Origin of the sequence: Peptoniphilus grossensis ph5 (assembly GCF_000311825.1) — a bacterium.
In the GTDB taxonomy this organism is placed as follows: domain Bacteria; phylum Bacillota; class Clostridia; order Tissierellales; family Peptoniphilaceae; genus Peptoniphilus_A; species Peptoniphilus_A hominis.
The window spans coordinates 26,853-82,911 of sequence record NZ_HE978570.1; the positions used below are offsets into that span (position 1 = coordinate 26,853).

65 protein-coding genes and 4 other annotated features (1 of these 69 running past the window's edge) are annotated in these 56,059 nt (G+C 34.1%); of the genes, 7 read left to right on the forward strand and 58 right to left on the reverse strand.

Annotation, left to right across the window (positions count from 1 at the left end; genetic code table 11):
- From HGPG_RS09305 to thrS, 13 genes are all read right to left on the reverse strand, one after another.
- Positions 1–4,558 (reverse strand): InlB B-repeat-containing protein (locus HGPG_RS09305; protein ID WP_051010659.1); only part of this gene is annotated, 4,558 nt, incomplete at its 3' end.
- A 670-nt stretch (positions 4,559–5,228) separates the two neighbouring features.
- Entirely contained in the window at positions 5,229–5,519 is a 291-nt protein-coding gene (locus tag HGPG_RS09310; RefSeq protein WP_019125816.1) for a rhodanese-like domain-containing protein, read from the reverse strand.
- Positions 5,520–5,585: 66 nt separating this feature from the next.
- Positions 5,586–5,963 carry a RidA family protein gene (locus HGPG_RS09315; RefSeq protein WP_019125817.1) on the reverse strand — a complete coding sequence of 126 codons (378 nt, stop codon included), beginning with the start codon at positions 5,961–5,963 and terminating at the stop codon, positions 5,586–5,588.
- Between the two features lie 2 nt (positions 5,964–5,965).
- Complete coding sequence (gene rsfS, locus HGPG_RS09320) at positions 5,966–6,325, reverse strand: ribosome silencing factor (protein WP_019125818.1); 360 nt, start codon at positions 6,323–6,325, stop codon at positions 5,966–5,968.
- An 8-nt stretch (positions 6,326–6,333) separates the two neighbouring features.
- Positions 6,334–7,212 carry an LCP family protein gene (locus HGPG_RS09325; RefSeq protein WP_019125819.1) on the reverse strand — a complete coding sequence of 293 codons (879 nt, stop codon included), beginning with the start codon at positions 7,210–7,212 and terminating at the stop codon, positions 6,334–6,336.
- Entirely contained in the window at positions 7,209–7,781 is a 573-nt protein-coding gene (gene yqeK / locus HGPG_RS09330; protein ID WP_019125820.1) for a bis(5'-nucleosyl)-tetraphosphatase (symmetrical) YqeK, read from the reverse strand. The genes HGPG_RS09325 and yqeK overlap by 4 nt, the downstream gene beginning before the upstream one ends.
- Positions 7,771–8,379 (reverse strand): nicotinate-nucleotide adenylyltransferase, encoded by a 609-nt coding sequence (gene nadD, locus HGPG_RS09335; protein ID WP_036732131.1) that lies wholly within the window; start codon positions 8,377–8,379, stop codon positions 7,771–7,773. Before nadD ends, yqeK begins: the two co-directional genes overlap by 11 nt.
- Entirely contained in the window at positions 8,376–8,666 is a 291-nt protein-coding gene (gene yhbY, locus HGPG_RS09340; protein ID WP_019125822.1) for a ribosome assembly RNA-binding protein YhbY, read from the reverse strand. Before yhbY ends, nadD begins: the two co-directional genes overlap by 4 nt.
- Before the next feature lie 19 nt (positions 8,667–8,685).
- Positions 8,686–9,954 carry a GTPase ObgE gene (gene obgE, locus HGPG_RS09345; RefSeq protein ID WP_019125823.1) on the reverse strand — a complete coding sequence of 423 codons (1,269 nt, stop codon included), beginning with the start codon at positions 9,952–9,954 and terminating at the stop codon, positions 8,686–8,688.
- Positions 9,955–10,102: 148 nt separating this feature from the next.
- Positions 10,103–10,402: a 50S ribosomal protein L27 gene (gene rpmA, locus HGPG_RS09350; protein ID WP_019125824.1), complete on the reverse strand. Its 300-nt coding sequence runs from the start codon at positions 10,400–10,402 to the stop codon at positions 10,103–10,105.
- 1 nt (position 10,403) lies between these two features.
- Positions 10,404–10,733: a ribosomal-processing cysteine protease Prp gene (locus HGPG_RS09355; protein WP_019125825.1), complete on the reverse strand. Its 330-nt coding sequence runs from the start codon at positions 10,731–10,733 to the stop codon at positions 10,404–10,406.
- Positions 10,733–11,038, reverse strand: coding sequence for a 50S ribosomal protein L21 (gene rplU, locus HGPG_RS09360; RefSeq protein ID WP_019125826.1), 306 nt, complete (start codon positions 11,036–11,038; stop codon positions 10,733–10,735). The genes HGPG_RS09355 and rplU overlap by 1 nt, the downstream gene beginning before the upstream one ends.
- 10 nt (positions 11,039–11,048) lie before the next feature.
- Positions 11,049–11,116 (reverse strand) — a sequence feature (ribosomal protein L21 leader region).
- A 136-nt stretch (positions 11,117–11,252) separates the two neighbouring features.
- Positions 11,253–13,163, reverse strand: a complete 1,911-nt coding sequence (thrS, locus tag HGPG_RS09365) for a threonine--tRNA ligase (protein ID WP_019125827.1) — start codon at positions 13,161–13,163, stop codon at positions 11,253–11,255.
- Between the two features lie 45 nt (positions 13,164–13,208).
- Positions 13,209–13,387, reverse strand: a binding site (T-box leader).
- 145 nt (positions 13,388–13,532) lie between these two features.
- Between thrS and HGPG_RS09370 the strand changes: the two genes are divergently transcribed.
- Both HGPG_RS09370 and HGPG_RS09375 read left to right on the forward strand, forming a co-directional pair.
- On the forward strand, positions 13,533–14,090 hold the full coding sequence (locus tag HGPG_RS09370) for a hypothetical protein (RefSeq protein ID WP_019125828.1): 558 nt from the start codon (positions 13,533–13,535) through the stop codon (positions 14,088–14,090).
- Between the two features lie 25 nt (positions 14,091–14,115).
- Positions 14,116–14,619 (forward strand): hypothetical protein, encoded by a 504-nt coding sequence (locus HGPG_RS09375; RefSeq protein WP_019125829.1) that lies wholly within the window; start codon positions 14,116–14,118, stop codon positions 14,617–14,619.
- Between the two features lie 110 nt (positions 14,620–14,729).
- On the opposite strand, the gene HGPG_RS09380 is transcribed toward HGPG_RS09375, so the two are convergent.
- From HGPG_RS09380 to HGPG_RS09545, 34 genes are all read right to left on the reverse strand, one after another.
- Positions 14,730–15,416: a DUF6873 family GME fold protein gene (locus HGPG_RS09380; protein WP_019125830.1), complete on the reverse strand. Its 687-nt coding sequence runs from the start codon at positions 15,414–15,416 to the stop codon at positions 14,730–14,732.
- Positions 15,413–16,159, reverse strand: a complete 747-nt coding sequence (locus tag HGPG_RS09385) for a TrmH family RNA methyltransferase (protein WP_019125831.1) — start codon at positions 16,157–16,159, stop codon at positions 15,413–15,415. Before HGPG_RS09385 ends, HGPG_RS09380 begins: the two co-directional genes overlap by 4 nt.
- 46 nt (positions 16,160–16,205) lie before the next feature.
- Positions 16,206–16,706: a DUF4342 domain-containing protein gene (locus HGPG_RS09390; protein WP_019125832.1), complete on the reverse strand. Its 501-nt coding sequence runs from the start codon at positions 16,704–16,706 to the stop codon at positions 16,206–16,208.
- A gap of 49 nt (positions 16,707–16,755) precedes the next feature.
- The gene (locus tag HGPG_RS09395) at positions 16,756–17,850 is read right to left on the reverse strand and encodes a DUF3048 domain-containing protein (RefSeq protein WP_019125833.1); all 1,095 of its coding nucleotides are present in this window, start codon (positions 17,848–17,850) and stop codon (positions 16,756–16,758) included.
- Positions 17,851–18,186: 336 nt separating this feature from the next.
- The gene (locus HGPG_RS09405) at positions 18,187–18,837 is read right to left on the reverse strand and encodes a potassium channel family protein (RefSeq protein WP_019125835.1); all 651 of its coding nucleotides are present in this window, start codon (positions 18,835–18,837) and stop codon (positions 18,187–18,189) included.
- Positions 18,838–18,840: 3 nt separating this feature from the next.
- Positions 18,841–20,169 (reverse strand): TrkH family potassium uptake protein, encoded by a 1,329-nt coding sequence (locus HGPG_RS09410; protein ID WP_019125836.1) that lies wholly within the window; start codon positions 20,167–20,169, stop codon positions 18,841–18,843.
- A 66-nt stretch (positions 20,170–20,235) separates the two neighbouring features.
- The gene (gene rplT, locus HGPG_RS09415; RefSeq protein ID WP_019125837.1) at positions 20,236–20,586 is read right to left on the reverse strand and encodes a 50S ribosomal protein L20; all 351 of its coding nucleotides are present in this window, start codon (positions 20,584–20,586) and stop codon (positions 20,236–20,238) included.
- A 12-nt stretch (positions 20,587–20,598) separates the two neighbouring features.
- Positions 20,599–20,790 (reverse strand): 50S ribosomal protein L35, encoded by a 192-nt coding sequence (gene rpmI / locus HGPG_RS09420; RefSeq protein WP_019107680.1) that lies wholly within the window; start codon positions 20,788–20,790, stop codon positions 20,599–20,601.
- An 11-nt stretch (positions 20,791–20,801) separates the two neighbouring features.
- On the reverse strand, positions 20,802–21,389 hold the full coding sequence (infC, locus tag HGPG_RS09425) for a translation initiation factor IF-3 (protein ID WP_245543905.1): 588 nt from the start codon (positions 21,387–21,389) through the stop codon (positions 20,802–20,804).
- A gap of 105 nt (positions 21,390–21,494) precedes the next feature.
- Positions 21,495–22,112: a uridine kinase gene (udk, locus tag HGPG_RS09430; RefSeq protein WP_019125839.1), complete on the reverse strand. Its 618-nt coding sequence runs from the start codon at positions 22,110–22,112 to the stop codon at positions 21,495–21,497.
- A complete protein-coding gene (locus HGPG_RS09435) occupies positions 22,102–23,331 on the reverse strand; it encodes a peptidase U32 family protein (RefSeq protein ID WP_019125840.1) in 1,230 nt (409 codons plus the stop codon). Before HGPG_RS09435 ends, udk begins: the two co-directional genes overlap by 11 nt.
- A complete protein-coding gene (locus HGPG_RS09440) occupies positions 23,318–23,974 on the reverse strand; it encodes an O-methyltransferase (RefSeq protein WP_019125841.1) in 657 nt (218 codons plus the stop codon). Before HGPG_RS09440 ends, HGPG_RS09435 begins: the two co-directional genes overlap by 14 nt.
- Before the next feature lie 42 nt (positions 23,975–24,016).
- Positions 24,017–25,678: a ribonuclease J gene (locus HGPG_RS09445; RefSeq protein WP_019125842.1), complete on the reverse strand. Its 1,662-nt coding sequence runs from the start codon at positions 25,676–25,678 to the stop codon at positions 24,017–24,019.
- Positions 25,678–26,136: a Fur family transcriptional regulator gene (locus tag HGPG_RS09450; protein WP_019125843.1), complete on the reverse strand. Its 459-nt coding sequence runs from the start codon at positions 26,134–26,136 to the stop codon at positions 25,678–25,680. The genes HGPG_RS09445 and HGPG_RS09450 overlap by 1 nt, the downstream gene beginning before the upstream one ends.
- An 8-nt stretch (positions 26,137–26,144) precedes the next feature.
- Positions 26,145–26,384 (reverse strand): DUF1292 domain-containing protein, encoded by a 240-nt coding sequence (locus HGPG_RS09455; protein WP_019125844.1) that lies wholly within the window; start codon positions 26,382–26,384, stop codon positions 26,145–26,147.
- A gap of 8 nt (positions 26,385–26,392) precedes the next feature.
- Positions 26,393–26,809 carry a Holliday junction resolvase RuvX gene (gene ruvX / locus HGPG_RS09460; protein WP_019125845.1) on the reverse strand — a complete coding sequence of 139 codons (417 nt, stop codon included), beginning with the start codon at positions 26,807–26,809 and terminating at the stop codon, positions 26,393–26,395.
- A 57-nt stretch (positions 26,810–26,866) separates the two neighbouring features.
- Positions 26,867–27,121, reverse strand: a complete 255-nt coding sequence (locus HGPG_RS09465; RefSeq protein WP_019125846.1) for an IreB family regulatory phosphoprotein — start codon at positions 27,119–27,121, stop codon at positions 26,867–26,869.
- Between the two features lie 47 nt (positions 27,122–27,168).
- The gene (gene alaS, locus HGPG_RS09470) at positions 27,169–29,784 is read right to left on the reverse strand and encodes an alanine--tRNA ligase (protein WP_019125847.1); all 2,616 of its coding nucleotides are present in this window, start codon (positions 29,782–29,784) and stop codon (positions 27,169–27,171) included.
- A gap of 77 nt (positions 29,785–29,861) precedes the next feature.
- Positions 29,862–31,145: an AI-2E family transporter gene (locus HGPG_RS09475; protein ID WP_019125848.1), complete on the reverse strand. Its 1,284-nt coding sequence runs from the start codon at positions 31,143–31,145 to the stop codon at positions 29,862–29,864.
- A gap of 4 nt (positions 31,146–31,149) precedes the next feature.
- Positions 31,150–32,277, reverse strand: a complete 1,128-nt coding sequence (locus tag HGPG_RS09480; protein WP_019125849.1) for a cysteine desulfurase family protein — start codon at positions 32,275–32,277, stop codon at positions 31,150–31,152.
- Between the two features lie 7 nt (positions 32,278–32,284).
- Entirely contained in the window at positions 32,285–32,680 is a 396-nt protein-coding gene (locus tag HGPG_RS09485; protein ID WP_019125850.1) for an RrF2 family transcriptional regulator, read from the reverse strand.
- An 11-nt stretch (positions 32,681–32,691) separates the two neighbouring features.
- Positions 32,692–33,147 (reverse strand): Fe-S cluster assembly sulfur transfer protein SufU, encoded by a 456-nt coding sequence (sufU, locus tag HGPG_RS09490; RefSeq protein WP_019125851.1) that lies wholly within the window; start codon positions 33,145–33,147, stop codon positions 32,692–32,694.
- A complete protein-coding gene (locus tag HGPG_RS09495) occupies positions 33,137–34,378 on the reverse strand; it encodes an aminotransferase class V-fold PLP-dependent enzyme (RefSeq protein ID WP_019125852.1) in 1,242 nt (413 codons plus the stop codon). Before HGPG_RS09495 ends, sufU begins: the two co-directional genes overlap by 11 nt.
- Before the next feature lies 1 nt (position 34,379).
- Positions 34,380–35,426 (reverse strand): SufB/SufD family protein, encoded by a 1,047-nt coding sequence (locus HGPG_RS09500; RefSeq protein ID WP_019125853.1) that lies wholly within the window; start codon positions 35,424–35,426, stop codon positions 34,380–34,382.
- Positions 35,427–35,433: 7 nt separating this feature from the next.
- Positions 35,434–36,846: a Fe-S cluster assembly protein SufB gene (gene sufB, locus HGPG_RS09505; protein WP_019125854.1), complete on the reverse strand. Its 1,413-nt coding sequence runs from the start codon at positions 36,844–36,846 to the stop codon at positions 35,434–35,436.
- Positions 36,847–37,593 (reverse strand): Fe-S cluster assembly ATPase SufC, encoded by a 747-nt coding sequence (sufC, locus tag HGPG_RS09510; protein ID WP_019125855.1) that lies wholly within the window; start codon positions 37,591–37,593, stop codon positions 36,847–36,849.
- Between the two features lie 124 nt (positions 37,594–37,717).
- Positions 37,718–38,077: a YraN family protein gene (locus HGPG_RS09515; protein WP_019125856.1), complete on the reverse strand. Its 360-nt coding sequence runs from the start codon at positions 38,075–38,077 to the stop codon at positions 37,718–37,720.
- Positions 38,071–38,688 (reverse strand): ribonuclease HII, encoded by a 618-nt coding sequence (locus tag HGPG_RS09520; RefSeq protein ID WP_019125857.1) that lies wholly within the window; start codon positions 38,686–38,688, stop codon positions 38,071–38,073. Before HGPG_RS09520 ends, HGPG_RS09515 begins: the two co-directional genes overlap by 7 nt.
- On the reverse strand, positions 38,675–39,526 hold the full coding sequence (gene ylqF / locus HGPG_RS09525; RefSeq protein ID WP_019125858.1) for a ribosome biogenesis GTPase YlqF: 852 nt from the start codon (positions 39,524–39,526) through the stop codon (positions 38,675–38,677). The genes HGPG_RS09520 and ylqF overlap by 14 nt, the downstream gene beginning before the upstream one ends.
- On the reverse strand, positions 39,527–39,970 hold the full coding sequence (locus HGPG_RS10620; protein WP_019125859.1) for an HAD hydrolase family protein: 444 nt from the start codon (positions 39,968–39,970) through the stop codon (positions 39,527–39,529). It lies immediately after the preceding gene.
- 55 nt (positions 39,971–40,025) lie between these two features.
- Positions 40,026–40,352, reverse strand: coding sequence for an HAD family hydrolase (locus HGPG_RS10625; RefSeq protein WP_019125860.1), 327 nt, complete (start codon positions 40,350–40,352; stop codon positions 40,026–40,028).
- Between the two features lie 7 nt (positions 40,353–40,359).
- Positions 40,360–41,448 (reverse strand): redox-regulated ATPase YchF, encoded by a 1,089-nt coding sequence (gene ychF / locus HGPG_RS09535; protein WP_019125861.1) that lies wholly within the window; start codon positions 41,446–41,448, stop codon positions 40,360–40,362.
- 144 nt (positions 41,449–41,592) lie between these two features.
- On the reverse strand, positions 41,593–42,090 hold the full coding sequence (locus tag HGPG_RS09540; RefSeq protein ID WP_019125862.1) for a hypothetical protein: 498 nt from the start codon (positions 42,088–42,090) through the stop codon (positions 41,593–41,595).
- Complete coding sequence (locus HGPG_RS09545; protein ID WP_019125863.1) at positions 42,071–42,721, reverse strand: hypothetical protein; 651 nt, start codon at positions 42,719–42,721, stop codon at positions 42,071–42,073. The genes HGPG_RS09540 and HGPG_RS09545 overlap by 20 nt, the downstream gene beginning before the upstream one ends.
- 169 nt (positions 42,722–42,890) lie before the next feature.
- Between HGPG_RS09545 and HGPG_RS09550 the strand changes: the two genes are divergently transcribed.
- The 4 genes from HGPG_RS09550 to HGPG_RS09565 all read left to right on the forward strand — a co-directional run bounded on the left by HGPG_RS09550 (position 42,891) and on the right by HGPG_RS09565 (position 46,765).
- Positions 42,891–44,258: an ATP-binding cassette domain-containing protein gene (locus tag HGPG_RS09550; protein WP_019125864.1), complete on the forward strand. Its 1,368-nt coding sequence runs from the start codon at positions 42,891–42,893 to the stop codon at positions 44,256–44,258.
- Positions 44,248–45,087 (forward strand): ABC transporter permease subunit, encoded by an 840-nt coding sequence (locus HGPG_RS09555; protein WP_019125865.1) that lies wholly within the window; start codon positions 44,248–44,250, stop codon positions 45,085–45,087. Before HGPG_RS09550 ends, HGPG_RS09555 begins: the two co-directional genes overlap by 11 nt.
- 126 nt (positions 45,088–45,213) lie before the next feature.
- Positions 45,214–45,735, forward strand: coding sequence for a sigma-70 family RNA polymerase sigma factor (locus HGPG_RS09560; protein WP_019125866.1), 522 nt, complete (start codon positions 45,214–45,216; stop codon positions 45,733–45,735).
- A complete protein-coding gene (locus HGPG_RS09565; protein ID WP_019125867.1) occupies positions 45,725–46,765 on the forward strand; it encodes a DUF4179 domain-containing protein in 1,041 nt (346 codons plus the stop codon). The genes HGPG_RS09560 and HGPG_RS09565 overlap by 11 nt, the downstream gene beginning before the upstream one ends.
- A 72-nt stretch (positions 46,766–46,837) precedes the next feature.
- Here the strand turns inward: HGPG_RS09565 and HGPG_RS09570 are convergent, their stop codons facing one another.
- The 11 genes from HGPG_RS09570 to hflX form a co-directional block, all read right to left on the reverse strand.
- Positions 46,838–47,659 (reverse strand): ABC transporter ATP-binding protein, encoded by an 822-nt coding sequence (locus tag HGPG_RS09570; RefSeq protein ID WP_019125868.1) that lies wholly within the window; start codon positions 47,657–47,659, stop codon positions 46,838–46,840.
- The gene (locus tag HGPG_RS09575) at positions 47,646–48,530 is read right to left on the reverse strand and encodes an ABC transporter permease (RefSeq protein ID WP_019125869.1); all 885 of its coding nucleotides are present in this window, start codon (positions 48,528–48,530) and stop codon (positions 47,646–47,648) included. Before HGPG_RS09575 ends, HGPG_RS09570 begins: the two co-directional genes overlap by 14 nt.
- 32 nt (positions 48,531–48,562) lie before the next feature.
- Positions 48,563–49,552, reverse strand: a complete 990-nt coding sequence (locus tag HGPG_RS09580) for an ABC transporter substrate-binding protein (protein WP_019125870.1) — start codon at positions 49,550–49,552, stop codon at positions 48,563–48,565.
- Between the two features lie 39 nt (positions 49,553–49,591).
- Positions 49,592–49,824, reverse strand: a binding site (T-box leader).
- Between the two features lie 104 nt (positions 49,825–49,928).
- Entirely contained in the window at positions 49,929–50,903 is a 975-nt protein-coding gene (locus tag HGPG_RS09585) for an ABC transporter substrate-binding protein (RefSeq protein ID WP_019125871.1), read from the reverse strand.
- 49 nt (positions 50,904–50,952) lie between these two features.
- Positions 50,953–51,181, reverse strand: a binding site (T-box leader).
- A 77-nt stretch (positions 51,182–51,258) separates the two neighbouring features.
- Entirely contained in the window at positions 51,259–51,696 is a 438-nt protein-coding gene (locus tag HGPG_RS09590) for a hypothetical protein (protein WP_019125872.1), read from the reverse strand.
- A 110-nt stretch (positions 51,697–51,806) separates the two neighbouring features.
- Positions 51,807–52,238: a hypothetical protein gene (locus HGPG_RS10020; protein WP_019125873.1), complete on the reverse strand. Its 432-nt coding sequence runs from the start codon at positions 52,236–52,238 to the stop codon at positions 51,807–51,809.
- 233 nt (positions 52,239–52,471) lie between these two features.
- Positions 52,472–52,663, reverse strand: a complete 192-nt coding sequence (locus HGPG_RS09600; protein ID WP_019125874.1) for a hypothetical protein — start codon at positions 52,661–52,663, stop codon at positions 52,472–52,474.
- Positions 52,656–52,838, reverse strand: coding sequence for a hypothetical protein (locus HGPG_RS09605; RefSeq protein ID WP_019125875.1), 183 nt, complete (start codon positions 52,836–52,838; stop codon positions 52,656–52,658). The genes HGPG_RS09600 and HGPG_RS09605 overlap by 8 nt, the downstream gene beginning before the upstream one ends.
- Positions 52,839–52,850: 12 nt before the next feature.
- Positions 52,851–53,567: an NAD(+) synthase gene (gene nadE, locus HGPG_RS09610; protein ID WP_019125876.1), complete on the reverse strand. Its 717-nt coding sequence runs from the start codon at positions 53,565–53,567 to the stop codon at positions 52,851–52,853.
- Positions 53,568–53,582: 15 nt separating this feature from the next.
- Positions 53,583–54,215 carry a YigZ family protein gene (locus HGPG_RS09615; protein WP_019125877.1) on the reverse strand — a complete coding sequence of 211 codons (633 nt, stop codon included), beginning with the start codon at positions 54,213–54,215 and terminating at the stop codon, positions 53,583–53,585.
- Entirely contained in the window at positions 54,208–55,497 is a 1,290-nt protein-coding gene (gene hflX / locus HGPG_RS09620; protein ID WP_019125878.1) for a GTPase HflX, read from the reverse strand. Before hflX ends, HGPG_RS09615 begins: the two co-directional genes overlap by 8 nt.
- Before the next feature lie 113 nt (positions 55,498–55,610).
- Between hflX and HGPG_RS09625 the strand changes: the two genes are divergently transcribed.
- Positions 55,611–56,059 carry the start of a transglycosylase domain-containing protein gene (locus tag HGPG_RS09625; protein WP_019125879.1) on the forward strand. 2,446 nt of this gene lie beyond the right edge of the window, so the window shows 449 of its 2,895 coding nt (coding positions 1–449); it begins with the start codon at positions 55,611–55,613; the stop codon falls past the right edge of the window.

Below are 56,059 nucleotides of genomic sequence, written 5' to 3' on the forward strand. Positions count from 1 at the left end.
CTTTCTTAACTGTTTGTGCTGGTGTTAATGTGCCAATTTCTTTGCCATCTTTATCTGTTACAGTTACTGATCCGTCATTTCCTACAGTTACTTTTGCATCTGCTGGTAATTTTGGATTTGCATCTTTTACAGCTTTCTTAACAGCTTCTTTTTCATCATCTGTTAAGTGAGATGGGTCAGCTACTTCAACTGGTGTTGTTGGAGCTTTAATCTTTTCAATAACTGTATCATTTTGTGAAAGTTGTCCAACTTTTTTGTTTTCTCCTTCGCCTTGTGTTACTGTTACTGATCCATCGTTTGCTACAGTTATTGTTGCTCCTGCTGGTAGTGTGCTATTGCCACTGCCGTCTTTGTTAGCATCTTCTACTGCTTTTTTTACTGCTGCTTTTTCATCGTCTGTTAAGTTTGTCTTATCTACTACTTCTGTTTTTTCTGGTGCTTTTAAGGCAATAATTTTATCTTCAGCTGTTGCTTGTCTAACTGTTTTAGCTGGTTCGATAGTTTTATTTTCATCTTTTCCCATTGGTACTGTTACTGTACCATCATCAGCGACTTTGATTTCTTCGTATGTGAAACCTAGGTCTTTGTTAGCTGCCATAACTGCATCTTTAACAGCTCGTTTTTCTGCATCTGTAAGTTTTGCAGGATTTGATACTGTTGTTATTGCAGGGTCATTTAATGTTTTGCCAGCTCTATCAAATGGTTTTACGGTGTCTTTGCCTTCTAATTTACCAGTCTTAGTACCATCTGTAACTTTTACATTACCATTATTATCAACTACAATTGTTGCTGTGTCTGGTAATGAGTTTTTTGCTTTAACTGCTGCAGCAACTTTATCTCTTTCTTCTTGTGTTAAATTAGTAGTATCTTTTACTTCAGTCTTTTCAGGAGCTGTTAAATCAAGAATTGTATCTTTTTGTACAACTGTTTGATCAGGTGTAAATGAACCTACCTTACCACCTTGGTTAATTTTTACAGATCCGTCATCATTTACTGTAATATCTTCATCTGTAAAGTTTCTGTCTGGGTTGGCTTCCTTAATAGCCTCTTTAACAGCTTGTTTTTCTGTATCAGTTAACGCTTTTGCATTTTCAACTTTTACAGGTTCTTTTGGTGGGTTGAAGTTGTTTTGAACTTCTTTTTGTTTAACAGTCTTTTCTGGTGATAATGTTGCTGTCTTACCATCTTTAGTTTTTACTGTAACTGTACCGTCGTCTGCAACTGTAATGTCAGCTTTTGTTAGAGTTGAGTTAGCTGCAATAACAGCATCTGCTACTTTGTCTTTTTCATCTGAAGTTAAATTCTTAGTGTCTTTTACTTCAACAGGTGTTGGATCATTTAATTGTAATTCTTCAGCAGTCTTTTCCCAAACTGCATAAACAGTTTTTGCTGCTGTTACATTATTTAAGATGTTAGCATCAGCTTCTGTAGCGTCTTTTGTTGCTGCCCACCCTTTAAATGTATAACCTTCTCTAGTTGGATTTTCTGTTGGTGCTGTAGCATTTCCACCTTCTACTTTAACTGTTACTTGATCCTTATCACCAAACTTACCTTGATTAGCATCAAAGGTAACCGCTACATCTTCTGAATAGATAGCATAGACAACCAAATGTTTTGTTACAGGTGTTTCATTAGTAAAGATTTGATCTTTGCTTAATTTGGCAAAAGCATCAGCTGTAACTACTGCCTTATCTCCTAAAGCTGTCTTACCTGCTTCAGTAACCCAACCTAAGAAGTTCTTTCCTGCTAGTGTTGGTGCTTCTGGGAATTTGTCGCCAGTATTTGCTTCAACATTTGCACCTTCGAAACCATTAGCTGCGTAGCCTTCTTCTCCGTAGAACTCAGTGTTATCTGGAACGATTTTTACTTCTTTATCTTTACCATCAGCAAGTTTACCAGTATTTGCATCAAACAATACCCTTGCTCTAACTCTTGTTTCTAATAGGTCAGATGGAAGTGATGATCCGTCAGATGCAGTTGAAACAAACTTCATATCTTTTAATAAAGTTAGTGGTGTTTCTGTCTTATCTTCTGAATGATAAGGAAGCATCTTTGTAAGGTCTACCTTGTATTCGTAAGCTCTGTATTCTTTGTTATCTCCTGCAAAGTGAGGGTCAAAGATATTTGCCTTAGGAATAGTGATTTTCTTGCTTACATCTTCGCCGACTAAGTTACCCTTGTCATCGTATTCATTTTCGGCAGCTTGAACCTTAGCAAATAATTTTCCTATCTTGCCTTCTTCGTAAAGAGTTCTTACCTTACCACCGTCGTATTTTGTATAACCAACAAATTCCTTTGTATCCTTTTTGAAGTCATCGTTATTAGCCGGTAGTGCTTTTGGATCCTTATAGAAGTCATCAGTTCCTTCTGCATAATCATTTGTGAATAACAATTGATATGGTGTGTAAAGTGATTTATTTACTGAAAGTATTGAAGATGTATCAGAGGAATCAGTCCAAGTAAGCTCTTTAACTCTTTCAGTAGACTTTTCTATTGTTCTATATTTAAACCAAGATGTTTGATCTTCAAGTTTATTGTCATTTTCATCGTAAGATTCCACGATTATATCTGCACCTGGTGTTAATTTCTTTGTATTGATATAGAAGTTACCGCCAGATGATAATATTGATCCATTTGTACCAGGGTCCATTACCCTATCTTTGTTGTCAAATTTCCATAATCCTTTAGGTTCAAACTTCTTTTCAGCTTTTGTTCCGTCTGCAAGAGTGTATTTTAGAATGTAGTAACCCTTTTTTCCTTCCTTATAAAGGTGCATATTGATATTTCTATCTTTTTGCAATTTAAGAGTCGCTCCACCTTCATTTAATTTAGTTCCGTTGTGGATTTCAAGGAAGTTTACAGGGTCTTTGTGATCCTTAGTATAAGGCATGAAAATTTTTAGCTTGTCGCCGGACTTGACAGTTGCACCTTCTCTAAGGTCAAACTTAAAGATACCGTCAGCAAATTTTTCAATCTTTTCTATACCCTTGTCGCTTGTTATATAGTAAGAATAATAACCCTGTTGCTTTCTAATGATTGCGTCTTCGTTACCGATTTGAAGCATTATTTGGCCACCCGTAGGGTCACTAGTGGTATCAATTATATAGGATTCGCCCTCTTGAGCTGTATATCCACTGTCATATTCTTTTTCATAGACAACCCATCCATCTGTGTTTGGATTAGTCCAGCCAGATATCATAGAGTAATCAAGCTTTCTAGTCTTATTTCCTCCGCTTAAATCATCTCTACCTGCAAATGTATCCTCAAACTTTGATTTGTCTACAACATAGTCTATACCAGTGATGTAGTATCCTTGAATCATTGTGTATTGGTCGTGGTCAGTTACTTCAACTTTCTTTACATCATCTTTTTGGAAGTCATGAGTTCCAATAACAAGGTAAGCAAGATTTCCATCAGCTGTTTTGTTAAAGTCTTTTAGCTTAATGCCCACATTGTGTGACCATTTTGATTTTAATCTTGTATTTTTAAAGACATTAACATAAGCTACATTGCCGTCTTTATCAGGCTTTAGATAGTTAAGCAGATTAGCATCAAAGGCTTGTGTAAAGGCAATTTGTTCCCCACCAACTGTTGGTATCTTATCGTTGCCTGCTCTTTGACCTGTATATTGTGTTCTAATTATACCTAAATTAGACTTGTCTTCGTATTGGTCTGGATTGGCAATAAATTCTGACATAAATGACTCTTGAGCAGTTGCATTTTTACCGTCTTTTTGGTAACCACCCTTGATGAATAATCTATTTACCTTATCTTCAAGAGAAACTGATGTTGTCTTTGTATAGGTAGAATAGTCCATAGACGTTCCCTTAGGTGCATAGGAGTAAACTCTAACACCCTTGGTGTCGGTAAGTCTCATTTGAACGATGTAGTTCCTTTGACCTAAATCTTCAATTGTAACGCCTTCTTTTAAAACTAGGTTAATAGGAAGGTTCTTTCTTTGGTTGGTTAAGTCACCTCTTGCTTCGCCTAAATCAACCTCTCTTTCCTTTCGGTCATTCACAGGTGTTAGCGGATATATTCCACTTTCATTACCTGCTACAGTCAAACCAACCATGTAGGATTTGTCATAGTCGATGTATTTGTCGAGTTCGCCGAAATTAAAGCGAGCCCTATACCAAACAGCAGTTGCTGCTGAACCCTTTTCCTTGTAAACAAGTCTAAGTACAGTTCTGCCATTGGCATCGACAAAGTTACCGTCGTAATCAATGTCGGTCATTTCGACTGGGTCGGATGTTGTAACCCTCACTAGTCTTTGATTGTCGCCTACGGGCCAACGGGACTTGTCTTTAATTTTGTTTTCCCAGTTAGCTTTTTTGTAATATGTTGCACTAGATAAGGCATCAGGTGTTGATTCTCTTAAAGGTGCTTTTTGTGCAGCAGGTGTTTTTTCTCCTTCAATTTCTATAGCATTATTAAGTCCTGCTGGACTAGCAAATACATTGTAAGGTATCATGCTTGCTAGCATTACGCCCGACAAGGCATAAGCGGCAACGCGATTGGCATTTGCCTTTGCTTTTATTTTTTTCTTATTATCCATTATTTCTCCTTTCAATTTTAAGTTATTAGCTTCTTAATTTTTAAGTTATTAAACTCTTTATTAAGTTATTGACTAATTATTTTTTAAGTTATAAACTTCTTACTTTATTAATAAATAATCCTTTAATACACCCCAGAATATCATCTCCCTTTATCTGAAAGCGTAAACCTATTTTTTAAAATTTTTTGTAAGATATATTGCTTTTGCTTTATGCTCCAGAATTTTTATTTATACGGGTTTATTATACTAAATAAAAAGGATTTTTTCAATTTTTGAAAATTAAAAATTCCCGAAATTTCAAGGAATTTAGATGTTTTTATACCCCCCCCCCAGTAAAAATTGTGTAAATTTTATACAAACTTTTAGTATAATTTCAGTGTGACTATAGATTTATAGTCTATACTTTGGCTTTAAGTCTAATTTCAAATTTTTTTATTTTTTTACAGGAAAAAGTTTTATTTTTCATACTTTTTTCTTCAAATACGCAATTTCATATAAATTTTTTAAGTTTATATAAAATTTCAGAAAATTTTTAGACACAACTATTTTTTTCTTGCAATATTTTTGAATTTTTAATTTTTATAGCAATAATAATTTTTTAATAGGCAAGCTAAAAAATCCCACAAGTTTTTCTCTTGTGGGATTCTTTTCTAATTTTTTATAATATTTTTTATTTTACTAATTTTCCTTTATACTTTATAATTCCACCCTTAAGGTTTATTACATCATAGCCAAGCTCACTTAGGTAAGATGCCACTTCATAGGATCTTCTTCCACTTCTGCAGAGGATATAAATTTCTCTGTCTTTTGGGATCTTGTTTAAGTTATTTGGCACCATCATCATGGGAATGTGAACTGCCCCTTTTATTGTTCCCGTCTCAAATACTTCTTCATCTTCACGCACATCTATGACAAAGGCATCACTAATCTTATCAATATCATTTACATTTATCTCTTTCATTTTTCACCACTTATATTTTAATATTTTTTATAAAAAAAGACCCCGAAGGGTCTATTATTGAAATAATTATTTTACTGCTATTGCTTCGATTTCGATTAAAGCTTTCTTTGGAAGGTTAGCTACTTCAACACATGATCTTGCTGGTTTGTGTTCTGTAAAATATTCTGCATAAACTTCATTTACTGCTGCAAAATCATTTACATCGTCTAAGAAAATATTTACTTTAAGAACCTTGTCCAAGCTTGATCCTGCTTCTTCTAAGATTGCCTTGATGTTGTCAAGACTTCTTGCAGTTGCCTTTTTGATGTCGTCAGATACAAGTTCTCCAGTTTCAGGTACTAGTGGAATTTGTCCTGATGTGAAAATAAATCCGTTAACTTCTGTTGCTTGTGAATAAGGACCTACTGCTGCAGGTGCTTTATCAGTGTGTAGTGTTTTAACCATTATTATTCCTCCTCATTTTCATGATCATGGTTTTTGTTGTCGCTATCTTCCCACAATCTTTCGAGATTATAATATTCTCTCTCATCCTTGTGGAATACATGTACTATTATATCACCAAAATCTAAAATTATCCATCTGCTTGAATTTTTGCCTTCAGTGTTCATAGGCTCTTCGCCTTGTTCTGAAAGTTTTTCGTCGATTTCCCTAGCAAGGGCATATACTTGTGCTGAGGAGTTTCCACTTACGATCACAAAATAATCTGCGATAGAAGTCATGCCCCCTATGTCCAAAACTTTTGTATCGATTCCTTTTTTTGATTCACAAGATTTTAAAATAATATCTAATTTTTCTTCTACTGTCATTTTGCCTCCTATTTAAAATTATATTCTAAAAGCATTACATTTATTTTTTTCTCGTCTGGAATGAAATAAGAAATTCCACCTATATATTTTGGGCTGCCTGGAAGTGTATTTGTTGTTATGTCCTCTGTGCCTATGCTGCGCATATTGGCTGCCACCTTAATAAGTTTTTTTACTGGAATATTATTTTCAGAGTAGTTTACATAAGAGCCTATGAGGAAGGGTGCCTTTAATAAAGTCTTTGGTTCCTTCATCTTAGATAAAAGTGACGCCATAAATTGTTGCTGTGCCTTTACTCTGCCAAGGTCTGCGTCCTTGTAACCCTTTCTAAATCTTAAAAATCCAATGGCATCGTAGCCATTAAGTGTTTGTGTCCCCTCTCTTATGTCAATTGTTAGAGGTGGATCTGCTGTTGGATCTTCATACTTCATGTCTAGTGGCACATCAACTGTGACTCCGCCAATTTTATCTACTACATCTTCTACAAATCTGTAGTCAACTGTGACATAATATTTTATATCTGTGCCAAGAAGGTTATTTACAGTGTCAAGGGTTAGCTCACTTCCTCCATACTTAAAGGAGTGGTTGATTTTTGTCTTTTTGTAACCTTTGATCTTTGTGTAAGTGTCCCTTGGGATTGAAATTATATTTACCTTTTTGCTCTTGCCATCTACATTTACTACCATAATTGTATCTGACCTGGCATTATCTGCTTTTTTTGAGTCAAGAGAGTCCACTCCAAGCATTAAAAATTGAAGATTTTCTCCATCTTGGTCTAGCTTGCCCTCGTCTTCATTTCCTAGGAAATAAAAGTATCCTGCGACTCCTGCTAGTGCCAAGACCAGTACGACTATTATTGTCGTTATAAAAGCTTTAAAAAAAGTTTTCAAATATTCATCTCCTTATAGTAATTCCTAGCAAGGACTGTTTCAACTACTATGTAATTGTCTCGTTCTACTAAAAATTTTAGGGTGTTATTTAGTGCGAAATACATGGCAGCGTCTAAGTCTTTATTGGCAAGTTCCCTTGCCCTTTCTACGCCGTCAAAATTTCTCAAGGGCTCAATATAATCTGCCAAAAAAATTATTTTTTCTAGGTCAGACATATTGGCTCTGCCAGTTGTGTGATAAGTAATGGCATTTAAAATATCCTCATCATCTATGCCATAAAATTCCCTTGCAAATAGGGCGCCAAGATAAGAGTGAATGATTTGGGGAGCCTTCATCATCTCCTTAGTTAGGAGGAGATTACTTTCCTTGGCTGCTTTAATTAGGTTTTTCTTATCTCTTATTTTTGCACAATCGTGTAAGAATCCAGCAATTTCTGCCTTTTCCAGGTCTACATCGTGAATATTTGCAAGCTTTACGGCTGTGTCTTTTACCCTTATTGTGTGAAGAAATCTCTTTTCGCCAATTCTCTCGCGAATTTCATTCTCATACTTTTTTAAATCATAGGTCATTTTTATAAAACCCGCTTTCCTTAATATAATTCACAACTTCTTCAGGAATTAAATATCTAACAGATTTTTTATCTCTAATTCTATCTCTAAGTTCAGTTGAAGAAATTTCGTAGAGTGGGGTGTGAATAATTTCCACACTAGTCCCATAATTTTCTCGCAAAAATTTTAATTCTCTATTTATCTCTTCGATGTCTATATATTTTGGTCTCAGTGCCACAACAAATTCAATTTCCTTTGAAAGTTCTTCTATTTTTTTCCAAGTTTTAAGTTGAAAAAGTGTGTCTAGACCTATTAAGAAAAATAATTTTTCTTCTTTATAAATTTTTTTTAGTTCTCTAACTGTATCAACAGTGTAGGATAATTTTACCCTCTTAGTTTCTATGTCAGAGATTTCAAAATTTGGATTGGACTCTATGGCGAGCCTTACCATGTCATACCTGTCCTCTGCCGAAACATCAAGGTCCTTGTGAGGAGGATTGCCCGTTGGTATAAAAATAATTTTGTCGAGACCAAGCTCTTCCTTTAAATATTCACAAATCATGAGATGACCGTAGTGAATGGGGTTAAAAGTTCCTCCAAAAATTCCATATTTTTTCATGGCAATTCTATTTTTTTATTTTCCTTAGATTCTCTATAAATTGTAAGTTTCTTGCCAATTTTTTGCACAAATTCTGCTCCAGTTTTTTCTAATATTTCGTCAACAATTTCATCAACTTCTACTGGTGCATTTTGCAAAACTTTTATCTTTACAAGCTCATGATCCTCTAAAAGTTTATCTATTTGATTTAAAAAGCCTTCATTGATGCCATCTTTTCCCAGTTGGATAAGTGGATCCATGTTGTGAGCAAGGCTCTTTAAATATGATCTTTCTTTTCCTCTTAACATTCTTTCTCCTATCTATTATTTATTCAAAAAATTCAAATTCGTAGCCGCCGATAAACACAGAGCATCCATCTTCTGCCCCAAGTTCTTCCAATTTTTCAACAACTTTATTTTTTCTAAGATTTTCTTGGAAATATTTAAGTGAGTCGTAATCGTCAAAATTTGTGGAGCGAAGAAGTTTGTCGATATAAGGTCCTTCAACAAAGTATTCGCCATTATCTTTAAATACTCTTATGCCTTCTTCTCTTGTAACTTCTTCCACATGCTCTTCATCGTAGGTCTTGTAGTCACTATAATCTACTTCTTTTAGCTTATTATATGTTAGCTTCATTAATTTGTCCAAATTTTTTGTAGTTGCACAAGAACCTGCTATAATGTCGTATTTGTCGCCAAGTTCTTCTTCCAATTTTTTTAGATTTTCTTGGGCACCTGGCATATCCATTTTGTTGGCAAAAATAATTTGCTTCTTTTCGCCTAACTTTTCATTGTATCTCACAAGTTCTTCGTTGATCTTATAAAAATCCTCAAGAGGGTCCCTGTATTCAGAGCCAGAAATGTCAAGGACATGGATTAAAATTCCAGTTCTCTCAACATGTTTTAAAAACTCGTCGCCAAGTCCAATTCCTTCAGATGCCCCTTCAATAAGACCAGGTATGTCTGCAATTACAAAGGATTCACCTTCATCAATCCTTACAACTCCAAGGTTTGGAGAAAGAGTAGTGAAGTGATAGTTTGCAATCTTTGGAGTGGCAGATGTCACTATGGAAAGTAGGGTTGACTTGCCTACATTTGGAAAACCAACAAGTCCAACATCGGCGAGAAGTTTTAATTCTAAAATTACTTCCCTTTCTTCCCCAACATTTCCTGCTTGGGCAAAGGCTGGGGCTTGTCTCGTTGATGTCTTAAATCTTGCATTGCCAAGACCGCCCTTGCCGCCCTTACATACAGTGACAGCCATATTATTTTCCTTTAAGTCGTAGATGACGCCCTTAGTATTTGCATCTCTAATTAAAGTTCCAACGGGAACTTTTAAGATTATGTCCTCGCCATCTCTTCCAAATTTTAATTTGCTCATGCCGTTTTGTCCATTTTCGGCCTTGTATTCTCTTTTGTATCTAAAATCCATCAAGGTGTGAAGTCCAGAGTCCGTCATTACAATTACGCTTCCGCCTCTTCCACCGTCGCCTCCAGCAGGTCCACCAGCTGGTTCAAACTTTTCTCGTCTCCAAGCGACAGCGCCATCTCCACCTTTTCCGGCTTTTAATTTTATTTTTGCTATATCTATAAACATTTTAACCTCGCATTTTCTAAAATTATATCATAGAATTAACACTGAATTGTAGTGAAAACTTGAACCTTGTGTCAAATATGTAAAATCTTGGTGAAATTTTAGATTTTACAAAGAAAAAAATAAAAGCAAGGTTTCCCTTGCTTCATCTTTATGCTAATTCAACTTTTTCTTCTTCGTAAACATTGGCGAATTTCTTTCCGCCCTTGCCCTTAGTTGTGAATCTCACAATTCCATCAGCTGTAGCAAATAAAGTGTCATCAGAACCCTTCATAACATTTTCGCCTGGATGGATTTTTGTTCCTCTTTGTCTAACTAAGATGTTGCCTGCTAGAACAAATTGACCGTCGCCTCTTTTAACTCCAAGTCTCTTTGAGTTTGAATCACGACCGTTCTTAGAAGAACCTGCTCCCTTTTTTGAAGAAAAAAGCAATAAATCAAATTTAATCATTTTACACCTCCACGATCTTTAGTGTCAAATATTCTGGGTAAGCTTCATCGATAAGCTCAATTCCCATTATCATAAATTCAAAACAAGTTTGAATATCTTTTCTTTTAAAAATATCACTATTTAAAATTTCTATTTTCAATAATCCGTCGCCCTGCCTGTCTTTAATTTCACTTTCACAAACTCCAAATTTATTTATCAGTGTAAAATAAAGAGTTTGAGTGAGAGTAGAAATGCTGGAGCAGACAATTTTATCAAATTCGCCCTCTGCATGACCACAAGACTTAAATCCACAGTAATAATCGCCCTTTTTGTAAAGGTCAATACTAGTCATTAGTTAATACCTGAAATTTCAACTAAAGTGTATGGTTGACGGTGTCCGTTTTTCTTTCTTTCGTTTTTCTTAGATTTGTATTTGTAAACAACAACTTTTTTGTTCTTACCTTGTGCCAATACCTTAGCTTCTACTTTTGCACCATCAACAAATGGAGCACCAACTTTAGGTTCATCACCTGAAACAAAAAGAACTTTGTCAAAAGTTACCTTGTCGCCTTCTTTAACATCTAATTTTTCAACTTTAATTTTGTCACCAGCTTCAACAACATATTGTTTTCCGCCTGTTTCAATAATTGCGTACATTGTAGCACCTCCTCATTACAAGACTCGCCATTATAGGCACCTAAGTTTAAAACCTATTCTGTGCGGTTACATCAATGTATTTTATCACAAGGACTTGGCTTTGTAAAGAAATTATTTGCTATTTTTAGACAAATCCTCATAAAAAAATAAGCAGGCTTTCACCTGCTTAGATTTTATCTTTATTTAATAAGATTTTCAACTGAAATTTTTAAAATTAGTCAGTTATTGTCTTGTTTTTGATTTCTTCTTTTAGTGATGCGATAAATTCATCTACATCAACGCCATCAATTTCTTCGCCATTTCTCTTTCTAACAGAAAGTTTGCCAGAAGTTTCTTCTTTTTCACCAATTACTAGCATGTAGTTAATCTTCTTAACTTGTGCTTCTCTAATCTTGTAGCCAACTTTTTCTGTACGACCATCAAGGTGAACTCTAAGTCCTTCAGCGTGAAGTTTATCTGCAATTTTTTCTGCAAAGTCTTTGAATTTGTCAGATACAGGGATAACTTCAACTTGTACTGGAGATAACCATAGTGGGAATTTTCCTGCAAAGTGTTCGATTAGGATACCCATAAATCTTTCAACTGAACCAAGTAGGGCTCTGTGAAGCATAACTGGTCTCTTTCTTTCTCCATCTTCATCAACATAAGTTAAGTCAAAGTTTTCTGGAAGTTGGAAGTCAAGTTGGATTGTACCACATTGCCAAGTTCTTCCAATGGCATCTTCTAGGTGGAAGTCAATCTTAGGACCATAGAAAGCTCCGTCGCCTTCGTTAATTGTGTATGGAAGTTTCTTTTCTTCTAGGGCTTCCTTAAGTGATTTTTCAGCCAAGTTCCATGATTCAATGTCGCCCATGAAGTCATCTGGTCTTGTTGAAAGTTCAATTGTATATTTAAAGCCGAAAGTGCTGTATAGGTAATCAGCAAGGTCAATCATCTTAAATACTTCGTCTTTAACTTGTGAGAATAAGCAGTAAACGTGGGCATCATCTTGAGTAAATGTTCTTACTCTAAATAGTCCGTGTAGGGCTCCAGAAAGTTCGTGTCTGTGAACAATTCCGTATTCAGCAAGTCTAATTGGAAGGTCTCTGTAAGAGTGATTGTTTGAATTGTAAACTAAAATTGAGCCTGGGCAGTTCATTGGTTTTACTGCATAATCTCCGTCATCAATTTTTGTAAAATACATATTGTCCTTGTAGTGATCCCAGTGTCCTGATCTGTGCCACAAAGCTTCGTTTAAGATAATTGGAGTTAGGATTTCTCCGTAACCATTTTCGTTTAGAACTCCTCTCCACCATTCAAGTAGAGTGTTTCTCAAAATCATTCCATTTGGATGGAAGAATGGGAAGCCAGGTCCTTCTTCGTGCATGCTAAAGAGGTCAAGTTCTTTTCCAAGTTTTCTGTGGTCTCTCTTTTCAGCTTCTTCGCGTCTTTCAATATATTCATCTAATTGTTTTTGTTTTTCAAAGGCAATACCATAGATTCTTTGTAGCATTTTGTTATTAGAATCGCCTCTCCAATAAGCACCAGCTATGGAAAGAAGTTTTATTGCCTTAACTTTTTTAGTTGATAGAAGATGAGGTCCCTTGCAAAGGTCAGTGAAGTCACCAATCTTATACATAGTGATTTTTTCATCTTCTGGAAGGTCTTCAATTAGTTCAACCTTATATTCTTGATTTTGTTCCTTGAAGTATTTAAGTGCTTCTTCTCTTGAAACTTCAATTTTTTCTACTGGAAGATCTTTTTTAGCAAGTTCCTTCATCTTGTCTTCAATTGCCTTTAGGTCTTCATCTACAAATCTGTGTTCAAGGTCTAGGTCATAGTAGAAGCCTGTTTCAGTTGCAGGTCCAATGGCAAATTTTGCTTCTGGATAAAGTTCCTTAATTGCATAAGCCATTAAGTGAGATGCAGTGTGCCATAAAATTTTCTTTCCTTCAATGTCATCGAATTTTACAACTTTGAAGTGAGCATCTTCATAAACTTCATCGTCAAGTCCTAAAATTTCTCCATTGACAACAGCTCCAAGGGAATCTCTAAGAAGTCCTTGGGAGATGTCTCCAGTAATTTTACTTACCTTTACGCCACTTTCATATTCCTTTTGTGATCCGTCTGGGTATTTAATTATCATCATATCCTCCTAAAATTAAAAAATAAAATAAAAAAAGTCATCATCCCAAAGGACGATGACCGTGGTTCCACCTTAATTAAACTCAAGGGATTTAACGCATCCATACGCCATAGTTTGCTATGGGGCTCCAAGTTAGTTTTCAAAAATATAAAATTGGAAACTTGCACCAGCCGTTTCCTCTCTAAGAATTTTATATAATTTACTCTTCTTATCAAAGCCATTTTTAAAATTGCTATTATAATATCACTTTTTTTTTATTTTTCAAGTATCATTTTTTTATCATTGATATTAAATATATCTACTGATATAATTTTATTATAATGATCTATTAATAAATTATTAGGATATTGAATGAGAAAGGAGAACTTTATGAAAAGGAAAATTTTTAATTGTTTGATGATCTTTATTCTTGTGATTTCTATTTTTATACCAGTATCTGCAAGTACAGAAATTTTAGAAAAAAATGATGCTTTTGAAGAAATTATAATTATTCCTATTGAAAATTACTCAAATGATGAGAATTTCGAAGTCGAATTAGGAAGTATATCAGATTCTAATAACAATGAACTTTATAGAAGCAAAGTTGGAGCAACAAAATTAAGTGCATCAGTTTATCGAAGTGGAAAAACTAATGAATGCGAAATATACTTACGTTGGAGTGGCATAGATTCTTATAATGCTTGGAGGTTTTCACGTATTGATGTTGAAAATGGCAGTTTTATGAATTATAAAAATTTTGGACCAATTTCTGGTCGTACTGTTCACCCAGATGTTACAAATATGGGTTTTGTAAAATTAGCAGATGTGAATATACCATATAGCCAAAAAAATGTGATTTTAAGGTTTTCAAATTTAATGGGTTATAATATGACTAAAGGCTATTGGTTGTCCGCAGATCTTCACCCTGGTCTTGTTGGCATAAAATAATCATTTGAGGAGATTTAAAAGTAAAATGAACTATGAAACCCAAATTAAAATGTTCAAGCACTTAATTCCTATTGGCGAGAGAGATTCAAAAGAGCTTATAAGTTATCTCAAAAATAAATTTGACCTTGTTGAACTTAATTTTTCAGAATTACCTCCTTACAAGAAGTATATGCTTAGTGAAAATGCAAAGTATTTCGTTGGAAATATTAAGTTAAATGTTGAGATAAAAGATATGTCCTTTCGTCTCTTTAAAATTATAGAAAATGAAAAAAGTGTAGAATATGTAGATCCACATGAAGCTGAACATGGTAATTTTCTTTTTTTTATAATTGAAGAAAAGACTAAATATATGTGTTCAAACAGTGGTAAACTTCTAATAGAGATGAAATATGTTTCTGGTGTTTCTAAGGAATCTTACTTTGAAGAAGATGATGTATTTAAAGATTTGCTTTCTAAGTTAATGTTTGATTATATCGATTTCAATAAGTTTTTATATAAAAAAATTCTTCACAAAAAAATAAATAGATAGTATATGTTTATAAATATCCTAATAATTATATTATAAATAAAAGATGGTATGTAGAAGGGAATTAACACTTCTACATACCATCTTTTATATTTTCCATTTTTACAAAAGTTTTAAATAAAATAAATAGAACCAAAATCTTCTATTGTTTCATCTGATAAAATTTCAATTTCATAATTATATTTTTTTATTATTTTTAAAATTTCTTCATAGGATGAGTGATGAGAAAAATCTCCTGTGAAGAATATTTTTTTGTCCAAGACTCCACTTGCCCCACCGATGAAACCATAGTTAAAGTTTTGAAGCCTAATCTCCCCATGCTTTATTTTATAAATTGGTATAAAATCCCTTAGGCTTTCATAAATTCCTCCGTCACTTGTAATGATAAAGTCCTCTGTCACAAGCGAGGAGCACTTGCCATAGCCCTGCTTAATGTCTATCAATTCATAGGCAGAATTTTTATAATAATCCAAGAGAACTTGATCTGTGAATTTTAAGTTGTGGATGAAATAATTTTTAAAAGTGAAGGCATTTAGGGGCACATCTTTTGGATACTTTTTTGACAAACTTGAATGTGATGGAAGAATCTTTTTGTCTGGTAAAATTTTTTTGTAGTATTCTAAATTTTCCCTATCGACAACAAGTTCTCCACTTGGAAGTGGGTGGACTAATATATCTGTGTGAGTGTCAAGCCCCCTTAAAAGGTTTTTGTTGGCACGAGTCCTCACTACTTCTCCATAAGCTTTTAATTTTTCGGCAGAGTCTTCTGGAAAGTTTTCTGCCACAATTATATATTTCATTTCATCATCTCGTAAATTATTATTGATGCCGCAACATTTGCATTTAAGGAGTCAACATTCTCTGAGATTGGAATGTTTAAAAAACCCTTGGCATGGGACATTAAAAAGTCGGATACTCCCTTTGCCTCGTTGCCAATTACAACAATGTCCTTGTCCTTAAATTTATAGTCCCTTGTGGATCTTGAGTTGTTAAGTGAAGTTGCAATAATATTAAAATCTAAATTCACCAAATCTTCCCGGCTCATAAAATAAATTGGGACCCTAAAAATCGATGACATGGAGGACCTAACTGTCTTTGGATTGTATAAATCGCAGGAGTTTGGCGAAATAATTAGTCCATCAAGGCCAAAGGCATCAGCAGATCTTATCATTCCTCCAAGATTTCCCGGCTCTCTTATGTCATCTAAGTACAAAAATTTTCCAGACTCTTCATGAAACTCTCTGTGGACCTCACTGTAATAGGCGATTATGCCAGGTGAAGTCACTGCATCGCAAAGATTTTTGAAAATATTGTCTGAAAAAATAAATAAGTCTTCTTCCTTCACTCTTTTTCTTATGTCAGGAAATTTATTTTCCTTAAAGGAAGACTCGTTAATGGCAATATATTTGGGTCTAAAGTCCCTTGCCTCTTCCATTACCACAGGCTTTTCCACCATAAAAAGTCCATGCTCTTGCCTGTATTTTTTTTCCTTTAAACTCTTTAAAAATTTATAGGTCTCATTGTTTTTACTTGTGATTATCATTTTGCTCCTCGCCTTAAAGAAAAAAGCCCCGCAGGGCTCTTCAATTTTATTTGAATTTACTTTTATCTTTTAAATATTCTTTGACATCAATGACTTCGCCATTTTCCATAATTATTTTAAAGGAGTAGTCATAAACATAGGCTGCAGAAAGTCCAATAAGTGATGCAGGAAGCGCCAAAATCATTCCAATAGCAGATGTAGTTAGGGAAAGAGATAAAACTGTTTCATTGTCTTTTTCAACAAGTAGTCTGCTTGCGTTGCCCTTTCTCCAAATTTCCTTTATTGCATCAACAATTTCGTCAAGATAATTTATAACTTCGTCAACATATTCTCTGCCAGTTTTTCCTTGGCGACTTTCGTAGGATTCTTTTTCCTCTTCGCTTTCGAAAACCTTTGAAGCCTCAGCTGCCTCTTCGTATCTTCCTTCATTGATAAATTTTATAGCGTCATCAACATCGCCATCGCTATCAAGTAGTGCCTTTCTGACAATTTCATAGGATGCTCCAGTAGTATTAATAACATAGTCAATTTTTGTCATATTAATCATAATATCACCTCTTGTTAATATTTACCCAAGAAAAATATTTTAAAAATTATTATTTCTCAGCTTGGTCTTCTGCCTTTGAATTAGCATTTGCAGAAGAATCTTGGCCTTCAGCTTGTGGAACTTGGTAAACTGCGTCCTTTTCTTCATCAACTATGGAGAAGAAAGTTCTGCCTGGGTAGAATTTAACTTCAGTACCATCAGGATACTTTAAGATAGTCCTTGCATCTTCATTTTCCTTTTCCCAAGTTATAGGAGCAAGCTTTCCCTTTTGAAGAAGAAGTCCTGAGCCGCTTCCTATATTTGCCATTTTTAAAGTTCCCTTAGGCCCAGCTACAACTCCCTTTTGGAATAAAACAACTAGGTTATCTGTAGAAAATTCTTCGCCACTTGCTTCATCAATAACAGGCTCTCCTTGGCGAATGTATTTATATTTTCCACTTGCCTCATCGTAGATAAAATTAGTCTTATAATTTTGGTTAAAGTTTAGTGTGATTTCTCCCACATCAAGTCCTTCGATATTTGCTTCCTTGTCATAAAAATTTAGTGATACAGTGTTGTCATTTACATCGACGCCCTTTTTCTCAACTAAATAATTTTCAAGTTCAGGAAGGGAAATATATCCATTGTGGGGTGCGCGCTTGCCAACATCTTTATTTCTGTGGAAGACTATTCCTTCAAGGGCAATTCCATCAAGATCAACAACTTGTCTATTTCTAACTTCAGCAAGTCCTGCTTCAGAGCCGCCCCAGTGAGCATAAATTGCATTGTATTCCTTGGCAGTTTGCACAAAGTAAGGTCTTGCAGAACGAACTGGTCCAACATTTTCTGGGAAATTACTTTGGAAGAGTGCCATATATCTTGTGAATTCGCCTTCAACTCTGTACTCATAAATTATGTCAGCCTTAGAAATTTGTGCTTGAGGTCTTGCATCGTCGTGGTTGTCGAGCATTACTGCAAAAATCTTTTTCTTGGCTTGTTCTTCATTATCTCTTTCTTCATGAGTAAGTGGTGTGTAGTAAACTATTTTTTCTGGTTCTTTTTTCTCTTCTTCCTTAGGTGCATTGGCAGTCTCTGTGTTTTTGTTGCATGCAATTAGTGAAGTCGCCACTAAAGTCATAAGTAAAAGTTTTTTTAATTTTTTCATTGTCTCTCCTCTTTCTGATTTCTTTTATGTATTAACTTAATTGTAGTTTATAAAGGTCAATATGTAAACAAAGTATTACTTAAAAATTTTTTCTGTGATAAAATAAAAAGAGGTGATGGTTTGATGAATAAATATCTTGAAATAATTGTCTATTTTACTGCTTTGTTTGGATACTTTTTGACTAAATACACAAAAATAATTAAAGACGAAAAACTAAGAGGCAAAGTCTCCTATGTCTTTAACCTTATAGCTTGGCTTCTGCTTGTATATGAATTCATTCTAAAAAAAATTTTTATAAATTTTGCAAAAAAAAAAAAATAAGGGCAACTGCCCTTATTAATTTACTTCTGTAAATCTTTTAATATCCTTATCGGAACCTAAAACTGTTAAGATGTCCTCTTCTTTTATCTTAAAAGAAGCAAGAGGGTTTACAAAATTTTCTCCAGCTCTCTTAACCATTAAAACATTAAAATTATAATCCTCTCTAAGTTTTAAGTCACGGATTTCTTTACCATTCATCTTTGGGCTTGCCTTTAAATCATAAATAGTATAGCCCTTAGAAATTTCATTGGCATCTAGTAAATAATCATTGGATAAATTATTTGCAAGTCTAAATCCCATGTCTCTTTCAGGGAAAATAATTTTATCTGCCCCACACTTTAACAAAATTTTTCCAAATCTATAATTAGGTGCCTTGGCAATAACTTTTTCGATTCCCGCTTCCTTTGATGCAAGGACTGCCATGACGGCAGCTTCAAGATTTTCTCCAATGGCAATTACTGCAACATCATAATTTTTTAGTGCAAGCTCTGTCATTGCCTTTTCATCTTCAAGGTCACATATAACTGCTTCAGTAACATTTTCTGAAATTGCGTCAATTTTTTCTTCGTCATAATCTACAATTACAACATCATTTTTTAAATCATATAATCTTGTGGCAACAGTAGAACCAAATCTACCACAGCCAAATACAATAAATGTCTTCATAAATTACCCCACTATTATTTTTCCTTCTGAATATTTCGTGTGTTTCTTTCTGTGATTATCTAAAATTCCCACACCTAAAGTTGCCGCTCCCACTCTTCCAAGATACATTAAGACAATTAAAATTATCTTTGAAAGAGAACTTAAATCTGCAGTGATTCCTCTACTAATACCAACTGTTCCAAAGGCTGAAACAATTTCGTACAAAATATCTAAATATAAAAATTTCCCCTGCTCAATAAGTGTAATCCAAAGAGAAGAAAATATTACTAAGAAAGATCCCAAGGTGAAAATACAAAGAGATTTAATAAGTGTATTATAGGGAATTGTCTTGTGAAATATTTCTGTCTCTTTATTTCCCCTTAAAACAGAAATTGTTGATGATAATAAAACTCCAAAAGTTGTAGTCTTAATTCCTCCACCAGTTGATGCTGGAGAGGCACCAATAAACATTAACATTATAGTTACAATTACAGAACCTTCTTGCATCTTTCCTATGTCAATTGTATTAAAGCCAGCTGTTCTCGATGTGACAGACATAAAGAAGGAAGATAAAATTTTCCCCTTTAGAGACAAACCTGCCATAGCTGGACTCCTGTATTCAATTAAGAAAAAAGCAAGAGTGCCCACTAAAAGTAGCATTGCCGTAAAGGAAATTACAACCTTTGAGTGAAGACTTAAATTTTTAAATCTTTTCTTTCTATATATGTCAATAAAAACTGTGAAACCTAAACCACCAAAAATTATTAAAATAGAAATTGTCATGTTGACAGTAAAATCAGACACATAATCCGTTAGAGAATTGCCTATGATGTCAAAGCCTGCGTTACAAAAGGCAGAAATTGAATGAAAGATAGAAAATAAAATTCCTCTTTCAAGTCCAAAGTCTGGGATAAATTTTGTGGCAAGTAAAATTGCCCCAATAAGTTCTACAGTCAAAGAAAATTTAATAATATAAATTACAAGTCTAATGATGCCCTTGCTGGTATCTGCACTTGTCTGTTCCTTTATAATTCTTCTCTCAGTAATTCCAATTCTCTTGTTAAGTGCCATGGCAACAAGGGACAAAAACACCATTGTGCCCAGACCCCCAATTTGAATTAAAATAATTATAACGACTTTGCCAAAGGCAGTCCACTGAGTGGCAGTGTTGGCGACAATAAGTCCCGTTACACAGGATGCCGATGTAGATGTGAAGAATGCATTTAAAAATCCAATTCTCTCGCCATTTGCACTTGCTATGGGAAGGTCTAATAGACAGGCGCCCAAGAAAATCAGTGCAAAAAAAGAAAGGCATACTATAAGAGGTGGATTCTTTTTTAATTTTCTAATCATAATACCCTCAAAAAATTTTTTATATATTCATTATACAAAAAAAAGCTCCCTAAAGGGAGCATAAAATTATTGTTCCTTTGCAATTTGAACTAGTTTAGCAAAACCTTCTGGATCATTAATAGCCATTTCAGAAAGCATCTTTCTGTTAATGTTAATGTTAGCTTTCTTAAGACCATTAATAAACTTAGAATAGCTCATGCCATTAATTCTTGCAGCAGCATTAATTCTTGTAATCCAAAGTTTTCTAAAATCTCTTTTTCTTTGTTTTCTACCAATGTATGAGTAGTTTAGAGATTTCATAACAGCTTGGTTTGCAGTTCTATATAATTTTGATTTGGCACCAAAATATCCCTTAGCTTGTTTTAGGATATTATTATGTCTTTTTTTAGCGTTAACGCCTCTTTTTACTCTAGCCATCTTTACCTCCTATTAAGGGATCATGTGATCAATTCTCTTTTGATCACCTTTAGAAACTAAACTGCCCTTTCTAAGTTTTCTTAGTCTTTTAGCAGTTTTCTTACCAGTTAAATGTCCTTTATAAGCATAAAATCTTCTAAGCTTTCCAGAACCAGTTCTCTTAAATCTCTTGGCGGAAGCTCTGTGAGTTTTCATTTTTGCCATAAAAATCCTCCTTAATTATCAGACTTATCTTTGTCTTTTCTCTCTGAAAGGAACATCACAAGACTTCTTCCTTCCATTTTAGGTTTTTTGTCCACAACTCCATACTCAGAAATTAAATCATAAAACTTGTCGAGAACATCTCGTCCAAGATCAGTGTGACCCATCTCTCTACCTCTAAATCTAACTGAAACCTTAACTCTATCACCATTTTTTAAGAAATCAATAGCTCTATTGGCTTTAGTATTTAAGTCATGATCTTCAATATTAGGAGTTAATCTAAGTTCCTTAATATTGATAACCTTTTGTTTTTTCTTAGCTTCTTTTTCTTTCTTCTCTTGTTCGTATCTGTATTTACCATAGTCCATTATACGACATACTGGTGGTTTTGCGTTTGGCGCAACATTGACTAAGTCCAGTTTTTTAGATATAGCCAAATCGATGGCTTGCATCTTAGGCACAACGCCTAATTGATTGCCTTCATCATCTACTAATCTGACTTCCTTTTCCCTTATCTCTTCATTGATTTGAAGTTCTTTAATTTCTAAGCACCTCCGTAAATTAAAAAAGCAGGCACCCAAAGATGCCCGCAAATTCATCATAATTTTTAAACAACCTAAATGACCCTGCCATTAGGTGAGAAGCGGACTTCTTCTTTAATAACAGATGATATGATAACACATAGTTTTTGTCTTGTCAAATGTTTTTTATACTAAAGATTTAATTTTTTGGTATAAAAGATCAATTGCCACTTCATTTTCGCCGCCTTCTGGAATAATTATATCGGCATACCTCTTTGAAGGCTCAACAAATTGAAGGTGAGATGGTCTAACTGTTGCCATGTATTGGTCAATAACTGAGTCAAGAGACCTTCCCCTCTCATGCATATCCCTTTTAATTCTTCTAATAATTCTCACATCGGCATCTGTGTCCACAAAGACTTTTATGTCCATAATGTCGATTAAATTTACCTCATTAAAAATTAAGATGCCTTCCAAAATTATAATTGGCTTTGGATAAACTATCTCCTTTTCCTTTTTTCTGTTGTGAAGGGAAAAGTCATAAATTGGCTTTTCAATTTCCTTGCCTTCCTTTAACATCTCTAAGTTCTCAAATAAGAGGTCGTTATCAAAGGCAAGGGGATGATCGTAGTTAGTCTTTACTCTCTCCTCAAAGGCGAGATTTGACTGGTCCTTGTAATAAGAATCTTGCTCAATTACAGACACATTTTCTTTTCCAATAAGCTCAATTAATTTTTTTGTGACAGTGCTCTTTCCACTACCACTTCCACCACATATGCCAATAATGCAGGCTTTAGTCTTCATTTTCTCTCCTCAAAATAAATCCTTTTTCAATAGACTTATCTATTTTTATCTTAAAAATTTGCTTTGCCTTGTTTGCAACTTCAATTTCCCTGTCCTTGTCATCTAACATCCTTTCGATTTTGTAGTCGAAGTGTTTGATGCCAGGGCCAAAAATTTCGATTTCGTCGCCAACAAAGACCCTATTTCTTTGCTCAATAGTTGCTATCTTTGAGTCCTTGTCATAATCAAGGACAATTCCCACAAAGTCATAGCCCCTGATGTAGGAGTTGTCTTCATAGACTTGTGAATTTTCATTGGCCTTGCCATAAAAGAATCCCGTAGTAAAATCTCTGTGGCTAACTTTTTTTATCTCTTCCAAAAGATAGGGATCGTACTTATAATTTTCCCTGTCGGCATAGTAAGCGTCAATTGCCATTCTGTAAGACCTAATAACAGTTGCAAGATAGTATTCACTTTTTACTCTGCCTTCGATTTTTAAGCTGGCTATGCCTGCCTCGATTAAGTCGTCAATGTGCTCAATCATGCATAGGTCCTTGGAGTTCATGATAAAAGTGCCCTCATCATGTTCTTCAATTGGAAAATATTCTCCAGGTCTCTTTTCTTCAACTAAGTGGTACTTATACCTGCAAGGTTGTGCGCAGTCGCCCATGTTGGCATCTCTTCCCGTCATGTAATTTGACAAAAGGCATCTCCCTGAGTAGGACATGCACATGGCACCGTGAGCAAAGGTTTCAATCTCAATGGAATCTCCAACTTCCTTTATTATATCAGAAACTTCCTTTAAACTTAATTCCCTTGCCATTACAACTCTTTCTGCCCCAAGTTTTTGCCAGAATTTTACTGTTTCGGCATTTGTAACTGAGCCTTGAGTTGAAATGTGAATTGGAAAATCTGGTGCCACTTCCTTTACCTTCATAAACATACCTGGGTCTGCAACTATTAGGGCATCCACTCCAATATCATAAAGTTTTTTGATGTAATCTTCTACTCCCATCATGTCCTTGTCGTGAGGGATAATATTTAAAGTTACATGAAGGGTTTTTCCCCTCTCGTGCAAATAGTCTGCTGCCCACTTTATATCTTCAAGGGAAAAATTCTTTGATGCCTTTCTAAGTCCAAAGCTTTCTCCTCCAAGGTAAACTGCATCGGCACCATAGTCTACTGCAGTCTTTAATTTATTAATATCACCAGCTGGTGCTAAAAGTTCAATCTTCTTCATCTTTTCTCCTAACTAAAAGGACTCCATCTCCAATGGGAACTACAGAAGAGATAAATCTCTCGTCTTCTGAAATGTCCTTTAAAAATTTTCTAAGTCTTTTTACAATAGTTATCTTTCTTCTCTTTACTAGGGAGTCCTCTGCAATCATGCCTTTAAATAGGACATTGTCGCAAATTATAAGTCCCTTTTCCTTTAAATTTTTTAGTGCGGAGTCAAAATACTTTTCGTATTGACCCTTGGCAGCGTCAATAAAAATTAAGTCGTAGGACTCTTCTAAGTCCTCCAAAAAATCATAGGCGTCACTTTCGTGGACAGAAATAATATTTTCAAGGCCTACATCGGAAATATTTTTCCTGGCAATTTCTGCCATTTCAGATTTTAATTCAACGCTGTCAATTTTTTCTATGCACTTATTTCTCTTGGCAAAGGAAATAGATGAGTAACCAATGGCTGTGCCCAGTTCCAGAACTTTTTTTGGCTTTTGCATTGAAATCAAAAAATTTATAAATTCTTCGCTTTCCCTTTCGATTATGGGCACATGATTTTCCTCTGCAAAATCATTCATCTCTCTTAGTTTCTCATCGTCAATTTCTTTTAAATTTCTCAAATAATTTTCTATATAATCGTAATTTATATTTGGCATAATTCCTCTAAAAAAGGGAACCTAATAGATTCCCTAAATGTCCTAAACTTCCATAATAATTGGCAAAATCATAGGATTTCTCTTTGTGTTTTTGAAAATATAGGATCTCAAATTGTCTCTAATGTCAGACTTGAGTCCATTCCAGTCCTTTAAATTGTCTCTTGAGTCATCATTTAAGATTTTTCTAACAACATTTTTTGCGTCTTCGATTAAATCTTCAGACTCTCTTACATAGACAAATCCTCTTGAAATTATATCAGGTCCTGATACAACTTTTCCTTCTTTTGTAATAGTTATTACAACTATAATGAGTCCATCTTCAGAAAGATGTCTTCTATCTCTTAATACAATGTTTCCTACATCGCCAACGCCAAGTCCATCAACTAAAATATTTCCTGAAGGAACATCGCCAACGAGCTTTGCCTCTTTTTGTGAAATTTCAAGGCAGTTTCCATTTTCCATAATGAAAATATTCTCTTCTGGCATTCCCATTTGAGTGGCAATCTTAGCGTGTTTCATCAAGTGTCTAACTTCGCCGTGAGCAGGAATAAAATATTTTGGCTTAACTAAGCTTAAAATTAGTTTTAACTCTTCTTGGCAAGCGTGACCTGAAACGTGAATTTCTGAAAGAGTTTCATAAATTACCTTTGCCCCTCTCTCAAGAAGTCTGTTTATAACCTTTGTAACGGCATTTTCATTGCCAGGAATTGGAGTTGCTGAAAGAATTATAGCATCATTTGGTGTAAGCTGAATCTTTCTGTGTTCTCCATAGGCAATTCTTGTAAGGGCAGACATTGGTTCACCTTGTGAACCTGTTGTGATTAACACAATTTCGCTGTCGTCATACTTATCCATATCTCTTATGTCTACAAAGGTGTCTTTTTTAACCCTAAATTGTCCCAGCCTTCTTGCAGTTTCAGTAACATTTACCATAGACCTGCCAGATAAGACAACTTTTCTGCCGTATTTTTCTGCAGAGTTTATAATTTGTTGGACTCTATGCACATTTGATGCAAAAGTTGCAATGATAATTCTGTTGTCTTGCAAGTTTTGGAAGAGTCTATTAAAGGTTTCCCCAACTTTAGATTCACTCATTGTATAGCCTGGTCTAAGGACGTTTGTAGATTCACCAATCATGGCAATAACGCCCTTTTCGCCTATTTCTGCAATTCTGGTTAGGTTAATTGGCTTGCCACTAATTGGCGTAAAGTCCACCTTAAAATCTCCTGAATGATAAACATATCCAAGAGGTGTCTTTATGGCAAGGGCACAGGCATCTGGTATAGAGTGGTTTACATTTATCCACTCAACTTCCATCTTGCCAAGCTTCACTACATCTCCAGCATTAACTACATGGAGCTTGTCCTTAGAAAGTCTGTGTTCCTTTAATTTATTTTCCAAAAGTCCAATAGTAAGTCCCGTTCCATAGATGTCTAAGTCTAGCTTTCTTAAAACATAAGGAATTGCCCCTATATGGTCTTCGTGACCATGAGTTAATACAAGTCCTCTAATCTTATGCTTATTGTTTTCCAAATAAGTCACATCTGGTATTACAACATCAATACCAAGCATTTCGTCTTCTGGGAAAGTCATACCACAGTCGATAATAATAATATCATCTCTGTATTCTACAACTGTAAGATTTTTTCCAATCTCGTGAAGTCCTCCCAGTGGAATTATCTTCACTTTATTAGTATTTTTCATTAATTTGCCTTCTCCTCAAATTTGTGGCGGCAGTCTTCGCAATAACCCATAAATTTTAGAGTGTGGTCAACTATCTTAAAATTCTTTTCTTTTTCAACTTTAGCTTCTAGTTCATTTAAATTGTCGATATCAACTTCTTCGACTTTTCCGCAATTTATACAGACAAGATGATGGTGTCTATGACCTTCACTTGGGACTCTAAGTTCATATCTAACAATGTTGTCGTCAAATACAATTTGATCTAATACGCCAAGCTTGTGAAATAATTGGACAGTCCTATAAATAGTTGCAATACCCATTTCAGGGTCTTTCTTTGCAACTAAATTATAAACTTCTTCAGTAGTCATGTGTTTATCCTTATTGTCCAAAAAGATTTCGTAAACCTTAGCTCTTTGTTTTGTGTATTTGTAACCCTTGTCTTTTAAGATTTTCTTAACAGGATCAATATTTATATCCATAATATCACCTAGTCTAATTCGTCCAAAAGTTCTTCATAGGCTTTTTTTGCTTCTTCAAGTTCATCGTCATCGATGCCAGCAAGAAGCTCGTCACCATCTTCATCTTCTATCACTTTTAATATATAGATTTCTGGCTCTTCTTCATCTGTATAGAGTGCAACATAGTCTGTGTCATCAATTGAAAATTTTGCGTCAACAAAAAATTCAACTTCAACGCCATCTTCATCATATAATTTTATTTTATCCATTTTATCACCTATAAATTAAATCTATCCAGATAGGATTGCAGAATGTATGTGGCTGCAATTTTATCTATATATTTTTTTCTATTTTCTCTGCGAACAGAACCCTCTATTAAAACTTGTTCTGCCATTAAAGTTGTCATTCTCTCGTCAACATACTCAATTTCAACATTAAATTTATTCTTCAATTTTTCTGCGAACTTCATGACCTTTTCACTTTGTGGCCCAATAGTATTGTTCATGTTCTTTGGAAGACCTACCACTATTTTTTCTACATTATATTCTTTTATTATGTCATGAATTTTATCATAGGCTATTTTATTTGACTCTCTCTTAATTGTCACAAGAGGTTGGGCTGTAAGCATTAAAGCATCTGAAATAGCTACTCCAATCCACACATCTCCAACATCAAGGCCTAGAACTCTATTCATATAACCACAACCTTTACAGGTACATATATAATATGTAAAAGAGATGGTCTAGCCATCTCAAATCTTTTCTAAATAAACTTTTAACATCTCTTGTAAAAGCTCATCACGCTCTACTTCTTGTATCATGGATCTTGCATTATCATGGCTTGTAATATATGTGGGATCGCCTGATAATATATATCCAATAATTTGGTCAGAAGGATTATAACCCTTTTCTTCTAGAGCATTATAAACAACCTTTAAAACACTCTTAATTCTCTCTTGTTCCAAACTGCTTTTTTCAAAAATTTGTGTATTATTGTTTTGATCCATAATTACCTCCAAATAGATTATATCATAAAATATCTATTTTGATAATATTATAAAAGCTCGCTTAGCTTGTTTAGAGCTTCCTCTACTTTATCTATGTCCTTGGCACCAGCAGTTGCCATATCAGGTCTTCCGCCGCCACCACCGCCAGCAACTTTTGCGATTTCTTTTATAATTTTGCCTGCGGCAATTTTCTTTTCAACTAAGTCCTTTGAAACTGCACATACAAAGTTAAGTTTGCCATCATTTACTGTTGCAAATAAAACTACAACTGAGCCAACTTTATTTCTAACTTCATCAGCCAAGTCACGAAGAGTATTTACATCTACTCCCTCAAATTTTTTGATGACATAATTTATGCCATTTTTATTTTTAACTGCATCCAAAATACCAGAAATTTGATCCTTAGCCATGTCGTGTTCAAGTTTTTCAATTTCTTTATTTGCTTCCTTAAGGCTCTTAATATTTAATTTTATCTTTTGTAAAATTTCTTCCTTATTAGACTTTAGTTCCCTGGCTATTTCTTCTTGTTCATCCTTAAGTTCATTTAAATATTTCAAAACAGCAGGACCAGTAATAGCTTCAATTCTTCTAATACCGTTACTTATACCACTTTCAGATAGGATTTTAAACATGGAAATTTCAGAAGTATTGGAAACATGAGTACCGCCGCAAAGCTCGCGAGAATAATCTCCCATGGAAAGAACCCTAACTTCCTCATGATATTTGTCTTCAAATAAACCAATAGCTCCCATTTCCTTTGCTTCATTTAAGTTTGTAAGCTTAGTTTCAACTGGAAGACCTTCAAAAATCTTTTCATTTACAATTTTTTCAACTTCTTCAATTTCTTCTTTAGACATTGCTTCAAAGTGTGAGAAGTCAAATCTCATTCTGTCTGGCATAACTAGTGAGCCAGCTTGGTTTACATGATTACCTAAAACATCTTTAAGGGCTCTGTGAAGTAGGTGAGTTACAGAGTGGTTTCGTCTTATATTATTTCTTCTTCCTACATCTATAATAGCCTTGACAGGAGCTTTTTCTAGCTTTCCTTCTTCAACTTCTACAAGGTGAAGGTGAAGTCCATCCTTAGTCTTTTTAGTATCTGTAACTTTTAACTTAAATTTATCAGAAATAATTTCTCCAGTATCGCCTACTTGTCCACCACTTTCGCCGTAAAAAGTAGTCTTGTCTAAGATGGCAATGCCTCTTTCACCTTCATTTATGGAGTCCACAATTTCGTCCTCATCAGAAATTATTCTTATAATATTTCCCTGACATTCATTTTTTTCATAGCCCAAGAAGTCGTTAGAAAGACCTTCAAATAGGTGCTTGTTGTCTTGGTTGGCCCAACCAATATTCTTGTCCTCTCTTGCTTCTCTAGCTCTTCTCTTTTGATCTTCCATTTCAGCTTCAAAGCCTGCCATGTCAACATCGAAACCTTCTTCTTTTAAGATTTCTTCTGTCAAGTCAATTGGAAAGCCGTAAGTGTCGTAAAGTTTGAAAGCTTTTTTGCCGTCAAGTAGCTTTTCACCACTTGCCTTCATTTCTTCGATGTTGGCATTAAGTCTTACAAGACCATCGTCAATAGTTTCTAAGAATTTTTCTTCTTCTCTTCTGATTATTTCCTTAATGGACTTTCTATTTTCCTTTAGTTCCTTGTATTGGTCTCCCCAAGAGTCCATTACCATGTCTGCAATTTCATAAAGGAAGGCTCTCTCTATGCCAAGTTTTCTTCCGTGTCTTGCTGCTCTTCTTATAAGTCTTCTTAGGACATAGCCTCTACCTTCATTTGAAGGCACGATTGTGTCAGAAATCATAAAAGTCATAGCCCTAATGTGGTCTGTTATAACTCTAAAGGAGATGTCTGCCTTTTTGTCTTCCCCATATTTTTTGCCTGAAACTTTTGCAATTTCGCCGATAATGTCCTTGATTGCGTCAATTTCAAAAATATTGTCAGTCCTTTGTAGAACTGTGGCAATTCTTTCAAGTCCCATTCCTGTATCAATATTTGGATGTGAAAGTGGATTGTAGTTTCCTTCTTCGTCCTTATCAAATTGAGTGAAAACTAAGTTCCAAACTTCGATAAATCTGTCGCCTTCGCCACCAGGTCTTTCGTCAGCTGATCCGTATTCAAGACCTCTATCTACATAAATTTCTGAACAAGGACCAGATGGACCAACTTCAAGCTCCCAGAAGTTATCATCTTTACCAAGTCTAATTATTTTTTCTTCAGGTATTCCTATTACATCTTTCCAAATGTTGTAGGCTTCGTCGTCATCTTTATAAACTGTAACCCAAAGATCTTCCTTTGGAATTTCAAGATTAACTGTCAAAAATTCCCAAGCCCAAGGTATTACTTCGTGCTTGAAATAATCTCCAAAGGAAAAGTTGCCAAGCATTTCAAAAAATGTTGCGTGCCTATCTGTTAAACCTACATTGTCTATGTCGCCAGTTCTAATACATTTTTGGCAAGTAGTAACTCTCTTTGCAGGTGGAATTTCTTCTCCAGTGAAGAATTTTTTCATTGGCGCCATACCTGCTCCAATTAAAAGTAATGATTTGTCATTTTTTGGAATTAGTGAAAAACTTGGTAGTATTAAATGATCCTTTGATTCAAAAAATTTTAAAAATTCAGTTCTTATATCGTGTAAACCTAAATATTTCATATACAACTCCTATTAAAAATCCTCCCATACCCTGGGAGGATGTGCTATAAATATTATAATTATAAAGAATATGATTGTCAATTAGAGCTATATCTGTCATTGTATTTTAATTTTGCAAAATCAATTAGAATACAGATAATTGATGTTATCGGAACGGAGATTACCATTCCCCATACACCAAAGATCCCCCCACCTATGATTATTGAAATTAAAATTAGTAGTGGGTTAAGCCCTGTGCTGTCTCCAATAAGTTTTGGAGCAAGTATATTATTTTCTACCCATTGAACTACTAAGAAGAGAACTAGTACCCAGAAGGCCTTAGCTGGAGAATCCACTAGGGCAAATAATACTGCAGGAACACATCCGAGCAGTGGTCCAACATAAGGAATAATATCTGCAACGCAGGTTATGAGTCCAATGATTATGGCGAAGTCTACTCTTAGAATCAATAGATAAATCATAGTTAGGATTCCAACGAAGATTGCCATGAGCATTCTTCCCCTAATAAATTGTTGGAGGGCTACATCAATTCTATTAGCCAAAAATGCAAGGTCGTCTCTGTATTTATTTGGAATTGACTTTTTTACTTTGAGAGTGAATTTTTCCTTGTCCACTGAAAAGTAGAAGGAGAAAATAATTATTAGGACAAGCCTAAAGGCAGATGTCAAAGCTCCATAGACCTTAGAGAAAAGTCCAGAGAGTGAACCCATTAGTGAACCCTGTGCCTTTGCAACTAGGTCATTAATAGTTTTTGTCATGGAGTTTAAAATATTTGAGACGATTTGTGGTGTCTCAACATCTCCCTCTACCTTTGGATTTGACTCCTTGTATACATCTATAAAGTTTTCAGGAAGCTCGATGTTAAACTTAGCAAAAATTTCTGTCAAGAAATTATTTACATTTTTAGTCAAGGTATCAACCATTCCTGGCAAGCTAGTGAGCAAATTTGAAATTTCGTTAATAGTTTTTGGAATAACAGAAATTATTAAAATTGCAAAGATTAAAAATACTGAAATATAAACTATTATTACTCCAAATTGTCTCTTTACGCCCTTCCTCTCCAAAAAATTTACTATGGGATCAATTATGTAGGCAAAAATAATTGCTATAATAATTGAGGAAAGAGTGTAACCCAAAATTGAAAATTTATTAAAAATTATGGTTATTAAATAGAGAATTAAAATCCCTATAAATATTTTTGTAATTAATTGCAGATCTATGCTTATTCTCTTTTTGCCTTCAATATATCTATTTCCTATATTTACTAGGTAGTAAATCGCCAAAAATATTAGGAGAATAGATAATATTGCCAGGGCATAAATCATAAATCTCGCAGCATTACCGGAAATTTGTTCCAACATATTATCACCTGTTCTTGAACTTTTTCATCCCTTGGCTTATCTTTTCCACTACATAATCACATTCTTCCCTTGTGTTGTTGTGATTAAGGGAAAGCCTAAGCATGGAAAGAGAATCTTCTTCGCTTCTTCCAATTGCCCTAAGGACATGGGATGGATTTATACTTCCTGCTGCACAAGCAGATCCAGAGGAAACACATATATCATACATATCTAGGTACTGCACCATAGTTTGTGGCTTAGTATCCTTTAAAGTGATATTAATATTTCCAGGAAGTCTCTTTTCTCTTGGACCATTTAAAATAATTCCATCAATGTTTAAAAGTTTTTCAATAGTATAATCTCTTAAATCTCTTGTGTAACTTATATTTTCATCAATATCTTTATAAGCATCTTCTAGAGCCCTTCCTATGCCAACAATAGATGCCACATTTTCTGTGGAGGCTCTCATGCCTCTTTCTTGTTCTCCACCATTTATGAAGGGAGAAATTTCTGTACCCTCTTTGATATATAAAATTCCTATTCCCTTGGGAGCTCCAAGTTTGTGACCTGACATAGAAAGCATATCTACATTTAAATCCTTTAGGTTAAATTTAATATTGCCCATGGCTTGCACTGCATCTGTGTGCAGTAAAATATTTTTCTCGCCAGCAATTTTTGAAATTTCTTCTATGGGCTCTATAGTTCCTATTTCATTGTTGGCAAACATAATGGAAATTAATTTTGTATTGTCCCTAATTTTTTCACTTAATTCATCTAAATTGACAAAGCCTTCTTGGTCAACAGAAATCAGAGAGTAATCACTACCCAATCTCTTTACTGCCTTAAGTGAATTTAAAATAGCTGGATGTTCTATCCTTGATGATATTATATGATGTTTTTCCCTTGGATTCAATGATTCTTTTATAACCCAGTTGTCTGACTCAGTACCTGATGAGGTAAAATAAATTTCACTGGGCTTAGTTTTTAAAATTTCTGCAATTTTTATTCTTGAATTTTCAATTGCTGCCCTAGATTTTTGTCCCAGAGAATAAATTGCCGATGCATTCCCATAATTTTCTCTCAAATAGGGAAGCATGGCATTAAGAACACTTTCTGTTACTTTTGTAGTGGCAGCATTGTCCATGTAAATCATAATAACCTCACATGTCTGCTAGAGTCATGGACTCCATTACATCTTCAATTTGTCCTTGAAGTTTTGATAAAATATCTCTTGTTGCACAATCCTTAAGCTTGCCGCAATTAGAATTTTTGCCAAGGTCGCAACATGAAAGGGACATGTCTCCTTCAAGGGCATTTATTATTTCTCCAATGGCAATTTCCTTTGGGTCTCTTGAAAGTACATAGCCGCCGCCTGCTCCTCTTATAGATTTCACAAGGTCAGCCTTCCTAAGAAGTGTGAAGAGTTGCTCCAAATAAGATTCAGATAAGTTTTCTTCCTTTGCAATATCCTTTAGTGCAATGGGACCCTTGCCCATATTTTCCTTTAAATTATACATTGCCATTAAACCGTAACGGCCTTTTGTAGAAAGTTTCATTTAATCACCTCTTATGATGGAATAAAAGATCCTTCTTCTTTATTATTTTCTAACATGTCCTTTAAGGTGTACCAGGAAAGGACTGCGCACTTAACCCTGGCAGGAAGTGTGCTAATGGATTCAAAGGCAATGGCATCGTCAAGATCTTCTAGTTCATCAGGGTCTGTAACTTCTCCCTTTACCATTCCTATAAATTTTTTTGCCCTTTCAATGGCTTTTTCCACCTTTAAGCCCTTTACATTGTCGCACATTATTGATGTAGAAGCTTGTGAAATTGCACAGCCATGACCTGTATAAGAAATGTCTTCTATTATTCCATCTTTTACTTTTAATTCAAGAGTAATTTCATCGCCACAACTTGGATTGTGTCCAAGTTCCTTGTGAGTGTAACCTTCTAATTCATGTCTATTGTGTTTATTTCTTGAATGTTCCAAAATTAATTCAGTGTAAATATTATCAAGATTCAATTCCCAAAATCCTCCTTACATCTTCAAGATGTTCTACGAAATAATCAATTTCTTCCACTGTGTTGTAAATCGCAAAACTTGCTCTACAAGAAAAGTTTGAACCCAAAAATCTATGAAGTGGTTGGGCACAGTGGTGACCTGACCTTATGGCAATTCCAAAAGTATCAAGAATTGATGCAACATCGTGAGGGTGAGCTTCTTTAAAGTTAAAAGATATAACTGGCGCCCTGTTCTTGTCACTTGTTGTATAAACTTCAAGGTAATCTAATTTTTTTAGTTTGTCGTAAGCATAGTCAGTTAAATATCTTTCATATTCGTCAATTTTATCCATGCCATACTTATTTATAAAGTCAATGGCTGCTGCAAGGTTTACTGCCCCTTCAACATTGGCAGTTCCCGCTTCAAATCTTTGTGGTGCATCTAAGAAAGTTGTCTTGTCTTCGTAAACATATTCGATCATGTCGCCACCTGATAGGAATGGCTCCATTTCATTTAAGAGCTTTTCTTTTCCATAAAGGACGCCAATTCCTAGAGCAGAATACATTTTGTGTCCAGAAAAAGCTAAAAAGTCAACATCAAGCTGGCTGACATTTACTTTTCTGTGAGGCACAAGTTGTGCACCGTCTAAAATAATTTTTGCAGGAGACTTTTCTCTTGCGTATTTAACAATTTTTTCAATGTCAGGATTTGTTCCAACTACATTGGATGCACCTGTTATTGACAAAATTTTTGTCTTTTCAGTGACTTTTTCTTCAATTTCAGAAAAAGGAATTTGTTTGTCCTCGTCAATGTATAAATATTTTAATTTTGCCCCAGTTTTTTTGGCAACTTCTTGCCAAGGAACTAGGTTTGAGTGGTGCTCCATTATTGAAATTAAAATTTCGTCGCCCTCACTTAAATTGTTAAGTCCATAGGAGTAGGCAATTAAATTTAGTGCTTCTGTTGCATTTCTTAAAAATACAATTTCACTTGCCTTTTTTGCTCCCACAAAGTCGGCAACCTTTTGTCTTGCATCTTCATAAACTTCTGTGGACTTCATGGCAAGATAGTGAGCTCCCCTGTGGGGGTTTCCATTTTCATTTTCATAAAAATTCTTTATATTTTCTATAATCTCACGAGGCTTTTGTGTAGTTGCCCCATTGTCAAAGTAGACAATGTCTTTGCCATTTGGCTTTAATTTTAAAAAGGGAAACTCTTTTCTAATATCTTCAATTTCATTTTTTGTAAACATATTAATTTCCTCTCTTTATAATTTTTCTAACTGAATCCCAAACTTCTTCTCTCAACTTTTCATCAGAAAGAGCGTCAATGGCACGAGAAAATTTAGATTCAACTATTAAGGCTTCAGCTTCTTCGTGGCTAATGCCCCTAGACATTAAATAAAATATTTGGTCCATGTCAAGCTTACCTGCACTTGATGCGTGATTGCCAACTACATCGTCTTCGTGGGCAAGCATTAGTGGGACTGATACTGAATGAACTGTGTCGTCAAGTAAAATTGAATACTCTTCTTCTGAGCCAACAGCACCCCTCGCCCCTTCAATAAATTGTAGGTTTGACTTAAAGTTTTTAAAGGCTCTGTCCTTTAAGGCTCCATTTACCAAAATATCTGACTCAGTTTTTTTGCCCCTGTGGATCATGTCGTAATTCATGTTTAGATACTCGTCCTTTTGACCAAAGTAAATTGAATCTACTATTGACTGAGACTTTTCTCCAATTAACTCACACTTATAATTTGTGTAAAGTTTTCCTGCCCCAAGTTCATATTGGTGAAGAGTTACCTTTGCTCCATCTTCTGTATAAATGCCAATGGATTCAAGGACAAGGGACTTGTCATCGTCTCTTGCAATGACAAAAACTTCTACTTCAGAATTTTCCTTGGCAAGAACTTTTATTACAGAATTTCTAAATTTTTCACCTTGACCAGAAGATGTGTAGTCTAAAACTACTTTTAATTTTGAATTTTTTTCTGCAATAATGTGATGGAGATCAAAGAGTTCAGAATAATCGTCATCTAATTCAAATAATTTAAAGTCTTCTCTCTCTTCACCTTCTTTTGCCTCGTAAGAATTATAATAATTTAAATATTTTCTATTTAATTCTAGTGCATCTTCTGAAATTCCATATTTTATTTTTTCAAATTCAGAAATTTCTCCTGGATTTTTTTCTCCAACTTCTCTATATAAGATCCCCTTAATTTCAGGAATTTTTATTTTAGTTTCATTTACCCTTAAAAAGCTAAAAGTCTTAAAGGCAATTTCATTTCCAATTATATTCATCTTTCACCTACCCAATAGCTCCAACAAGTTCAAGGTTAATGAGGTTGTTCATCTCAACTGCATACTCCATAGGAAGTTCCTTGGCAATTGGCTCTGCAAATCCTCTTACAACCATTTCCTTTGCCTCTTGTTCTGAAATTCCCCTTGACATCAAATAAAAAATTACAGAGTCAGAAATTCTTCCGATTTTTGCTTCATGTCCAATGTCGATGTCGTTGTTTTCAATATTTATTGTAGGAATTGTATCAGAGCGAGACATTGAGTCAAGCATAAGTGACTCACAGGATGTTGAGTTCTTTGAGCCCACAGCATTTTCCTTTATTTCAACGAGACCCCTATAAATTGCAATTCCGCCAGATTTTGAAATTGACTTAGTGTTTATAGTTGACTTAGTGTGTGGTGCTGCGTGAACAACTTGTGCTCCAGTGTCAAGATTTTGTCCTTCACCTGCAAAGGAAATGCCCGTAAATTCACTAGATGCATTTTCTCCAACTAAAATTGATGCAGGATAAAGCATTGAAACCTTTGAACCAAAGGAACCTGAAACCCATTCGATTTTTCCATTTTTTTCAACAATGGCTCTCTTTGTGTTTAAGTTGTACATATTTCTTGACCAGTTTTCAATTGTCGAATATCTAAGAGTTGCTCCTTCGCCAACGAAAAGTTCAACTGCACCTGCGTGCAAGTTTATTACATTGTACTTTGGAGCAGAGCAGCCTTCTATGAAGTGACAGTAGGCTCCGTCTTCTACGATTATAAGTGTGTGTTCAAATTGACCTGCACCTGGAGCGTTAAGTCTAAAATAAGATTGTAGAGGTATATCTACATTTACTCCCTTTGGCACATAGACAAAAGAGCCACCAGACCAAACTGCATAGTGAAGGGCAGCATACTTGTGAAGCTTTGGAGTGATGCACTTGCTAAAATATTTTTTTACGATTTCTGGATATTTTTTAAGTCCACTTTCAAAGTCAGTGTAAATAACTCCCTGGTCAGACAAATATTTTTGAATGTTGTGGTAGACTACTTCAGAGTCGTATTGTGCTCCAACACCAGAAAGCATAGCTTCCTTTTCAGCTTCAGGTATGCCAAGCTTGTCAAAAGTATCTCTTATTTCGTCGGGAACATTTTTCCAGTCGTCAGACATGTCAGCATCAGGTCTGATATAAGTTGTGATTTTATCCATGTCAACTTCTGAAAGGTCTGGACCCCAGTCAGGATTTTTCTTTTCATTAAAAATCTTTAATGCCTTTAGTCTACTTTCAAGCATCCATTCTGGTTCATCTTTTTCAGCAGAAATTTGTCTTACAATTTCTTCTGTAAGTCCCTTTTCAGTCTTGGACCTAAAAGTGAATTTATTTTTAATATCATAGACGCCGCGGTCCATGTCTTCTACATAAGTTTTTTCTGTCTTAGCCAATTATTTCACCTCTTCTCTTATCCAATTGAATCCTTCTTTTTCGATTTTATCAATTAGAGAAGCGTCTCCTTCTTTTACAATTTGTCCGTCTAAAATTACGTGAACAAAATCAGGTTTTATATTATCTATAAGTTCCTTGTGGTGAGTGATAATTAAAACTGCATTGTCCTTATTTAAAAACTTTTCAATTCCGCTAGAAACTATTCTTGTTGCATCAACATCAAGTCCTGAATCTGTTTCATCAAGAATGGCAAGCTTTGGATTTAGCATAAGCATTTGAAGAATTTCATTTTTCTTCTTTTCTCCACCAGAGAAGCCAACATTTAAGTATCTCTCTGCATAAGAAGAATCCATTTTTAATTCTTCCATTTCCTTTTTGATTTCCTTTTTAAATTTTAAAATAGAAATTGTCTTGTCTTCCTTTAAAGACTTAGCTGTTCTAATAAAATTTTCTACAGAAATCCCTGGCACTTCTTCTGGACTTTGGAAGGACATAAAAAGTCCCTTGTTAGCTCTCTTGTCTGTTGTAAGGTCGCTTATGTCTTCGCCATCTAAAAATATTTTTCCGCTTGTCACATTGTAAACTGGGTTATCCATAATTACATTGGCAAGTGTGGACTTACCTGAACCATTTGGTCCCATAATTACGTGAACTTCGCCGTAATTAATTTTTAAATTTATATTTTTTAAGATCTCCTTATCTTCCACGCCTGCACTTAAATTTTCTACTCTTAATAACTCTGTCATACTTCCTCCATTTATAAAAAATAATTCATACAAAATTACTGTGTTTTTTTCTATTAACTATAATAACACAAGTTTTTTAATAATCAAATATTTATTGCAAATAAAAAACTAGGCTTAACCTAGTTTATGAAAGCATAAATGCCGACTCTATGTGATTGATTTCCTTTTCCCTAAAATAAATTTCAATTATGTCAAAACGCACCATTATGTCAAAAAGATTTTTCTCCATAATATATGCTGTTGCTGTCTGTATTATGTTTTGCATTTTGAATTCAGTGACAGCTTCGTAGGCGTCGCCATATTTTCTTGAGTTACGAGACTTTACTTCTACAAAAACTATTTCATCCTTGTCCCTTGCTATAATGTCAATCTCTGTCCCAAGAGCCCTGTAATTTCTTTCTAATATTACATAGCCCTTTTGCTCCAAAAATTTTGTGGCAATGTCCTCTCCACGATTTCCAAAAAATAAATTGTGTCCTACCATGATTTTATATTCTTCAAAAAAGATTTTCTGTGCATTACTGTTGGACCATAAGCCTTAAGTGCCTCTCTGTGATACTTTGTGGCATAGCCCTTGTGCTTTTCAATGCCGTAGTGAGGATATTCTTCTGCCCACTTGTCACAAAGATTATCCCTATAGACCTTTGCAATTATAGAGGCGCAGGCAATGGAGTAGCAGGACTCGTCGCCCTTAATGATTGCTTTCTGAAAAATTCCTGTTTCAATTGTCTCTGCATCTATTAGAACGCAATCTGCACTAACTTTTTTGCCTTCCTTGTCACGCAAATTTTCAAGAGCATTTATCATGGAAATGTGTGTCGCCATTTTTATATTTACCTTGTCAATTATATCTGGGTTTGCTCTTCCTATGCCAACAGCAAGGCAAGACTCCAAAATTTTTGGGTAAAGTTCTTCTCTCTTTTTGGGACTAAGTTTTTTTGAATCATTTACTCCCTCGATGAAGTCATCCTTGGGCATAATAATTGCACAGGAAACTACATCGCCAAAGAGGCAACCCCTGCCAACTTCGTCAATGCCGCAGATATTTTTGTATCCCTTTTCGTAATATTCATTTTCAAAATTATAAAAATTCATTGGGCTCCTCCAAAGTTATTCTTCCAAGAGTTCCCTTTCTAAATTCGTCTAAGATAATTCCAGAAACTTTTTCATAATCTATGAGACCCCCACGCATAAGGGCACCCCTGTTTTTTCCAATTTCATCCATAATTTCAAGGGGCGACATTTCTTTTATGTCAGAAATTTTATATCTCTCTTCAAGAAAAGCTGGTGCAATATTTTTTAATTTTTCAATTAATTTTAAAGCTAGAGTTTCCCTATCCATAATTTCATCTTTTATGGCACCAGTAAAGGCAAGGTTAAGTCCAACCTTTTCTTCGAACTTTGGCCACAAAACTCCTGGCGTGTCTAGGAGATGAAGCTTTGAGTGAATCTTTATCCACTGATTTGTCTTTGTAACTCCAGGTCTATTGCCAGTCCTTGCAGATTTCGTGCCAGAAATTGAATTTATAAAAGTTGACTTGCCAGAATTTGGTATGCCCACAATCATTGCACGAAGTGGACCCTTTTTTAGACCCTTGTCCTGGAATTTTTTTATCTCCTCTGCCATGAGTTCTTCAGATTTTTTTACAACTAAATTTACATTGGGCTTCATGGCATTGTAAGAAATTGCAAAATTATTTTCGTCAGTGATTTTTTCCATCCACTCTTCATTTAATTTTGGATCTGATAAATCAGACTTGTTAAATATTAAAAGTCTCTTTTTATTTTTTAAAAGGTCCTTAAAGAGAGGGTTCCTACTTGAATAGGGAATGCGAGAGTCAATTATCTCGATTACAAAATCCACGAGTTTTAATTTTTCCTCAATGTCTTCTATGGTCTTTTTCATGTGACCTGGATACCAGTTAATATTCATTTAATCACCAAATAAAACCTTGTCTAAAATTTTTACTGCTCCATCGTTGTTGTTGTCGTAGTCAGACACAACATCGGCCGCCTCTCTTAGTCTTTCAACTCCATTTTTCATGGCAATGCCAAGGCCAACAGACTTTATAAGCATTACATCGTTGGAGTCGTCGCCAATTGCTGCAACATCTTTTAAGTCAATGTTCCTAATTTCTGCGTATTTTTTTACGCCGTAAAATTTGTCGCCAGATTTTTGCAAGACTTCAAGCATCCACTTTGGCTCTCTTCTAATTTTCATGATGTGAAAATTAAATCTATCAGAAATTTCGTCTCTCATCCTATTTCTAAGGCCTACTAAATCGTCATGGCTGCCTGCAAAGACAATGGAAAGAGGATTGCCCACTAAGTTGTCAAAATCATCTAATCCTAGATTTCTTCCCCTAAAGGCGTCCACATAAGTGCCCTCAAAATTTGTAAAATTCTTTTTCTTGTAGACAAGATCAATCCCGTCATCTCTCTATGTGAAGTGATGTAAAAACTTTGTCATTGTCATCAAAGGCCATGACCCTCTTTAAATCCTCGTCACTAATTGGATTTACATAATGAACCTTGCCAGATAAATTATCTCTAATTACATTTCCATTGTTGCAAATTAAATCTATGTCAACCTTGTTTCCCACAAATTTATGGGCAGAATAGTATTCTCTTCCCGTGGCTACCACTGGAATAATATTATTTGATTTTAGTTTTTTTACAAAGGATTCAAAACTCTCTGTAATGACCTTATCTGTAGTCAAAAGAGTTTCGTCTAAATCCATAGAAACCATTTTAATCATAAATCACCTATACATTAAATTTAAAAACAATTACATCGCCATCTTCTACGACATAATCTTTGCCTTCACTTCTTATTAGTCCCTTTTCTCTTGCCACAGCAACAGAACCTGACTCAACTAAGTCCTTGTAGCTAACAGTGTCAGCTTTTATAAAGCCTCTTTCCATATCTGTGTGGATTTTTCCTGCAGCTGTTGGAGCCTTTGAGCCCTTCTTAATAGTCCAAGCCCTAGTTTCCATTTCGCCCGTAGTTAAAAATGAAATTAAGCCTAAAAGTTTGTAGGAAGACTTAATTAATTTGTCGAGTCCTGAAGAATCGAGACCAAGTTCTTCCAAGAAGAGTTCCTTTTCATCTTGGTCTAGAGCAGCAATTTCTGCTTCGATTTCTGCAGAGATGACAACAACTTCGTCGCCAGATTTTTCTGCATAAGCTCTAACTTTTTTTACATATTCATTGTCTTCCTTGTTTATGTCTTCTTCAGCCACATTGCAGACATAGATGACTGGCTTTGCACTTAGAAGAGAATAATTTTTTATAATTTTTTCTTCTTCCTCGTCAAGTTCAACTTCTCTTGCAGGTCTTCCTTCTTCCAAGGCTAATTTTATTTTTTCCAATAGATCTCTTTCCTTGGCAAGAGATTTTTCTGCTCTAGCTTTCTTTACCACCTTGCCATATCTGTTATCCACTTGTTCAAGGTCTGAAAAAATTAATTCCAAATTTATATTTTCAATATCACGAAGAGGGTCGATAGAGCCGTCAACGTGAATAATATTTTCATCGTCAAAGCATCTTACTACATGGACAATGGCATCAACTTCACGAATGTTTGATAAAAATTGATTTCCAAGTCCTTCGCCCTTGCTGGCACCCTTAACAAGACCAGCTATGTCATAAAATTCTATATTAGTGTGAACAATTTTTTCTGACTTGCTCAACTTTGCAAGCACATCTAATCGCTCATCAGGTACATTTACAACCCCAACATTTGGCTCAATAGTTGCAAAGGGATAGTTTGCAGCTTCAGCACCGGCGCTTGTTAGGGCATTAAATAAAGTTGACTTACCAACATTAGGTAGTCCTACGATTCCAAGTTTCATTAGAAAACCTCCATTCAAAGTAAAATTATATCACAATTAGAAAGCTTAGGTATGTAAATTAAAAAAATAGTGCTAATCTTTATGACTAACACTATTATTTACCGCTTAAATTAAATTTTCAAATTAAACTATAGAATATTTATTTTATATCCTATCCCCAAAATTGGATATTTTTCCATATCCATGTATCGGAGAATCGACTCCCCTCGTTAAATCTGTGTCCATTCTAAAAAAATACTTTCCATCTATATAATGTAAATTATTAAATTGAGCACGATCTGACCCATTTAAAGACATATTTTTTTCTCCAACATAGTGGTATGACCAATTTCTATACGCTTTCTCATATAAAGAAATAACAAATGCTGGTGTAAAAGTAGTTCCTTCATAAGTAGAATTACAATAAATTGTCGTATAACTATTAGTTAATGTGAATTTATCAGAAGCTAGTCCTTGATAAAAGGAATAATCAAATGAACCGTCAGAGCTCATTCTATCTTCTCTACTCGCCCAATTAAAGATACAATCATCACTCTCCTTTTTTCCATCAACGATTTCATTGCTTGTAGCAAATACACTAGAAGAGCAAATCAATATCATAATTGATACTAAAACAAATTTCTTACAAAACCTTTTTATCATTAAAACCTACTAAATTTAACTTGAACGGAATTTTACAAATAACTTCAGCTGTAATAATAGCAGATAATAAACCTAATAAGATATTGTCTAAATTAAAGCTTTTGTATATAAAGAATTTCACCACTTCTAACGAAATAATAATAATTGAAATAAATATATAGTAATTTCTATGGTATTTAGTTTTGATAAAAATAAAAACTGGAATTAGATAAATAATTGGAAATATAATAAATTTAAAAAAAGAAAAATAATTTAGTTTACTTGTTAAAGTCAAAAAATCATAAAAATAATTTATAACTGATTTAAATGGAATCACATTAACTGTTGGATAATTATAATTAATATTTCTGATAAAAATGAAAAATATAAAGAATATATATACGAAAATCGAAATATATTCTGTTATTTTTAATAATATTTTTCTTTCATTTCCATTTATCGATAAAACAACTAGATATGCCAGAACCAATAAAAATAATAATATTATAGAGAAGCGCATTAAAGTATCATTATCAATAAATAATTTTCCTCTTATCATACCAGGTAAAACACTTATTAACATTACAAGTAATGACAATATACCCAAATAAAAACTTGTTAGATAGATTAAAGATAAAATTTTCTTTTTCATAATGCCCCCTAAATAATCAAGAAATTATTTTTAGCTTGCTTTATTCATTTACTATGATATTACTTTTCCCTCAAAAAAACAAGCTCCTTTTTCAATAATTTTTCTATCCTTTTATTTAGCTATTTTTTATTGTATAATGAGTTTATCAATTATTAAAGAGGTGAATAGTATGAGTGCCATCGTCATAAATGACCTGACAAAACGCAAGGGCAAGGAAAAAGTCTTATCAAATTTAAATTTAGAAATTTTAGATGGCGAATTTTTCTCTCTTCTTGGAACAGAAAACTCCGGAAAGACAACTCTTGCTAGAATTATAATGGGATACTTAAAACCTGGTAGTGGATCTATTAGGGTTTATGATATGGATTCATTTAAGGAATCAAAAGAAATAAAAGAAACTGTGTCCTTCGTATCTGAAGATATGATTTTCGATTCAAAGATAAAATCTTATACTTTATTAAAGAAGACACTTAGCGCACATGGTTTGTCTAACACAGAAGACATTGATGTCCTTTGTGATTATTTTGAATTTAATTCAAACCTTCGCATTTGCGACTTGAGAGATAGAGAAAGAAAACTCTTTGCAATTATTAATGCCTTAGTTATAAAACCAAGACTTTTAATTTTAGACTCTCCAGCAAAATTTTTAGAAGAAAAGGATATAGATAGACTCTTCTCTCATGTAAAGAGATTAAATGAAAGTGAAGGCTTAACAGTTTTACTACTCTCTGATTCTCTCAGAGAGGCAAAAAAATATTCTTCAAGAATTGCCTACTTGTCTGATGGAAAAATCCAAGACACTGAATACAATAATGTCAAGGCAGCTGGAGACAAGGTTTTAAAAATTGACTCTTACAGAGGAAATTTAAATTACTTTACATCTATTGGCGCAAGAATTATTAAGGATGAGGAAGATGAAACAATCCTCTACTATGATGGAGCCCTTCCTGAACTTTCAAAGGTGATCTATGAAGAAGCCCTTGAAAATTATGTACTTGAAGATGCAAAATTATCTGACAAGGTAAATGCTTACTACAAGGGAGAAAATGCAAAGCTTCCTAGAAGAAAAGCTCCTGCTCCAGTAAAAGATGTAGAAGAGACTCCTACAGAAAAAATTTCTAAAAGTGGTCTTGAAACTTCCGAAGTTAATGGAGTGACAGAAAGCACAATAAAAATTAGCGATGCAGAAAATAATTTTTCCGAAGTAGAAGGCGTCAATTTAGAAAATTCTGAAAAAGATGTAATTCACAACACAAAGACAAATCTTTTTGTCGATGAAGATAAAGTTGTTCTCGGAGAAGAAAATTCTCCTGAAATAAAAGAAGAAGTTTCTCCTGAATTAGAAATTGAAAAACCAGAAACAATTAATGAAGTTGAGCCTAAGCTAGAGGAAAACTTTGTTGATAATAAAGAAATTTTCCACGACCGTTCAGAAGAAAATAGAAAAGACGATACAATTATTTTTAAAACCTCTGATGAAGGCGTCTTTAATGCAACAGAAGAGACAAGGCTAAAGGAGGATAAAGATGATATTTAATATGGAATTTAAATCAAATTTTGCAAAGATGATATCTTGGGCAATCGTCCTAATAATTTTACTTGGACTTATGCTTGCTTTCTATCCTTTCCTTGCAGAGTCACAAATGAACTCACTATTTAATTCAGTTATGGAAAGCTTTAACGAGCCAACTAGAAATATTTTGGGAGTTTATGAAGGCATGGATATAGTAAATATTGGCGATTACCTTGCCCTTGTTTACCATTACCTTGCAGTTTTAATATTTGTATTTGCAATGCAACTTGGAGCAAGTTCCCTTGCTAAGGAACAAAGCTCTGGCAACATTGAATACATTTATTCAAATCCAATTTCAAAATCAGAAATCGTAACAGGAAAAATTGCTGCCAACTTGTTGACTTACATCTTATTTTTAATAATTATGGGACTTGCAACAGTTGGACTTGTTCTTGGAATTTCTTCCATAGGAATTGGAGCAAGTGATGCTGCTGAAATAACAAGCTTTGAAATTTTTGAAGCAGTAGTAAAAGTTTTCGTTGGACTACTTGGCTCAGGTCTAGTATTTATGTCCATTGGCTACTTCTTCTCTTCAATGTCAAAATCTTCACTACACCAAGATGCAGTAGCTGCCCTATTTGTATTCTTAATTGTACTACTTACAATTGTTGGAAAAGTTATGGGCGATGTATTTGGCATGGTTGTATCTTACTTCCCTAACGAAGCCTTTAGACCTTGTAGCTTTGTCAGTGCAGACCTAAACCTATTTGGCATAATAGCAAATGCAGTAATCTTTATCCTCATGATAGTATTGACTTACACAATATATTCAAGTAAAGAACTTAAATATTAATTTTAGAAACTACCTTGTAAAACGAGGTAGTTTTTTTGTGCTCAAAATTATTTTTCATAAATTCTAATTTTAAAAATTTGTCAGAATTATTATCTCTATCACGAATATATTAGTGAAGGAGGAAATATGGATAATAAAGACTTGATAGAAAGGCTAAAAAATAAAGATGAAGATGCCCTTTATATATTTATTGAAGAGTACGGAAAAATATTAAAGGGTGTTATTTCAAAAACGCTTTGGAAATATCCAAACCTTTGGGAAGAAGCCATGAATGACGCACTTTTAAGTATATGGCAAAATATTAAATACTTTGACCCAAGTAGGTCTACTTTTAAAAATTGGTGTGCCCTTGTTGCTAAGTATAGAGCCATAGATATCCTTAGAAAAGAAATTAAATTTGAAAGCCTTAGACTAGATGAAGATTCAAAAATCGTCGATTCAGATTTATCTTCAAATCTAGAAATAGAAGAAATTCTTTCACTTTTAAATGACGAAGACAAAAAACTTTTTGAAAATATTTTTATCCATGGGCTCTCCTATAAAGAGGCAGCATCTAAACAAAATATTTCCACAGCAAATGCCTATAAAAAAGTTAGCAGAGGAAGAAATTTTTTAAAAAAATGGAGGGAAAGTTTTTATGAAAAATAATATTTATGATGAGTTAAACGACATGAAAATGGAATATGAAGAAGTTCCTCTTAATGATTTTGAAAGAGAAAATCTAAAAAGAACTGTGAGATCCTTAAAAATAAAAAACAAGAAAAATAAGTTTAATAAAAAAGTGGCGGCAATAGCAGCATCACTTATTTTAGTTTTTGGCATATCAAATTACACATCCGGTGGCTATGTCTTTGCTAAGACAAGAGAATTAGCAAGTAACTTTAAAATTACTTTATCTAATGCCATGGGACTATCAAGGGAAGTTGATGAGTACAGCGTAAATTTAAACGAAGCTTTTGAAATAAATGGCAAAAAATATATTTTTGATAAATTTATTATTGAAGATAATAATTTATACACTGTAATTTTGAGCTTAAATGACACAGAAAAAATTCTCTCTGGAGAAGTTTCCTTAAGTGAACTCAAAGTTAATGGCAAGAAAAATCAAATTCTTAGCTCCAGTGGCTCTGGATATACTTTACCTGAAGATAAAAAAGTAAATGTCTATACTCTTAAATATGATTTAGAAGACTCCTTGCCAAAAGAAGGCAAAGTTAATTTAGAATTTTTCTTCGATGAATTTTTAGGAAACGAGAAAAAAATTAGTCTCTCAACAAATATAGATATGTCACAAATGCAAATGAATAAAAATCTTATAGCAAAGGACTTTACTATTCCAAATACAAATAATATTGTCATTGAAAGCTTTACTACAAGCCCAGCTTCACAAAAAATTGTACTAACCTATCCTGACACCGAAGATGGATATATTTATTCAATAAAAGCCAGAGATTCCAAAGATAGATTTGTTTATTTTGAAACATGTGAAGCAGAAAAAAACAAATCCAACCTTTACTTCTCTCCAGTCACTAGCAAAGTTACTGCCGATGAACTTTTAAATGAAATAAAAACACTAAAATGCCAATTATACAGAGTGACAGTCCACAGCTATGACGGCAAAGAAATGCTTATTGGAGAACAAGCAATTGGTGATGAGTTCACTCTCACTTTAAAATAAAATTTTACATTAAGGAAAAAGTCCTACCCGACAAAAGGTAGGACTTTTTTCCATACAATTATTTTATGAGGTTTATGCGATTTTTTCTATTTGTTTCATATTTTCTAAACTTTTTAATTTTTCTGATTCAATGTTATTTGATTCTTCAATTTTTTCGTTGTAAATTCTATTTAATTCTTCTTCTGTGACTTCATTTGGAAGGATGTCTAGGACAACTTCACCCTTATTTAGCATTATTATTCTGTCAGAATATTCTATGGCGTTCTTAAGGTTGTGAGTAATCATAAGTGTTGTGATCTTTTCTTTTTTTATTAAGTCGTTAGTCTTATCCATGATTAACTTTGATGTCTTTGGATCAAGGGCTGCTGTGTGTTCGTCAAGTAAAAGTATCTTTGGTTTTTTTACTGTCGCCATTAATAGAGATAGTGATTGTCTTTGTCCACCTGATAAAAATTTTACTTGTGTCTTTAATTTGTTTTCAAGTCCAAGGTCAATGGATTTTAGTTTTTCAATTATTTTTTCATTGTTGTTCTTGTCGATTAATTTTTTGAAGGTAAATTTGTTGCCCTTCTTAAATGCCATAGACATATTTTCCAAAATATTTAAGCTTTGGCAAACTCCCTTTGATGGGTCTTGGTTTACCTTGCCAATGTCAATTGCCCTCTTGTCTTCAGATAATTTTGCAATGTCCACATCGTCTAAGAGAATTTCTCCCTTGTCTGGGTTAAGTGAACCACTTATCATGTTAAATAGTGTGGACTTGCCACAGCCATTTGGTCCTAAAATTGCAACGCACTTATTGTCTTCGATTTCAAGGGAAAAGTTATTAAATACTTGATTTTCTTCTTCCATTCCCTTGTAAAAAGTTTTTGATATATTATTAATTTTTAGCATTTTCTTCCCTCTTTCCCTTTAATACAGATAGCCCCTTGGAGGAGACATTGTTATAAACTATAAAGAATACTACTATTATTGCAGTTATTCCCTTTAAATCACTTGGAGCAAGTCCAATGTAAAGGGCTATGCCGTAAATGATTCTATAAATTATTGCTCCGATTATTGCCCTTGTGGTTCTATTTAAAAAGTTTGCGTTCTTTAAAAAGGCATCACCAATGATAACTGATGCAAGAGCTGATACGATTATGGCTTGACCCATAGTAATGTCTGCGTAGCCATTTGACTGTGCCATTAAGGCTCCTGCCAAGGCTGCAAGGGCATTTGATATTATAAGACCTATGGCTATATACTTGTCTGGATTTTTGCCAAGAGCCTTTACTAGACTTTCATTGTCCCCCGTTGCCAATAAGAGGTAGCCTCTTTCTGTCTTTAAGAACCAGTCCAAGGCAATTTTTATTATTAGGGTCATAATAATTAGGATTACAATCTTTGGTAGGCTTTCAAAAAGTTGAAAAACAGTTTTGTAATCAAAGAAGGTAACATTTGGCGTGCCAGTGATTCTCAAGTTAACTGAATATAAAAATGTCATAGTCAAAATCCCTGCAAGGATTGCCTGAATTTTAAATTTTCTAAACAAAACATAAGTTATATATCCGCCTAGGCCACCTGCCATAAATGAAAATAGCATTGCAAGTAGTGGGTTCATTCCAAGTGTTAGCATCTTTGCAAAGACAAAGGCTCCCAGTGGAAAGGTACCTTCCACAGACATATCTGGAAAATCTAAAATTTTAAAGGTTATTACTACTCCTATTGTCAATATGGAAAATATAAGTCCCATGACAATGGATTCCATTATTACTGAATTCAACTTTCTTCCTCCTAAAAATTTTCGTGAATTTATTATTCAACGACCTTTGCATCTTTCATTAAATTATCGTCTTCACTTAGTCCAAGTGCATCAGCAGTTTTTTTGTTTACAACCTTTCTTGTTTCAGTTGAAAAAGCTACTGGAACTTCAGAAACTTTTTTGCCGCCAAGTATTTCACTTGCCATGCCAGCTGCCTTCTTTCCAAGATCAACATAGTCAACGCCTGCACTAATTAAGATTCCATTTTCAACAGGTCCTTCTTCTGATGCAAAGGAAGGAATTTTTGCAGCCTTTAAAGATTCTGCAATAATTGTTGATGCAGATGAAACTGTGTTATCTGTAATTGCCATGAAGATGTCAATCTTTGGTTCAATTGTCTTTATTGCCGTTGATACATCGTTAATATTATTTACTCCAACTTCAACTACATTTAGTCCAAAGCCTGCTGCTGCTTTCTTTAATTCTTCAATTTGGAATTTTGAATTGGCTTCGTTAGTAGAAAACATTACGCCAATATTTTTTATATCTGGAAAAATTCCTATCATTTCTTCAAGTTGTGCTTCTATGGAGAAGTAATCACTAACTCCTGTAATATTTCCTTCAGGTTCTTCCAAGTTCTTTAATAGGTCTGCACTTTCAGGGTCAGTTACTGCGTTAAAGATAATTGGAATTTCCTTTTCGCCATTCTTTGCACCTTGTGCAGCTGGAGTTGCAATTGCGTAAATCAAATCAACTTTTTTATCTTGAAAAGATTTAATAATTGATGGGACAACTGTCAAATCTCCATTGGCATTTTTTGAAATAATTTCAACATCTGGGTTAGTCTTTTTTATTTCATCTTCAAAACCTTGTCTCGCTCTTTCAAGGGCAATGTGGTCGGCAATTTGAATGACACCAATTTTTTTTGCACTGCTAGTTTCCTTAGCAGTTTCTTCTTTCACATTTTCACTATTTCCACTTTTGCCACAAGCCACAAGGACAAGGGACATAATAAGTAAAACAAACAACTTTCTAAATTTCATAAAAAACCTCCATAAAATAAAAAAAAAGCCTTTCATCCACATTGGGACGAAAGACTGACTTCGCGGTACCACCCGATTTTATAATCTAATAAGATTACCTCACTTTAAGGTCTAACAACCTCTAGCCTCAGTTAACGGTGGCTTCCGTACTTGCCTACTAATTTCAACAAATAAGCTTTAGAGTGTATATTAAACTTTTGTGTATTGCCTTGCACCAGACGGCAACTCTCTTAAATCATCAAAAATTCTTTTTTCTCTTTCAACGCTTTTATTAAATTAAAATGATTATAATCTAGTAGCAAAACAAAGTCAAGTCTTTTTTTATTTTTCCCAAAAAATTTTTTTATTTAGTTTTATTGAATGAAATTTATTCCTTTTATTTTAAAATTTCAGCATCCTTTAAATTTTCGTTGTTTAAGTCAAGTCCAAGAGCCTCTGCAGTTTTTCCATTTACCTTTTTCTTTGAAGTCTTGTTGTCCTCTGCGTGAATGTTTTTAATGTCTTCGCCCTTTAAAATTTTTATGGCAAGATCAGCTGCTTGTCTTCCATGTTCGTAGTAGTCAACGCCTTCGCTCATAAGTAGTCCCTTAGAAACTTGTCCCTCTTCTGCTGAAATAGATGGCACCTTGTCCTTTAACAAGTGCTCAGCAACGATTGGACCAGCTGAGGCAACTGTATTGTCTGTTAGGGCATAGTAAGCATCGATCTTTCCAGTTAAAGTTGAAAGAGCTTGACCAATGTCGTTAATATTATTTATTCCAACACTTTCAAGTTTAAGTCCAAGCTCGTCACAAGCCTTCTCTAAAGCTTCCACTTGTACCTTTGAATTGGCTTCATTAGTTGAGAAAATTGTTCCTATAGTTTTTATGTCAGGATAAATTTTTAAGAAGGATTCGATTTGAGCCTTGGCAGAAACTGCATCATTAACACCAGTGATGTTTGTAATTTTATCTGGCGCTTCAATTAGTCCTGCTTCCACTGGGTCAGTAACTGCTGAATAGACAATATTTTTATTAGGAAGAGCAGTCTTTGCTCCCTGTGCAGCTGGAGTAGAAATAGCATAAACTAATTTGTAGTCATCGCCTTCAAATTTTTTTGGTGCAGTAGTAGTTAAAGCTTGGTCGCCTTGCAAATTTTCCACTTCAACTTCTGCCTCAATGCCTTCTTCCTTTAACCTATCCTCAAAACCCTTTAGGGCATTGTCAAGGGACACGTGTTCAATATATTGAATTGCTCCAATTTTTATTTTTCCATCTTCTTTTTCTGTTTTTTTGTCTCCACTACAAGCAACAAGGGATGCAGCAAGGGCACCTAATACAAGAACTTTTACCATTTTCTTTAAATTTTTCATTTTTGTCCTCCAAAAAATTATTTAAAATAATAAAAAAATCCTTCACCCCATATAGGGCGAAGGATTCGCGGTACCACCTAAGTTCGAAATATAAATATTTCCTCAATAAAGATCTAACAATCTCTAGTCCATGATAACGGTGACTGCCGTGAAGATCTACTTGTTTTCAATCTTCATGCTTTAGAGTGAATATATGATATTAACTTGTCTGTGGGCTCTCACCATCCCCACTCTCTTTGAGACTTATTAAATACCTTTTTCTCTTTCTTCGCATTTATTATTTTATTAGAAAGTATTATAGGCACAGGAAAATTATTTGTCAAGAAAAATTTTAATTTTCTTTTTTATTTTTTACTTAATTCCCTTGAACAATTTTAAAATCTATGTCGATTTCTCCGCCTTCAGTAGGACTAGCTAAAAATTTATAATCAACTTTATCTTTTTTTATTGGAGCAGATGTCTCTCCATCTTTTCCAGCTTCAACAATTACAGGGTATTCTCCATTTATTTTAATTTCTACTGGATATTCACCCTTATTTTTTATCCAAAAATTCACTTCACTTCCATTGAACTTTTCTAAAGAGCGCTCTTGTTGGAAAGCAAAACCTTTTTGACTTCCATTGTCAACAAGGTATAGCTCATTAGATTTTTTGTCATCTTCTTTTTTTTGATTGATATTTTCTGCAGTTTCTTTTTTATTTTCTTCTTCTACACCGTTAGTCTTTTTTGCACATGCTGATAAACTTATCAAAGCTAAAGCAACAGCAATAACAGTTAAAAATTTTTTCTTCATTTTAAACCTCCAAATCTTAATTTACAAAAAATGCCACAAAAAAAATACTTCGTGGCATTAAAAAACAGATATAGCAATTTTAAATTATAAGATTCTTGGAACTATTAAAATTAATCTCTTTGAACAATTCTAAAATCTATATTTATGTCTCCACCTTGAGGACAACTAGCTGTAAACTTATAATCTTTACTAAATCTTCCGACTGAAGTTGATGTATAGCCTTGTCCTCCTGCTTTTACAGTAACAGCATTTCCACCATTAATTTTTATAACAACAGGGTACCTGCCATTATTTCTTATCCAAAAGTTTACTTTACTTCCATTCCCTTTCGTCAATTGACAATATTTTTCATACTCAATTCCTCTGTAAGAGCCTGTAGTAATAACCATGCCATAAGGAATGATTTCTTTATCTTCCTTATCAGTATACTCTATGATTTGTTCTCTATATTGATTATTAACTGTATCAGAATTTTTTGCAAATGCAGGAACTGTAAGTAAAACACAACCTAATACAATTGTTGGAACTATAGATTCCTTCATTTTATCCTCCTAAAAATATATCTGTTTTTGAACAAATTATATAAATAATTTATTTATTACCTGTAAAAATATTGTAATTTTTTTGTAAATTTACAAATCAGTTCTATACGGAATTATTATTTTGTCTTATGAAGATTTTTAACTCTTTCTTTTAACATTTGCATCTCTATTAAATAAATTTTAGTAAAAACTTTTTTATTAACAGTAAAAATATTGTGATGTTTTTGTAAATTTTAATTTTCTTTTTTATTTTTTATTTTTTCTATGACAAAGTAAGTTAAGAGGTACAAGGCAAAGGCTATTAGGGCAATTTTTAATTTTTCTCCCTCATAGGTCCCAAACTTGTAAATAAAAAATTTTCTCACAAGTATTAAGTAAGCAAATAAGACTAGGGCATTTTTGATGTAGTCTTTCATCTTAACCATTTCTCCTTGAAATGACATAGATAACAAAGCAAGTTATTAGATAAACTCCAATGACAAAAATGTATTTGTAGATCAAGTCTGAAATAATTATTTCAGAAGTAAAATATTTATACAAATCAAAAATTGCCATTATGACCAATAAAATTGATAAATTTCTAAGTTGATGATTTCCCATAATTTCACCCTTTTAAATTTCAAATTTTGGAGCCATGACTCTCTTGTGAGAAGAGTTTTTGTGCATCCTGTCGATTTTTTCTTTTATTTCTTTTTCTGGAACTTTTTCTCCCCTAACGTAGGAGTCGAGAACTTCATAAGTAAAGCCCATTTCATCTTCGTCAGTTTGTCCCACCCAAAGTCCTGCTGATGGTTTTTTATTTATTATAAATTCTGGAAGTCCAAGTTCCTTTGCTATTTCAAAAATATCTGTCTTTAAAATATTTGCTATTGGCATTATGTCTGCACCAGAGTCGCCGTATTTTGTTGAGTAGCCAAGATACCATTCGCTGGCATTTGATGGACCAAGGACTAGGTAGCCAAGGTCTTGGGCATAATAATAAAGTGTTGTCATCCTAAGTCTTGGCTTGATGTTTGACCTTGCCATCTTGTTTTCTGATGTAAAGGATGCCTTCATGAGCTCTTCAAAGGTGCTTGTCAAGTCAATTGTCTTTGTCTCTAAATTTATTGCCTTTGCAACTTTTAGGGCGTCTTCTCTATCCTTATCTATGCTGTCACAAGGCATAATTAGACCAAGAGAATTGTCTGGAAAAACTCTTTTGGCTATGGCAGCAATAACTGCTGAATCAATTCCACCTGATAGGCCAAAAATAAATCCCTTGGCGCCAACTTTTTTTGCATAATCGCCTACCCATTTTACTAAATCTTCTGTAACTTTTTTATAATCCATAATGTCTCCTAATTTTTAATAAATAATTTTTCCCTCAATAGTTGGAAGTTCAATTTCTTCTAAGTCTTCACTTATAAAATTTGCAGAGGTCAAGTCTCTAATTTTGTCTAAAATGCTTTTGTCATCTGCAATATCAATTGTGGCCTCAACCTTATCTGTGTAATTTTCTTCAATGATTTTAAAATTTTCATTGGCAAGTAAATTAATTATAGCGCCATGAAAGGTGTAATCATAAATTATTTTTGTCCTTGTGAAATTTTTCCTCACAACTCTTTTGCCTTCATCAAGGGCCTTTACAACTGCATCAGTATAAGCGCGGACAAGTCCACCTGCTCCAAGCTTTGTGCCGCCAAAGTAACGAGTGACAATGACAAGGACATTTCTCATGTCTTCTTTTTTTAGGACTTCAAGCATGGGCACACCAGCCGTGCCAGAAGGCTCTCCATCATCAGAATACCTCTGAGTAAGTCCATCCTCGCCAATAATGTAAGCATGGCAGTTGTGAGTAGCAGACCTTTCAATTTCCTTTACATCTTTTAAAATTTCAAGAGCTTCTTCTTCACTTTTTACGAAAAAAGCTCTTCCAATGAAAATAGATTTTTTTATTTCAATTTCAGCTTTTCCATTTTTTAAAATAGAATTATACATTTACAACATAATCCTTTACTTTTTCGTATTCCCTTTCCTCTAGCTTTAATTCCAAATAAATTCCGTCATCTTCATAAAGAGGCTTTGCATCAAATTTTTCCACTAACTTGTAGAGTAAATCTGTGTCGCTGTAGGCAAATTTTAATTTCACATCAAAATATTTTTCCTTGAGATTGTCTTCGATGATCTTTAAAAGCCCATCCATGTTCTCGTCATTTTTGGCAGAAATATAAATCTTTTTCTCTGGCAAAACTTTTAGGGGAAGATTTATGTCCTCTGTATTTACCTTGTCAACCTTGTTAAAAACTGTGATTATATTTTTATCTAAGACATCAATGGCCTTTAAGATAGACATAGTAGTCTTGTACTGAATTTCTAAGTCCTCACTTGATGCGTCGATGACATGGAGAATTAGATCTGAATACTTGATTTCTTCAAGAGTCGACTTAAAAGCCTCAACGATTTTTGTGGGAAGCTTGGAAACAAAACCAACAGTGTCAGAAATTATAAACTCACGACCAGAAAGGAGCCTTGCCTTTCTTGAAGATGGGTCAAGAGTTTCAAAGAGCATATTTCTCACAGAGACCTCTCCTGAGTCTTCATCCTTTAATCTATTTAAGATTGTGGACTTGCCTGCGTTGGTGTAGCCAACAAGGGAGACAATGGGAATATTGGAATCAAGTCTTCTAGTCCTTGTGGTGTCTCTAGTCTTCTTTGCCTTGTCAAGCTTTTCCTTAATCTTGTCGATTTCTCTCTTTAACCTTCTCCTGTCAGTTTCAATAATTTGTTCACCAGGTCCTCTGGTACCAATTCCACCGCCAGTCCTTGACCATCCGTCGATGCCAAGAAGTCTAGGCAGTTGATATTCTAGCATGGCAAGCTCAACTTGAAGCTTAGCCTCATAAGTTGTGGCACGAAGTCCAAAAATATCTAGGATTAAATTTGTCCTGTCAATTACTTTTTTCTTTATTCTCTTCTCCAAGTTCCTAACTTGTATGCCAGAAAGCTCGTCATTAAAGACAACGGCATCAACTTCTAAGAGCTCAACCATTTCCTTTATCTCGTCAACCTTACCTGACCCAATTAAATATTTTGGATTGAACTTTAAAATATTTTGCGTAACTTCACCAACAACCTCTGCCCCATCTGCAAAGACAAGGTCACTAAGCTCCTTCATAGAAGTCTCAAGGCTGTGAGGGTAGGCGCCAATATTTGTGCCGACAATAATAACTCTCTCTAATTTTTTATTTGAATTTAAATTCTCTAAATAAACATTATCCATGACTACATTATACTACATAATGCTGTCATAAAAAAATAAGCTAATACTATTTAGCTTATTAACATAATAGTAATCATCTTCTTAAAATGTTATAATTGAAAAAAGGAGTAACTATGAAAAATTTTGCACACTTTAAAAATAATTTTAAAAATTTAAATAAGGGTCAAAAAATTAAAATCGGACTTTTAATTCTGCTTTTAGTTTTTGTTTTAATTATTTCATTTTTTTCAGCACTTATTGTTTCAATTATTTCAAAAACTCCTGCCACAGACTTAAATAATTTGAGTTCTTCCTTTAATCAGAGCTCCTATATTTATTCTAAAGATGGAAATTTAATTGAAAAAATTGAATCTCTTGAGTATAGAACACTAATTGACATAGATGACATTCCCGACAATGTGAAAAATGCCTTCATAGCCATTGAAGACCACAGATTTTATAAGCACAAGGGTCTGGACCCCATTGGCATTGCATCTTCCATTGCTGCAAATATAAAGTCTCGCTCTCTTTTGCGTGGTGGATCAACTATAACTCAGCAACTGGTGCGTTCAGTTTATCTAAC

Excerpts from the sequence above, each read along its gene's own strand:
- HGPG_RS09385 (WP_019125831.1), bottom strand. The coding sequence starts at position 16,159 with ATGATAATCACAAGTAAAAACAATGAGACCTATAAATTTTTAAAGAGT.
- sufC (WP_019125855.1), bottom strand. The coding sequence starts at position 37,593 with ATGACAGAGTTATTAAGAGTAGAAAATTTAAGTGCAGGCGTGGAAGAT.
- HGPG_RS09485 (WP_019125850.1), bottom strand. The coding sequence starts at position 32,680 with ATGAAACTTTCTACAAAAGGCCGTTACGGTTTAATGGCAATGTATAAT.
- HGPG_RS09570 (WP_019125868.1), bottom strand. The coding sequence starts at position 47,659 with ATGCTAAAAATTAATAATATATCAAAAACTTTTTACAAGGGAATGGAA.
- HGPG_RS09380 (WP_019125830.1), bottom strand. The coding sequence starts at position 15,416 with ATGAAATATATAATTGTGGCAGAAAACTTTCCAGAAGACTCTGCCGAA.
- HGPG_RS09315 (WP_019125817.1), bottom strand. The coding sequence starts at position 5,963 with ATGGTTAAAACACTACACACTGATAAAGCACCTGCAGCAGTAGGTCCT.
- HGPG_RS09355 (WP_019125825.1), bottom strand. The coding sequence starts at position 10,733 with ATGACTAGTATTGACCTTTACAAAAAGGGCGATTATTACTGTGGATTT.
- HGPG_RS09560 (WP_019125866.1), top strand. The coding sequence starts at position 45,214 with ATGGATAATAAAGACTTGATAGAAAGGCTAAAAAATAAAGATGAAGAT.
- yqeK (WP_019125820.1), bottom strand. The coding sequence starts at position 7,781 with ATGACCTATGATTTAAAAAAGTATGAGAATGAAATTCGCGAGAGAATT.
- HGPG_RS09375 (WP_019125829.1), top strand. The coding sequence starts at position 14,116 with ATGAACTATGAAACCCAAATTAAAATGTTCAAGCACTTAATTCCTATT.
- HGPG_RS09600 (WP_019125874.1), bottom strand. The coding sequence starts at position 52,663 with ATGGTTAAGATGAAAGACTACATCAAAAATGCCCTAGTCTTATTTGCT.
- HGPG_RS09500 (WP_019125853.1), bottom strand. The coding sequence starts at position 35,426 with ATGAATATAATTGGAAATGAAATTGCCTTTAAGACTTTTAGCTTTTTA.
- HGPG_RS09475 (WP_019125848.1), bottom strand. The coding sequence starts at position 31,145 with ATGTTGGAACAAATTTCCGGTAATGCTGCGAGATTTATGATTTATGCC.
- yhbY (WP_019125822.1), bottom strand. The coding sequence starts at position 8,666 with ATGTTAAGAGGAAAAGAAAGATCATATTTAAAGAGCCTTGCTCACAAC.
- HGPG_RS09405 (WP_019125835.1), bottom strand. The coding sequence starts at position 18,837 with ATGAAGACATTTATTGTATTTGGCTGTGGTAGATTTGGTTCTACTGTT.
- HGPG_RS09465 (WP_019125846.1), bottom strand. The coding sequence starts at position 27,121 with ATGGATCAAAACAATAATACACAAATTTTTGAAAAAAGCAGTTTGGAA.
- ylqF (WP_019125858.1), bottom strand. The coding sequence starts at position 39,526 with ATGAATATTAACTGGTATCCAGGTCACATGAAAAAGACCATAGAAGAC.
- HGPG_RS09540 (WP_019125862.1), bottom strand. The coding sequence starts at position 42,090 with ATGATAAAAAGGTTTTGTAAGAAATTTGTTTTAGTATCAATTATGATA.
- HGPG_RS09615 (WP_019125877.1), bottom strand. The coding sequence starts at position 54,215 with ATGTATAATTCTATTTTAAAAAATGGAAAAGCTGAAATTGAAATAAAA.
- HGPG_RS09450 (WP_019125843.1), bottom strand. The coding sequence starts at position 26,136 with ATGGATATAAATATTGATCCTGTTAAGAAAATCTTAAAAGACAAGGGT.
- HGPG_RS09445 (WP_019125842.1), bottom strand. The coding sequence starts at position 25,678 with ATGAAAAATACTAATAAAGTGAAGATAATTCCACTGGGAGGACTTCAC.
- HGPG_RS09585 (WP_019125871.1), bottom strand. The coding sequence starts at position 50,903 with ATGAAAAATTTAAAGAAAATGGTAAAAGTTCTTGTATTAGGTGCCCTT.
- HGPG_RS09520 (WP_019125857.1), bottom strand. The coding sequence starts at position 38,688 with ATGAATTTTTATAATTTTGAAAATGAATATTACGAAAAGGGATACAAA.
- HGPG_RS09480 (WP_019125849.1), bottom strand. The coding sequence starts at position 32,277 with ATGATTTACATGGACAATGCTGCCACTACAAAAGTAACAGAAAGTGTT.
- HGPG_RS09390 (WP_019125832.1), bottom strand. The coding sequence starts at position 16,706 with ATGATTAATATGACAAAAATTGACTATGTTATTAATACTACTGGAGCA.
- HGPG_RS09565 (WP_019125867.1), top strand. The coding sequence starts at position 45,725 with ATGAAAAATAATATTTATGATGAGTTAAACGACATGAAAATGGAATAT.
- alaS (WP_019125847.1), bottom strand. The coding sequence starts at position 29,784 with ATGAAATATTTAGGTTTACACGATATAAGAACTGAATTTTTAAAATTT.
- HGPG_RS09435 (WP_019125840.1), bottom strand. The coding sequence starts at position 23,331 with ATGAAGAAGATTGAACTTTTAGCACCAGCTGGTGATATTAATAAATTA.
- HGPG_RS09310 (WP_019125816.1), bottom strand. The coding sequence starts at position 5,519 with ATGAAAGAGATAAATGTAAATGATATTGATAAGATTAGTGATGCCTTT.
- HGPG_RS09455 (WP_019125844.1), bottom strand. The coding sequence starts at position 26,384 with ATGGATAAAATAAAATTATATGATGAAGATGGCGTTGAAGTTGAATTT.
- HGPG_RS09440 (WP_019125841.1), bottom strand. The coding sequence starts at position 23,974 with ATGCCAAATATAAATTACGATTATATAGAAAATTATTTGAGAAATTTA.
- HGPG_RS09515 (WP_019125856.1), bottom strand. The coding sequence starts at position 38,077 with ATGGTAGGACACAATTTATTTTTTGGAAATCGTGGAGAGGACATTGCC.
- rpmA (WP_019125824.1), bottom strand. The coding sequence starts at position 10,402 with ATGATTAAATTTGATTTATTGCTTTTTTCTTCAAAAAAGGGAGCAGGT.
- HGPG_RS09605 (WP_019125875.1), bottom strand. The coding sequence starts at position 52,838 with ATGGGAAATCATCAACTTAGAAATTTATCAATTTTATTGGTCATAATG.
- HGPG_RS09550 (WP_019125864.1), top strand. The coding sequence starts at position 42,891 with ATGAGTGCCATCGTCATAAATGACCTGACAAAACGCAAGGGCAAGGAA.
- HGPG_RS09555 (WP_019125865.1), top strand. The coding sequence starts at position 44,248 with ATGATATTTAATATGGAATTTAAATCAAATTTTGCAAAGATGATATCT.
- infC (WP_245543905.1), bottom strand. The coding sequence starts at position 21,389 with ATGATGAATTTGCGGGCATCTTTGGGTGCCTGCTTTTTTAATTTACGG.
- HGPG_RS09495 (WP_019125852.1), bottom strand. The coding sequence starts at position 34,378 with ATGTTTACAAAAAATGAAATTGAAGATATTAGAAAAGAGTTTCCCTTT.
- obgE (WP_019125823.1), bottom strand. The coding sequence starts at position 9,954 with ATGTTTATAGATATAGCAAAAATAAAATTAAAAGCCGGAAAAGGTGGA.
- rplU (WP_019125826.1), bottom strand. The coding sequence starts at position 11,038 with ATGTACGCAATTATTGAAACAGGCGGAAAACAATATGTTGTTGAAGCT.
- HGPG_RS10625 (WP_019125860.1), bottom strand. The coding sequence starts at position 40,352 with ATGATTAAAATGGTTTCTATGGATTTAGACGAAACTCTTTTGACTACA.
- HGPG_RS09580 (WP_019125870.1), bottom strand. The coding sequence starts at position 49,552 with ATGAAATTTAGAAAGTTGTTTGTTTTACTTATTATGTCCCTTGTCCTT.
- rpmI (WP_019107680.1), bottom strand. The coding sequence starts at position 20,790 with ATGGCAAAAATGAAAACTCACAGAGCTTCCGCCAAGAGATTTAAGAGA.
- HGPG_RS09395 (WP_019125833.1), bottom strand. The coding sequence starts at position 17,850 with ATGAAAAAATTAAAAAAACTTTTACTTATGACTTTAGTGGCGACTTCA.
- HGPG_RS09545 (WP_019125863.1), bottom strand. The coding sequence starts at position 42,721 with ATGAAAAAGAAAATTTTATCTTTAATCTATCTAACAAGTTTTTATTTG.
- udk (WP_019125839.1), bottom strand. The coding sequence starts at position 22,112 with ATGAAGACTAAAGCCTGCATTATTGGCATATGTGGTGGAAGTGGTAGT.
- nadE (WP_019125876.1), bottom strand. The coding sequence starts at position 53,567 with ATGGATTATAAAAAAGTTACAGAAGATTTAGTAAAATGGGTAGGCGAT.
- HGPG_RS10020 (WP_019125873.1), bottom strand. The coding sequence starts at position 52,238 with ATGAAGGAATCTATAGTTCCAACAATTGTATTAGGTTGTGTTTTACTT.
- HGPG_RS09410 (WP_019125836.1), bottom strand. The coding sequence starts at position 20,169 with ATGATTAGAAAATTAAAAAAGAATCCACCTCTTATAGTATGCCTTTCT.
- rplT (WP_019125837.1), bottom strand. The coding sequence starts at position 20,586 with ATGGCTAGAGTAAAAAGAGGCGTTAACGCTAAAAAAAGACATAATAAT.
- nadD (WP_036732131.1), bottom strand. The coding sequence starts at position 8,379 with ATGAAAAAATATGGAATTTTTGGAGGAACTTTTAACCCCATTCACTAC.
- hflX (WP_019125878.1), bottom strand. The coding sequence starts at position 55,497 with ATGGATAATGTTTATTTAGAGAATTTAAATTCAAATAAAAAATTAGAG.
- ruvX (WP_019125845.1), bottom strand. The coding sequence starts at position 26,809 with ATGAATAGAGTTCTAGGCCTTGATGTTGGAGATGTGTGGATTGGAGTA.
- HGPG_RS09370 (WP_019125828.1), top strand. The coding sequence starts at position 13,533 with ATGAAAAGGAAAATTTTTAATTGTTTGATGATCTTTATTCTTGTGATT.
- HGPG_RS09590 (WP_019125872.1), bottom strand. The coding sequence starts at position 51,696 with ATGAAGAAAAAATTTTTAACTGTTATTGCTGTTGCTTTAGCTTTGATA.
- ychF (WP_019125861.1), bottom strand. The coding sequence starts at position 41,448 with ATGAAACTTGGAATCGTAGGACTACCTAATGTTGGTAAGTCAACTTTA.
- thrS (WP_019125827.1), bottom strand. The coding sequence starts at position 13,163 with ATGATAATTAAATACCCAGACGGATCACAAAAGGAATATGAAAGTGGC.
- rsfS (WP_019125818.1), bottom strand. The coding sequence starts at position 6,325 with ATGACAGTAGAAGAAAAATTAGATATTATTTTAAAATCTTGTGAATCA.